A 50,485-nucleotide genomic window follows, 5' to 3' on the forward strand; every position below is an offset into this window, starting at 1 on the left:
CGAATACAGCAAGGAGCTTGTCGACATCGAGATGGCCGCCCATGGCGGCACGATCATCGAGATCCGCAAGGTCGACGGCAAATGGCAGCCGGTTCTCGACGGCAAGAACAACCGCCGTATCACCGTCAACACCGAGATGCAGATCACCGGCCCTGCCGCCGGCCACGACCGCCTGAAGACGCCATCCGACCCGACCGGTAAAAAGGTGTTCGGCACGCTCAACAACTGCGCCGGCGGCGTCACCGCCTGGGGCACCTACATGATGGCCGAAGAAAACTTCAACGGCTATTTCGGCGGCGAGATCGCCGAGGACCATCCGGAATACAAGCAGTTGAAGCGGCTCGGCGCACCGGGCGGCCAGTATGAATGGGCGTCCTTCTACGACCGTTTCGACATCTCCAAGGAGCCGAACGAAGCCAACCGCTTCGGCTGGATCGTCGAGGTCGATGCGCTGGACCCGACCTCGGTGCCGAAGAAGCGCACGGCTCTCGGCCGCTTCAAGCACGAAGGCTGCGAATCGATCGTCAACAAGGACGGTCGCGTCGTGCTCTATTCCGGCGACGACGAGCGCTACGACTATGTCTACAAGTTCGTGACCAAGGGCACCTTCCACCCTGACGACCGCGCCGCCAACATGAACCTCTTCGACGAGGGCACGCTCTACGTCGCCAAGTTCGACGAAGACGGCACTGTCACCTGGATGCCGCTGACGCACGGCGAAGGCCCGCTGACCGAAGCCAACGGCTTCGCCTCGCAAGCCGACGTACTGATCAACACCCGTCTTGCCTCGGACGCGCTCGGCGCCACCAAGATGGACCGTCCGGAAGACGTTCAGCCGAACCCGAAGACGGGCAAGGTCTACGTGATGCTGACCAACAACACCAAGCGCAAGGCCGACGAAGTCGACGCCGCCAACCCGCGCGCCAAGAACGCCTTCGGTCATATCGTCGAAATCACAGAAACCGATGGCGACTTCGCCTCGCTGAAGAGCCGCTGGGACGTGCTCCTGAAGTGCGGCGATCCGAGCGTGGCCGATGTCGGCGCTTCGTTCTCGACCGCGACCACCAAGAACGGCTGGTTCGGGATGCCCGACAATTGCGCCATCGACACCGACGGCCGCCTCTGGGTTTCGACCGACGGCAACAACGCGAAGGACACCGGCCGTACCGACGGTATCTGGGCGATCGACACGGACGGCGCCGCCCGCGGCACGTCGAAGCTCTTCTTCCGCGTGCCGGTCGGTGCGGAAATGTGCGGCCCCTGCTTCAACCCGACGTCGGACACCTTCTTCCTGGCCGTCCAGCACCCGGGCGACGCCGGCCTTGCCACTTACGAGACCCCGGCCACCCGCTGGCCGGACTTCAAGGACGACATGCCGGTACGCCCGGCCGTCGTCGCTGTGACCAAACAGGGCGGCGGCCGCATCGGCTGACCGGGACTGCGATTGCAAATAGGGACGCCGCGCAGTTCTGCGCGGCGTTTCTTGTATCCAAGATCGATTGCAGCGACGCAATTCCGGACGGAAAACCGCTGCGCACTTTTCCTGGAATTTGCCTTCCGGGTTCGCAATTCCGGACGGAAAACCGCTGCGCACTTTTCCTGGAATTGCTTAACGCCTGAGATTGTCGATCGGGAAGATGGCGCAGGTTTCGGTGCCGTGGGCGAGCAGCTTGCCGTTCCGGTCGCGAAGCCAGGCTTCGGAGGTCGCGATGGTGCGGCCGCGATGCACGATGCGTCCCTCGCAGAAAACCTCGCCCATATCGGGCAGCAGCGGGCGCACGAGGTTCACCTTGAACTCGACCGTCGTATAGGCCTCCCCCGGTTTGGCCGTGGTGAAGACCGCGCAGCCGAGGGCGGAATCCATGATCGTTGCCGTCCATCCGCCGTGAACCGTGCCGAGCGGATTGAGGTGTTCTTCGGTCGGCAATCCCCTGAAGACCACCCGCCCTTCTTCCACTTCGCTTAGTCCGAACTTCAGCGTCTTTGACATCGGCGGGGCCGGCAAGTCGCCGCTCAACAGGTCCTGCATCGCCTTCAGGCCGCCGTCGCGGGCGACACGGTCAAGCGACAACACGCCGATGCCGGACACGGCCATGCCGGGGTAAAGCTCTTGGTGCATCGAAAACTCCTATTGCATGTTTCCTTTAATCGTAGCCGGTTAAAGGACAAAAACATGCGACAATTCAAAGTGCTACAGCGACCTTTGCGCGTCTGACAAGACGCGGGCGCTGTAGAAGATCAGGCGGCCGAGGATTGCGCTTTCAGCGCCTTCAGCGCCGCATGAACGAAGCCGTCGCGGGCGGAAGAAACATCGAGGCCGCGCGGTTCATAGACATGGCGGTGGAGGAAGAAGGCCGTCAAACGGAAGGCGGCGGCAAGGCTGTCGTGGTCCGCAGCCCTTCGCGCTTCGGCGGACAAGAAATCCGGCAGCGCCAGCATGCGATCGGCATAGCGCTCTCCCGCCTCCCGGCAAACCGCCCTGCCCGATTTCGGCGAGACGTAGACGAGTTCCGTACGGGTACCGGTTGCGACGCATTCGGTAAGATCGAGGCCGAAGCCGAGGTCGTTGAGGACTGCGAGCTCGAAGCGCACGAACAATTCGCCGGCATCGGCGGGATCGGCCAGATGATCGACGATGACGGTCAGCGCCTCGTAGAGATGCGGATGCGGGTCACGCTCGGGAAGCAGGCGCAAAAGCGCGCCCAGCGCCTGGATGCCGTAGACCGAGGTCGCCGTCTCCATCAGCCGGGCGGCGCGCAACTCAACCGGCTCGATCCGGAATTCGCCCATGTGCTCGTCGAGCCGGGCACGCCAGGTGACCTCCACCGAGTTGCCCGGCTGCAGCACCGGCTGCATCGAGCGCGAGCGGCCGGAGCGCACCATGCCGAGATGCCGGCCGTGGGTGGCGCTCATGACCTCGACGATAGCAGAGCTTTCGCCGTGCCGCCGGATCCCGAGAATGATGGCCTGATCGCTCCATTGCATGGCTATGGCATACACCCGTGGTCGAAAGAGGATCAAGCTATGTTGCGAGCGCAAAGCACCATTGCCGACTGTCGCCATTCGGCCACACTCATCGGCTGCCTCATTTGCGACATGCTGTCGCCGCCCCGACGCCGTCTTTGACATTAGAACGGAAGAGCGGCAAAAGCCGTGCCTCCCGCCCGAAAATGACAATCAGCAGGATCAAAATTCAAATTATGTGTGTGTCCCGGAACAGCGCCGGCCGCCTGGCGCAGCTCTTCGCCCTTCTTCTCGCCACCTCGACGCTCGCAAGCTGCGTCACCACGTCGGGGCCCGCCAAGCCGAAGGGACCGGATCCATACTACGTGGCGATGTACGGCCCGCTGCCAAACGAAAAGTTCCCGCTGGATGCCATCGACATCAGCAAGGTCGACAAGCGCTACCTGCGCCAGCAGGTCGCCTACCAGACCCATGAGCCGCCGGGCACGATCGTCATCGATACCCAGAACCGCTTCCTGTACCTTGTGCAAGATGGCGGCATGGCGATGCGCTACGGCATCGGCGTCGGCAAGGCCGGTCTCGAATTCGAAGGCGAAGCGCGCATCGCGCGCAAGGCCGAATGGCCGCGCTGGACGCCGACGCAAAGCATGGTCGAACGCGAGCCGGAACGCTACGGGCCGCTTGCCGGCGGCATGGAGCCGGGCGTGCGCAATCCTCTCGGACCGCGCGCGCTCTATCTCTTCCAGGGCAACCGCGACACGCTGTTCCGCATCCACGGTACGACCGAGGCCTGGTCGATCGGCAAGGCCGTTTCGAGCGGCTGCATCCGCCTCTTCAACCCCGATATCATCGACCTCTACAGCCGCGTGCCGCTCGATTCACGCGTCGTCGTGCTGCAGGCCGAACCGCCGATGACCGAGCCGACCGGCGGGATCCCGATGGCCAGCGCCAACAATGGCGGCCTCCCTCCGATGTACTGAGGACAGGTGAAATCGGCGGCCGGGCGCCTTACCAGGCGTCCGGCGCCCTGACCATGTGTACGATATTGGCCGGGTTCATGATCCAGCCGCCACGAAAGCCCTCGCCCAGATCCTCGATCGCGTCGCAGCGTACGATCCCCTTGGCGGCGAGCTGCCCAAGGGCACCGGCATGGTCATCGGTGAAGAGTTCGAGCCAGACTTCCGCCTGGCTGAAATTCGCAGCCTCGTCGATCCACAGCTGGTTCGGCCCAAGCTTGAAGCCGACGGCAGGCAACTTTTCCGGGATGGGTTCGAGGCCAACTGTGTCGCGATAGAAGGCGATCACCGCTTCATATTGATGCGAGGGGACCTTCATTGCGATGTTGATACCACCGGTAATTTTCGTCATGACGCACGCTCCTGTTGGCCGCCGACCCGTCTGGGTGCGGCTGCGATGTTGATCTGTCAAAGCCCACGAAGAATTGCCGCAAGCGAGCAAAAGCGCCGCCCGCGTGCACGAACGTGCGATGGGCGCTCCTGCTGCGGCCTCGAGATGTCCTTCCGCTTGCGGCGTTACCGCTCCAGGCGGTTTCTAGGCCTGCGGCTCGAGCGCCGGCTTGCCTGAGAGTTCGCTGAGGTAATAGCCGTCGCGCAGATTGATGCCGTATTCGAGCCAGGCTTTCATGCAGGCGAGCATCTGCGACCAGCCTTCGCAGTTGGCGTAGGAGCTCTTCTGCCCCTGCCCGTTCTCGCGCCAGCCGTTTTCGGCAATCGTCACCATGGTGGTGCCATCCTCCAGCGACTGGAAGCGCATTTCCACACGGGTCTGGTAGGCATCCTCGCCCTCGGCGACCATGGCGGGCCAGCGAAAGACGATCCGCTCGTTGGGCTCGACCACCTCCACCTCAATCGGCACTTCGCCCCACCAGGTCACGGTTGCGCCGGCGACCAGCGGTCCGCTGATACCGCCAAGCGTCACGAAGTAGCGGCTGAGCTGGTTCGGATTGACCACCGCATCGAAAACCTGGGCGACAGGGCGGCTGATCCGTCCATTCACACGAAATTCAAAGGGCATGGTGTATTCCTCCTGTCGAGACTGACAAGAATATGTTACACGAAAATAACATGTCAACCGAATCGAAAGACGACCTGGTTTTCAAAGCGCTTGCCAATGGGCTGCGCCGGCAGATGCTCGACGCCATGCGGCAGGAGCCGCAGACCACCGGCATGCTCTGCGAACGCTTCAGCAATTTCGACCGCTGCACGGTCATGCAGCACCTGAAGGTCCTCGAGCAAGCCGAGCTCGTACTCGTTCGCCGCGAGGGGCGTGAGCGTTGGAACCATCTGAACGCATTGCCGATCCAGGCGATCCATGATCGCTGGATCAGCCAGTATGCCGGCCATGCGATGTCGGTGCTGTCTGCCCTGCAACAGGACCTCGACCGGTAACCAGACCGATGGTTTCGGCTTTCAATCGATCGCCTTTCTTCGTATGAACGGCCGATACATAAATTGGGGACATCGTCGTGCGCTACCTCATCACCGGCACCGCAGGCTTCATCGGCTTTCACCTCGCCAAGCGGCTGATCGACGAAGGGCATTTCGTGGTCGGCTTCGATGGCATGACCCCCTATTACGACGTGACGCTGAAAGAGAACCGGCATGCGATCCTCGCCCGTTCGAACGGCTTCAAGCCCGTCGTCGGCATGCTTGAGGACAGGGACGCGCTGCGCCGGGCCGCCGAGCTTGCCGAACCCGAAGTCATCATCCACCTCGCCGCCCAGGCGGGCGTGCGCTACAGCCTCGAAAATCCGAAGGCCTATGTGGATTCCAACCTGGTCGGCTCCTGGAACATTCTGGAACTGGCGCGGGAGCTTAACCCGAAGCACCTGATGCTGGCCTCGACGTCCTCGATCTACGGCGCCAACGAGAAAATCCCGTTTGCCGAAACCGACCGCGCCGACGAGCCGATGACGCTCTATGCCGCCACCAAGAAGTCTATGGAACTGATGGCGCACAGCTACGCCCATCTGTACAAAGTGCCGACCACGGCCTTCCGTTTCTTCACGGTCTACGGCCCCTGGGGGCGGCCCGACATGGCGCTGTTCAAGTTCGTCGACGCCATCCACAAGGGGCAACCGATCGACATCTACGGCGAAGGCCGCATGAGCCGCGACTTCACCTATATCGACGACCTCGTCGAGGGCATTCTCCGGCTTTCCCATGTGGCGCCGGCGGAAGAAAACCGCGTGCCTCAAGAAAAGGCCGAGGACACGCTGTCGCGCCAGGGACCCTTCCGCGTGGTCAATATCGGCGGCGGCCAGCCGGTCGAACTGATGACCTTCGTCGAAACGGTCGAAAAGGCGGTCGGCAAGCCAGCGGTGCGCAACATGCTGCCGATGCAGCAAGGCGACGTGCCCCGCACCTACGCCTCCCCCGACCTTCTCGAAGCGCTGACCGATTTCAAGCCCTCTCTCCCCGTCGAAGAGGGCGTGGCGCGCTTCGCCGCCTGGTACAAGGATTACTACAACGCGAACCGGTAAGCCGCTCGCCAGCTAATCCCCACGGATCATTCTGTTGGCGGGACGGCTTGCTTTACGCGCAATCGAGCATAAATGGGTGTGAACCTGAGCGCATAAGCAATTGCAAAAATACGCAATTGCACGTTCTATGAACTGAGCTCGCGGTGGAACACAACAAGGGAAAGAGCCTATGAAAATCACGATGATCGGCGCCGGCTATGTTGGCCTTGTTTCCGGCGTGTGTTTTGCGGACTTCGGTCACGACGTCGTTTGTCTCGACAAGGATGAGAGCAAGATCGACGCCTTGATGCAGGGGCGCATTCCGATCTTCGAACCCGGTCTCGACCAGCTGGTGGCAAGCAACGTCGCTTCGGGCCGTCTCACCTTCACGACCGATCTCGTTGCCGCCGTCGCCGACAGCGACGTCATCTTCATTGCGGTCGGCACCCCGTCGCGGCGCGGCGACGGCCATGCCGACCTTTCCTATGTGCATGCCGCTGCCCGCGAGATTGCCCAGAACCTCAAGGGGTTCACCGTGATCGTGACGAAATCGACCGTTCCGGTCGGCACCGGCGACGAGGTCGAACGCATCATCCGCGAAACCAATCCGGACGCCGATTTCGCCGTCGTTTCCAACCCGGAGTTCCTGCGCGAAGGTGCCGCGATCGAAGACTTCAAGCGGCCGGACCGCATCGTCATCGGCCTTTCGGGCGACGACGCGCGGGCACGGGACGTGATGACCGAGGTCTATCGCCCGCTCTATCTCAACCAGTCGCCGCTGGTCTTCACCTCGCGCCGCACCTCCGAGCTGATCAAATATGCCGGCAATGCGTTCCTCGCGATGAAGATCACCTTCATCAACGAGATGGCGGACCTGTGCGAACGGGTCGGCGCCAACGTCCAGGACGTTGCCCGCGGCATCGGCCTTGATGGCCGTATCGGTTCGAAGTTCCTGCATGCCGGCCCCGGTTACGGCGGATCGTGCTTCCCGAAGGACACCCTGGCGCTGGTCAAGACCGCGCAGGACTATGACAGCCCGGTACGGCTGGTCGAGACGACGGTGGCCGTCAACGACAACCGCAAGCGGGCCATGGGCCGCAAGGTCATCGCCGCCGCCGGTGGCGACGTGCGCGGCCGCAAGATCGCAATCCTCGGCCTCACCTTCAAGCCGAACACCGACGACATGCGCGACAGCCCGGCGATCGTGGTCGTGCAGACGCTGCAGGATGCCGGCGCCCATGTCATCGGCTATGATCCGGAAGGCATGGAAAACGCGAAGAAGCTGATCGACGGGATCGACTATGCCAGCGACCCCTACGAGGCCGCCAACGAAGCGGATGCACTGGTGATCGTTACCGAATGGAACGAGTTCCGGGCACTCGACTTCCGCCGGCTCAAGACCGTGATGAAGACGCCCATTCTCGTCGACCTCAGGAACATTTACCGCCAGGACGAGGTGGTGAAGCACGGCTTCAGCTATTCGAGCGTCGGCCGCTCGCTCTGACAGGAGCGGCTGAGCTCGCTCCCCCAGAGGCTAGGCCTTCGGTATCGGCAAGGGCGGCAGGGTTTCCCAGCTCTTGCCGGCGAGGATGACGCAGCTGCGCCCGTTGACGTCGGTGACGATCAGCGTCCAGCTGCCATTGTCGGCAGCGTATATCTCCATGATCGCCTGCTGGTTGATCAGCGCGGTTGCCGCCGGCTTCTCCTGATATTGTCGCGTCAGAAACCCGATCACTTCGGACCGGTCGGCACAATTGACCGGAGCCTGGGAGATCGCGGGAACCGGACGCGCCACCACGCCCGCCGCCAAGAGGGCGGCCAATGCCAGGCCGCGGATCGCACTGCCCACCATCACCGAACTCCTTTCACCGGACGCGCGGCGAAGGAGTTTGCGTTGACCTTTCCGTCGCCGGCCGGCTGCGGCATGGGCACGGTAGACCCGCGCCGCCCTGCAGCCAGTATGGTGGAAAGGCCGGATTATTACAATTAGCTAATTTATAGAGCAAGCGGCCGGGGCGCCGGATGCGCCCGCGGCGAAGCTCTGCCCTATTTGCGCTTCATCGCTTCCATCAGCGCCGCACCGAAGGCGCCCTGGGCCGGTTGCTGCGGCTTCTGCTGGCGCGGGGCCGGACCACGATTGTTGTTGCCGCCCGGTGCGCCTGACCGCGGCTCGCGGCCCGTCTCGGCGCCACCATCCTTGCGCATGGTGAGACCGATCCGCTTGCGGGGAACATCGACCTCGGTGACACGAACGGTCACCACATCCCCGGCCTTTACCACCTCATGCGGATCCTTGACGAAGCGATCCGCCAGCTGAGACACGTGCACGAGGCCGTCCTGGTGCACGCCGATATCGACGAAGGCGCCGAAAGCGGCGACATTGGTCACGGTGCCCTCGAGCTGCATGCCGACCTTCAAATCCTTGATGTCGTCGACACCGTCGGCGAAGGTCGCGGTCTTGAAGCTCGGGCGCGGGTCGCGGCCGGGCTTTTCCAGTTCCGCAAGGATATCCTTGACCGTCGGCAAGCCGAAGCGCTCGTCGACGAAGACCTTCGGATCGAGGCTCTTCAGAGCGACGCTGTCGCCCATCAACGCCCGGACGTCGCGACCACAGGCCGCAACGATCTTCTTGGCGACACCATAGGCCTCCGGATGGACCGAGGAGGCGTCGAGCGGCTCCTTGCCGTTCGGAATGCGCAGGAAGCCCGCGCACTGTTCGAAGGTGCGGGCGCCAAGACGCGGCACGTTCAACAGTTCCTTGCGGCTCGCAAAGGGGCCGGTCGCGTCGCGATGGGCGACAATCGCCTCGGCCGAGGATTTGCCGAGACCGGACACACGGGCAAGCAGCGGAGCAGAAGCCGTGTTGACGTCCACACCAACGGCATTCACCGCATCTTCCACCACCGCATCCAGTGAGCGGCTGAGCTTCGACTGGTCGACGTCGTGCTGGTACTGGCCAACACCGATCGACTTCGGCTCGATCTTCACGAGTTCGGCGAGCGGATCCTGCAGGCGACGGGCGATCGAGACCGCGCCGCGCAGCGAAACGTCGAGACCGGGGAATTCCAGGGCGGCGGTTTCGGACGCCGAATAAACCGAGGCGCCGGCCTCGGAGACGATGACCTTCGTCGGCTTCGGCGCCGGAAGCTGCGAGAGCATGTCGGCCACGAGCTTTTCGGTTTCGCGGCTGCCGGTGCCGTTGCCAATCGCGATCAGTTCCACCTTGTGCTTGCGGATCAGCGAAGCGAGTTCGGCCTGGGTGCCGCGGACGTCGTTCTTCGGCGGGAACGGGTAGACGGTCGTCGTTTCGAGCAACTTGCCGGTGCCGTCGACGATGGCGACCTTGACGCCGGTGCGGATGCCCGGGTCGAGCCCCATCGTCGCCCGCGATCCCGCAGGTGCCGCCAGCAGCAGATCCTTGAGGTTTCGGGCAAAAACGTGGATCGCCTCTTCCTCGGCGCGCTCGCGCAGTTCGCGCATGAGGTCGAGCGACAGCGACATGGAAAGCTTCACGCGCCAGGTCCAGCCGATCATCTCGGCAAGCCACTTGTCGCCCGGCAGGTGACCGCCAACATTGTAGGCGGCCGCGATCATGCGCTCGACCGGCTTGACCGGCGAGGTATCGTCCTGGTCGACGACGATGTCGACCGAGAGCACCTCTTCGTTCCAGCCGCGCAGCATGGCCAGCGCCCGGTGGCCCGGTGTCGTCGCCCAGCGCTCGGAATGATCGAAGTAGTCGGAGAACTTGGCGCCCGCCTCCTGCTTGCCGTCGACGACCTTGGCGCGCAGGAAGGCGGCGCCCTTCATGTGGTTGCGCAGGCGGCCGAGCAGATCGGCATTTTCCGTCATACCTTCGGCGATGATGTCGCGCGCACCGTCGAGCGCCGTCTTCACGTCGGCCACCTCGGCAGTCAGGAAGGCAGCGGCGCGGTCGGCAGGTGCCACCGAGCGATCGGCAAGGATCGCCTCTGCCAGAGGCCCGAGGCCACGCTCGCGGGCGATCTCGGCCTTGGTCCGGCGCTTCGGCTTATAGGGCAGATAGATGTCTTCGAGTTCGGCCTTGGTTTCGACGGCGGCGATCTTGGCTTCGAGTTCGGCGGTCAGCTTGTCCTGGCCGCGGATCGATTCGAGGATCGATGCCCGGCGCGCCTCGAGTTCGCGCAGATAGGTCAGCCGTTCCGCAAGCGTACGCAGCTGCGTATCGTCGAGCCCACCCGTCACTTCCTTGCGGTAACGTGCGATGAACGGCACCGTGGCGCCCTCGTCAAGCAGCTCGACCGCCGCAACGACCTGCGAAGGTGTTGCCTTGATTTCGCTGGCGATAATGGCGGCGATGGGTTTTGCAGGGCTGGCCATATGGGAATTCCGTCTTTGCTGTTTGGTCGGCGACCATAAAGGCGCAGACCTTGAAGGCCAAGTGAAGGCCTTCGGCGGAAAACCGGAACTCCACAGAAGATGGATCGGCCGCCCCGCTTTCAGGCGGGACGGCCGATGGTTCAGCACGCCATGGAGGCAGGCTCGACATGCTCCTGCTCAGGCACGGCATCCCAGGTATTGACGGGTTCGAGCGGTGGGCGGCGCTTTTCGAACTCGATCAGTTGCCGCTCCCTCTCCTCGATATAGCCGCGCGAAGCCGGAACCGCACTGAGTGACGGCGAGATCTGCAGCTGGAAGATGAAATGCTTGTCGTAGAGGAAGGCCGTCTCCGACGCAGCCAGATAGAACTCCCACATGCGGAAGAACCGCTCGTCGTAGAGCTTGATCGCCTCCTCGCGCCGGGCGACGAAGCGCTCGCGCCAGGCTTTCAATGTCCAGGCGTAATGCATCGGCAGGATTTCGACATCTTTCACCAGGAGCCGCGTGCGCTCGACGGAAGGCAAAACCTCCGAAATCGCCGGGATATAGCCGCCGGGAAAGATGTACTTCTCGATCCACGGATTGGTGGCCCAGGGCTTGTAGATCTGGCCGATCGAATGCAGCAGCATGACGCCTTCAGGCTTCAGCAGCGCGTTCATCTTCTCGAAGAAGTTGCCGTAGTTGCCGATGCCGACATGCTCGAACATGCCCACGGAGACAATGCGGTCGAACTGCCGGCCTTGCAGGGTGCGATAGTCCTGCAGTTCGAAGCGGACGCGATCGGAGAGCCCGCGCCTGGCGGCGCGATCACGCGAGACCTTCAGCTGCTCTTCGCTGAGCGTGATGCCGGTAACCTCAACGCCCGAGGATTCGGCCAGATACATGGCCATGCCGCCCCAGCCGGAGCCGACCTCCAGCACCTTCTGGCCGGGCTCCAGCAGGAGCTTTGCCGCGATGTGCCGTTTCTTGGCGAGTTGGGCCGCATCGAGCGATATTCCACGCGGTTGAAAATAGGCGCAGGAATATTGCCAGTCCTCATCGAGGAACAGGTTGAAGAGCTTACGATCGAGATCGTAGTGATGGGCGACGTTGTGCCGGTTGCGGTTGACCGGCATGCGGCTCCGCATCTGCTGGCGCAACACATGCCAGAGGGCCGCCAACGTATTGGTCGCTGTTGCGGCGTTCTCGAGCCCGTTCCTCTTCACGATCGAGAGCACGTCAAAGATATCGCCCTTCTCGATGACGACACGCCCGTCCATGTACATTTCACCGAAGCGAAGAGCGGGATCGCGAACGATCGCCGCCTCCGCCTCCGCATCGATGATGCGGATTGATGCCGGCTTTCCACTGCCGTCACCCAGGATCACTTCTTCGCCGGAAGAAAATACGACCGTCAGGTTACCGTTGCGCACCAGACGGCGAAGCAATGTCAACAATGCTGCATTCATATCCCACCCCTACCAGACCTACCGAACGTGTCCTGGTGCATGAGAGATGCGAAGGGTCGGCTCTTTCGGGGCTTCAGGAGTGGTTGCGAGGGGCGCATCGGGAACAGGCGCCAGCGCGTCCGGAAGCGGCGAGAACCGGCACGGGCGTAGCCTCACGGGTATCCGGCGGGACACATCAGGCTCCTCTTGGGTGCCGCGCCGAGAATTCGTCAGGCCGCCGCCATCGGGCTCTTATCCATCAGAACTCAAATTAAGGTAGGAAGCTTCGATCGATTGGCAATGGGTTCTTTATGGCCCCTCATAAATTTGTTTCCTTAGCAAATGCTGAGAAACAAACCTAGATTTCAGCGACGCCTAGACCGGGCAGACGCGCGCGGTCATGGGGTCGGTCGAAATCGAGCAGCGGGCCTGCAGGCACGATGCGCGTCGGGTTGATGTGGGCAATGCCGTAGTAGCCGCGCTTGATGTGGTCGATACGCACGCTCTCGCGGATGCCTGGCCACTGGTAGATTTCGCGCAGGTAGTTCGACAGCGCCGGATAGTCCTCGATCCGGCGGATGTTGCATTTGAACGCCCCGTGATAGGCCGCGTCGAAGCGAACCAGGGTGACGAAGAGGCGGATGTCGGCCTCTGTCAGGTGCTCGCCGGCAAGATAGCGGTTGTCCGCAAGGTGAGCCTCCAGTTCGTCGAGCATGCCGAACAGGCTTGCCACCGCCTCCTCATAAGCGCCCTGGGTCTTGGCGAAGCCGGAGCGATAGACGCCATTGTTGACACGCTCGTAGATCGGGCCGTTCCAGCGGTCGATCTCGGCACGCAGCGTCTCGGGGTAGAAGTCGAGCCGGTTGCCGGTGAGCCCGTCGAAGGCCGAGTTCAGGATGCGGATGATATCGGCGGACTCGTTGTTGACGATCCGCCCTTCCCGCATGTCCCAGAGTACGGGAACAGAGACCTTTCCGGTGTAGGTCGGGTCGCTCGCCACATAGAGTTCGTGATGGAAGCGGATCTTGCCGACGCGCGCGCCGGCATCGACGGGTTCGTCATAAACCCAGCCGTCTTCGCCCAGTTCCGGATTGGAAACGGTCAGGCCGACAATGTCCTGCAAGCCCTTGAGATTGCGGAAGGCGATCGTGCGCGAGGCCCAGGGGCAAAGATAGGAAACGAACAGGCGGTAGCGTCCGGCCTCGGCCGGCAAGGCTTCTTGCCCGTCCGGGCCCGGCCTGCCTTCGGGCGTGATCCAGCGGTGAAACCGCGTCGGCTCGCGGTGGAACGCGCCGCCCTTCATCTCGCTCGCCGCAACGTCGCCCTTGACCCATTTTCCTTCGACGAGTTGCGGCATCTCACTTCTCCTGGATCGCACGTCAGTGACGGCTACCTCTCACGGGGCCCGGCTCACGGTCAATCGCGCGCAGGGGTGACACATTGTTCGCAATCCGCGACATGCACGCACGCGATACGTGCAAAGCAACATCGTCGCGCCACAATGTCGGGCAATCCCGATTCCCAGAGGAGAATCAGGATGAAGAAAGCGCTTGCCATTTTCGTGCTGTTTGTCGCGGTCGTGTGGTTGATGAACACATCGTTGTTCATCGCGCCGCCGGCGGGTGCCGCAAAGCTGCTTGCCCACCGGGGCATGCATCAAACCTATCCGAAGGAGAATGTCGGCAGGGACACGTGTACGGCGACGATCATCAGGACGCCGGAGCATCCCTATCTCGAAAACACGATTGCCTCGATGCAGGCGGCCTTCGAGGTAGGCGCCGATGTCGTCGAACTCGACGTGCATCTGACGCCCGACAGACAGTTCGCCGTCTTCCACGACTGGACGCTCGATTGCCGGACAGAGGCCAAGGGCGTGACCGAGGAAACGCCGATGGCGACGCTGAAGTCTCTCGACATCGGCTACGGCTATACGGCCGACGGCGGCAAGACCTTCCCCTTCCGCGGCAAGGGCGTCGGCCAGATGCCGACGCTCGAGGAGGTGCTGGCCGCCCTGCCCGACCGCAAGTTCCTGATCAACTTCAAGAGCCGGCGCGCCGAAGAAGGCGCAGAACTCGCAGCGCGCGTCGAGGCGCAACCGCAATGGCGGGAGGCCGTTTTCGGCGTCTACGGCGGCGAAGAGCCGACCCGCGAGACGCTGAAACGCCTGGAGGGTATGCGCGGTTACGACCGGACGTCGACGAAGGCATGCCTGATGCAGTACTTCGGCTACGGCTGGACCGGCATCGTCCCGGACGCGTGCAAGAACACCCTCGTCGCCGTGCCGGGAAACTATGCGCCGTTTCTCTGGGGCTGGCCCGACCGCTTTGCTGCGCGGATGAAGGCGGCCGGAAGCGAGATCATCCTGCTCGGCCCCTTTGACGGTGGCGACTCCACCACCGGCATCGACACGATGCAGGATCTGGAAATGGTACCGCCAGGGTTCTCCGGTTACATCTGGACCAACCGGATCGAGATGATCGGCCCGGCGCTCGCAAAGCGGCAAGTCGCCGACGCCGGTACGAACTGACACGGGCGGCCGGCTTGCCTGCAGCGAGCTTCGACCCTATGGCTTTGAGCAACCGTCGACGCTGGCCGCAACGGCGGCCTCAATTCCGCGGAAGGCAAGCACATGAACGTCACGATCTACCACAACCCCGCCTGCGGCACCTCGCGCAACACGCTGGCGATGATCCGCAACGCCGGTATCGAGCCGACGGTCATCGAGTATCTGCAGGCGCCGCCGTCTCGACAGGCGCTGGAAAAGATCATAGCCGATGCCGGCCTGACCGTGCGTGACGCTCTCCGCGAGAAAGGCACGCCCTGTGCGGAGCTTGGGCTCGGCGACCCCACGGTCAGCGACGAACGGCTGCTCGAAGCGATGATGGCGCACCCGATCCTTATCAACCGCCCCTTCGTCGTCACCCCGATCGGCACCCGGCTCTGCCGCCCGTCCGAACGGGTGCTCGACATCCTGCCCGACACGCAGAAGGGCCCGTTCTCGAAGGAGGACGGCGAACCGGTTCTCGATGCAAATGGAAAGCGCATTTCAGGCGCTTGAGCCCACCTGGGCGGTGAGCGGCACGGCACCCGTTTCAACGGGTGCCGAAAAACATCACACCAGACGGTGTGCGCGCGGCCTTATCGCGGGAATTCCAGGCCCATTTCGCGGAAGCGCTCGGGGTCGTCGCCCCAGTTCTCGCGTACCTTGACGAACAGGAACAGGTGCACCGGCTGCTCGAGGATCTCGGAGATCTCCTTGCGCGATGCGGTCGAGATCGCCTTGATCGCGTCACCGCCCTTGCCAAGCGCAATCTTCTTCTGGCTCTCGCGCTCGACATAGATCACCTGCTCGATGCGCACCGAGCCGTCCTTGCGCTCTTCCCACTTCTCGGTCTCGACATGCGAGGCGTAGGGAAGCTCCTGATGCAGACGCAAAAAGAGCTTTTCGCGGGTGATTTCAGCGGCGAGCTGACGCATCGGCAGATCGGAGATCTGGTCTTCCGGATAGTACCAGGGGCCTTCCGGCAGCGTCTCGGCCAGGTAATCCATCAGATCCTTGCAGCCCGAGCCGTTCAGCGCCGAGATCATGAAGGTGCGCTCGAACTTGATCGTCTCGTTGGCGGCAGCCGCCAGCTTCAAGAGGTCTTCAGGACGCACCTGGTCGATCTTGTTCAGCACCAGGATCTTCGGCTGGTGCACTTCCTTGAGGCCCTCGAGGATCGCTTCCGCATCGCCCTTCAGGCCGCGTTCGCTATCGATCAGGAACATGATCACGTCCGCATCCTTGGCGCCGCCCCAGGCGGTCGTGACCATGGCGCGGTCGAGCCGGCGGCGCGGCTTGAAGATGCCGGGCGTGTCCATGAAAACGATCTGGGCGTTGTCATGAATGGCGATGCCACGCACGATCGCGCGCGTCGTCTGCACCTTGTGGCTGACGATCGAAACCTTGGCGCCGACGAGGCGGTTGACCAGGGTCGATTTGCCGGCGTTGGTCGCGCCGATCATCGCCACGAAGCCCGAGTGGGTCGGCGCGCCTTCGGCGGCCGTATCTTTTTCCATGTCCGTCATGTTTTCCGTCAATTTCCGGCGGAACTCTTCCGCCACACGCCTTCGCGTTCCAACAATTTCGTCGCGGCTACCTGTTCGGCTCCGCGCTTGGATCTGTCCGTTCCGGTCTCCGGCGCGACACCCGTGACTTCGACGGTTACCGTGAAGCGGGGGTCGTGGTCAGGGCCGGAACGCTCATCCGTCCGGTAGGCTGGCGCGGTGCCGAACTTGGCATGCGCCCATTCCTGCAATTCGGTCTTTGCATCGCGGCGAGCCCCATCGGCGCGCACTGCGCGGTCTTTCCAATGGCGCAGCACGAAGCCGCGGGCAGCTTCGAGACCGCCATCGAGATAGATGGCGGCGATCAGCGACTCTACCACATCCGCCCGCACATTCATCATCGCCTTGCCGGTTATCTTCTTGACGTCCGAGCCCGTGCGGATGAATTGGTGCAGCTCCAGGTCGTCGGCGACCTTGGCGCAGCTTTCGGCGCTGACGAGCTGGTTCAGCCGGACCGAAAGCTCGCCCTCATTGGCATCGCGAAAGGTCTGGAACAGAAGCTCTGCCACGCAAAGCCCGAGCACCCGGTCGCCCAGGAATTCGAGGCGCTGATAGTTCGAACCCTTGGCGCTTCGCGCGCTGGAATGGGTGAGCGCCCGGTCAAGGCGCTCCTTCTCCGCGAACTGATAACCGATCACGGCCTCAAGCTTTACCCGATCCTCCGCGCCCAGCGACCGCGACTTCATCATTCGACCGCCTTGAACAGACGGTCGTAGCGCAGGTTCGTCGGCCACTTCCACACTTGGCGGAACGACGTGTCGTGACCGAGCGAGAAGAAGATCATGCTGGCGCGGCCGACCAGGTTTTCGGCCGGCACGAAGCCGACGTCGAAGCGGCTGTCGGCCGAGTTGTCGCGGTTGTCGCCCATCATGAAGTAATGGCCGGCGGGCACGATGAACTCGCGGGTGTTGTCGCCGCGTGCATCCGGGAACTGGTCAAGCGTGTCATAGGAGACGCCATTGTCCATCGTTTCGCGGAAAACCGGAACGTCGGCGCCGGTGTCGTATTGGTCGTCGGCGCGGAAACCGCCATCCGGCGTGCGCTCAACCGGCTTGTCATTGATGTAGAGAATGCTGTTGCGCACCTGGATGCGGTCGCCCGGAAGGCCGACGAGACGCTTGATGTAGTCGATATCCGGGTTCGGCGGGAAGCGGAACACGACGATATCGCCGCGCTTCGGCTCACTTGCGAAGATGCGGCCGGAGAACAGGTCGGGCGAAAGCGGCAGCGAATACTTGGAGAAGCCGTAGGCGAACTTGTTGACGAAGATGTAGTCGCCAACCAGCAGCGTCGGCATCATCGAGCCGGACGGAATGGTGAAGGGCTGAAAGAGAACCGTACGGATGACCAAAGCCAGGAGCAATGCCTGGATGACGACCTTCACGTTCTCCCAGAGGCCGCTCTGCTTCGCTTCTGTCTTTTCTGCCACGCTACTGTGTTCCTTTATCATCGCAACGCCCGCGCGGGGCCTGCTCTCAACTTTTGTCCGGACTCTCGGTCCGGCTTTGGACTGCGCGCAATCCCGGTCTCATATGCTGCAAACCGCCGCCCCTTCAATTGGTCAGGGCCGGTTTTTCCAGCGGAATGCTCTAAACCGTTCCCTCAATCGGGGCAACGGGCAGCGCCTCGATAATCACGAAGGCCTGGGCCAGGGGGAAATCGTCGGTAATCGTCAGATGGATGGCGGCGCGATGATGCGGCGGCAGCATCTGCTCCAGACGCGCCGCGGCACCTCCGGTCAGGTTCATCGTTGGCTTGCCGCCCGGCAAATTGATGACGCCCATGTCTTTCCAGAAGACGCCTTGCGCGAGGCCCGTTCCGAGCGCCTTCGAACAGGCTTCCTTGGCGGCGAAGCGCTTGGCGTAAGATGCCGCGCGGTTCTTCCGCCCTTCGGACTTGGCGATCTCGATCTCGGTAAAACAGCGCTGAACGAAGCGTTCGCCGAAGCGGGAAAGCGAGTTTTCGATCCGTCTGATATCGATCAGATCGCTGCCTATGCCTATGATCATGAAGAGGATCCAAGCTCTTTGGTGCGTGCCCGGCGGCGCTTTTGAAAGAGCCGGGCCGCCTGGTAAGCCGCAATGTAGGAAAGAAGTGCGCCGCCTGCCGCGAGCGGCAACGAGCCCACCAGCATCGGCTTGAACACCGGACCCCAAAGAGCCGGAAGGTCGAGGTGCTCGACCATGCGCATGACGTCGGCCGAGCTTGCGGCGTGCGCGCTCTCGACGCCGAGGATCGCCGTCCCAAGTTCGTAGGACGCCGTCAGGATCATCGGGATCGTCACGGGATTGGCGAGCGCTGTCGTGATCGCGGCCGCGACGAGATTACCCGAGAACAGGAAAGCGAGCGCAACGGCAATAATGATGTGCAGGCCGAAAAATGGCGTGAAGGACGAAGCGGCACCCGCCGCCACGCCGACGGCAATCGAATGCGGTGTCGATGAAAGGCGCAACACGCGCAGCGTCACATAACGCAGGCCGCGCGCAAACCCTTTGCGCGGCCAAAGGATGGACCGCAGCCTTTCGGAAATCGTAACCGGTTTTCTGCGCCTGAATAACATTATGCCGTCATGACCGCGTCTTTAAGCCGTCAGCCGGCACAAGACCGCGCGTCCGCCTGTTTGCTGGCCGCAAGATAGGCGTCCTGCCTGTCGCTTGCAACCCGCCCAGGCGCCGCGCGCATGTCGCAGGCGAGCCATCCGGCGAACGCATGGCTCAGGATGCCGCCAGAAGACGGGACCCAGCGGGCTTAGTAGTTACGGAACAGGCCGCGATCGATCTGGCGCTGGCGGTACTCGAGGTCGATACGGTCGACCGAGCTATTGAGATAGGCGAGCTCGCGCTCTTCCTGAGTGGGGACGCGCAGAGCGCGGGTGATCTTCTTCAACTGATTAAACATGGCAAACCTCTTTGTTTACCTCCCGACCGAGAAGATAGTTTAGAGGTCCCTGTTCCACCAGATACAGGAAATGGCGGCAGCCATGCGCCATTGGCATGGCTTGCCGTTTCGCCATGCGCAGCCTGCCTGTTTTGCAGGCAATTGCGCAGGGCGCAGCCAGTCGCCTTATTCGAACAGGCGCTTCACCATGGACACGCTCGGCAATTCCTTGAGCTGCGTGATCAGGTGATTGAGCTGGCGAAGATCCCAGACCTCGAGGTCAAACTGCAGTTCGCTGAAGTCGGCAGCCACGCGCCCCATCGACAAAGTCCGGATATTGACGTCGCTGGTGGCGATCGCCTGGGCCACCTCGGCAAGCGTCCCCGGCTCGTTCAGGGCGCTGATCGCGATGCGGGCAATGAAGCGGCTGCTGTTGGCCTCGTCCAGATCCCAGCGCACATCGATCCAGCGCTCCGGCTCGTCATCGAACTTCTGCAGGATCGGCGACTGGATCGGGTAGATGGTGATGCCCTTGTCCTTCTCCATGATGCCGACGATGCGGTCTCCGGGAATGGCCCCCGCCGGGCTGAAATGCACTTCGGCATTGCCCGAGAGACCACGGATCGGCAGGGCCTCCGGCCCTTCGGCCTGGGCGACGCCGTTCGCATCCTTGCCGCGGCCCGGCAACTTGAACACCATGCCGGCGGCGCTGCGCATGTTGAACCAGCCGTCGTCGGCGCTGGGCTTCACCGTGACCCGCTCGTCCTGATGATCCGGGAACACTGCGCGCAGCACGTCGAGCGAGGAAAGCTCGCCGCGGCCGACGGAGGCGATGGCGTCCTCGACCTCCTTCTGGCCGAGCCGATGCAGCGCCGGCTTCAGCGCCTCGCGCGAAAAGGTCTTGCCGGCGCGCTCGAAGGTGCGCTCCAGAATGCGATAGCCGAGGCCGGCATATTGCTTGCGGATGGCCGCACGCGTTGCGCGGCGGATCGCCGAGCGGGCCTTGCCGGTAACGACGATTTCTTCCCAGGCGGGCGGCGGCACCTGGATGCCCGAGCGGATGATTTCCACTTCGTCGCCATTGTTGAGGCGGGTGACCAGCGGCATGATACGGCCGTTGATCTTGGCGCCGACGCAGGTATCGCCGATATTGGTGTGGACGGCATAGGCAAAGTCGATCGGCGTCGCGCCGCGCGGCAGCGCGATCAACTGGCCCTTGGGCGTGAAGCAGAAGACCTGATCCTGGAACAGTTCGAGCTTGGTGTGCTCCAGGAACTCTTCCGGATTGTCGCCCTCCGCGAGCGATTCGATCGTGCGCCGGAGCCAGGAATAGGCATTCGACGTCGGCGACAGAGCCGCATCTGCCGACGCACCCTCTTTCCCCTCCCCGTCCTTGTAGAGCGAATGGGCCGCGATACCGTATTCGGCGATGTCGTTCATGCGGCGCGTGCGGATCTGCAGCTCGATGCGCTGGCGGGACGGGCCGACGATGGTCGTGTGGATCGACTGGTAATCGTTCTGCTTCGGGGTGGAGATGTAGTCCTTGAAGCGGCCGGGAACGACGCGCCAGCGCGTATGGACGATGCCGAGCGCGCGGTAGCAGGCCGGGATATCGTCGACGATGATGCGGAAGCCCCAGACGTCGGACAGCTGTTCGAAGGACAGAGACTTCGACTGCATCTTGCGGAAGACCGAATAGGGCTTCTTCTGCCGACCCTTGACCTGTGCCGCTTTCAGGCCCTCGGCCTGAAGCAATTCGCGGAGCTCGTCTTCGATCTTCTTGATCAGACCCTCGTTGCGCTCGGACAGTTCCTCCAGCCGCCGGGTGACCGTTTCGAAGGCCTCGGGGTTGATATGGCGGAACGAGAGGTTTTCGAGCTCCTCGCGCATGTCCTGCATACCCATGCGGCCGGCGAGTGGCGCGTAGATATCCATGGTCTCTTCGGAGATGCGGGCGCGCTTCTCCGCCGACATGTGGTCGAGCGTGCGCATGTTGTGCAGCCGGTCGGCGAGCTTGACGAGCAAAACCCGCACATCGTCCGAAATGGCGAGCAGCAGCTTGCGCAGGTTTTCCGCCTGCTTGGCCTTCTTGGTAACGAGATCGAGCTTCTTGATCTTCGTCAGCCCCTCGACGAGCGCGCCGATATCCTCGCCGAAGAGATCGTCGATCTCCTGCCGCGTGGCCGTCGTGTCCTCGATCGTATCGTGCAGAAGAGCAACGGCAATGGTCGACTCGTCGAGACGCATCTCCGTCAGGATTGCCGCCACCTCCAGGGGGTGGGATATATAGGGATCGCCGCTTGCCCGCTTCTGCTGGCCATGCTTCTGCATCGCATAGACGTAGGCCTTGTTGAGCAAGGCCTCATTGACGTCGGGCTTGTATTTCTGCACGCGCTCAACGAGCTCGTATTGGCGCATCATTCGCTGGCGATCCTCTAGATCATGATGATTTCAGGTCCCACCGACCTAAAATCATAAACGTGATCGTTCTCCTAATTTAGAGCGGGATGCAGGCGGAAAACCGCAAACACTTTCCATTTCCCGCTCTAGAAGAAATCAATAAAAAAGTGCGCCAATCATACGAGTGGCGCACTGCTTTGAAAACACGTGGGAACGGGCGTTCCGCGACGGATCTCAGTAGTCGTCGCTCTTTTCCGGCGGCACGAGACCTTCGATGCCGGCAAGCAGTTCTTCTTCCGACATGCGGTCGAAGGTGATGGCTTCCGGCTGATCTTCGTCCTCGGCGACTTCGGTAAAGGTCGTCTCGGCATCGGTCTGGAGCAGCGAAGCCGGATCGGGCTCGGGCTCGTCCACTTCAACATGCTTCTGCAGCGAATGGATCAGGTCTTCCTTGAGGTCGCCAGGAGACAGGGTCTCATCTGCGATCTCGCGGAGCGCGACGACGGGGTTCTTGTCGTTGTCGCGGTCGATGGTGATGGCGGCGCCCTGAGAAATCAGGCGCGCGCGGTGGCTGGCAAGCAGAACGAGTTCGAAACGGTTATCGACCTTGTCGATGCAATCTTCGACGGTGACGCGGGCCATTGCCTGTCCTTTTGGGCTCGAAGCGCGGCGGCATCGCCGCTGCACGGATTGACAACACGAAACCGGAGCAGTCGCCTGACGGCGCCTCATCGGGTCCGATTTCTGGAATTAAGCGCCCGGATACAATCAAAACAAGGCAAGTTCAAGTTTTTCCTTCAAGGGACGCTCACGTAACGTCACACTTCGTGATAAAATGCGATGCGAATGAGCTGGAAACGTCGCTCACACATTTAGGTTGCATCTTCAGGTCGGGAATGAAGCCCCTGATGGAAAAGGCGACCCAGAGATGTGGACGATCTATAGCAACTGCTAAAACTAGCTATATTCGCGAGCGCGCGGCTGGAATAATGCAATACATAAGCTACATTATTTGCCATATCAGCAATTATTAATGTAATCGACTTACTTTTGCGCACCCGCCGGCAGGCGGCCTTTGATGCGCCGCTATTGAAAAAGGAAAGACGATGTTCGACCCCCGCGAAAAAATCGCACTCTTTATCGACGGCGCGAATCTTTACGCGGCATCGAAAAGCCTCGGCTTCGACATCGACTACCGTAAGCTCCTGAAAGCATTCCAGAAGCGCGGCTATCTATTGCGCGCCTACTACTACACGGCCCTCATCGAGGATCAGGAATACTCTTCAATCCGCCCGCTCATCGATTGGCTAGACTATAACGGTTACAAGGTCGTGACGAAGCCGGCCAAGGAGTTCACCGACTCGCTCGGCCGCCGCAAGATCAAGGGCAATATGGATATCGAGCTGGCGATCGATGCCATGGAGCAGTCCGAAACCGTCGATCACCTCGTAATCTTCTCCGGCGACGGCGATTTCACCACGCTGGTGGAAGCGCTTCAGCGCAAGGGGCGCAAGGTTTCCGTCGTCTCGACGATGTCGACGCAGCCGCCGATGATCGCCGACGACCTGCGCCGTCAGGCCGACCATTTCATCGATCTTGCAACGCTGCGTGCCGAAATCGGCCGCGAACCGTCCGAACGCACCCCGCGCCACAACACCGAGCCGGTGGCCGATCCGGTCGAGATCTGAAGCGTTCATCCGAACGCAAGGCGCGCGATTGCGCGAGCGCCATTCGAAACGCCCAGCATCAACGACGTCGATCGTTGAACTTCTCTCAAAAATCTCAAAAATTGCCGGCAGGTTTTTCAGCGCGAAGTGGGCGCCTGTCGCGTTGCACCGGCCGTCTTTGGCGGATGCAACGCAAAGGGATTTCTCTTAGCCGCGGTCCTTCAGAAGCCGGCTCTTCTGGCGGTTCCAGTCACGCTCCTTCGACGCCTCGCGCTTGTCATGCAACTTCTTGCCCTTGCCGAGCGCCAGCTCCAGCTTGGCGCGGCCGCGGTCGTTGAAGTAGATCTTCAGCGGGATCAGCGACATGCCTTCACGGTTGACGGCGCCCTGTAGCCGGTTGACCTCGCGCTTCGACAGAAGCAGTTTCCGCCGCCGCCGCGTTTCATGGTTGAAGCGGTTCGCCTGCAGATATTCCGGCAGGTAGGAGTTGATCAGCCAGATCTCGCCACCCTCGTCCGTCGCATAGGACTCGGCAATGTTGGCCTTGCCTTCGCGCAACGACTTGACCTCGGTGCCGGTCAAAACCAGACCGGCCTCGTAGGTGTCGACGATCTCGTAGTTGAAGCGGGCCTTGCGGTTTTCCGCCACAACCTTGTTGACCGTGCGCTGGCTTCCTTTGGGTGCCATCAGTTCATCAATCCTGCGTGTCTGAGTGCTGCATCGATCGCAGCCTCGGTTGCCGGTTCGAGCGTCGGCAACAGCGGCGAGCGCACGGCGCGGCTCATGCGGCCGAGGCGGTTCAGCGCATACTTGGCGCCGCAGAGGCCCGGCTCCATGAAGATCGCCTTGTGCAGCGGCATCAGCTTGTCCTGATAGACGAGCGCCTTGGCATAATCGCCGGCGAGCGTCGCCTGCTGGAACTCGGCGCAAAGACGCGGCGCGACGTTTGCCGTGACCGAAATGCAGCCGACGCCGCCATGGGCGTTGAAGCCGAGCGCGGTTGCATCTTCGCCCGAAAGCTGCACGAACTCCGGACCGCAGGCCATGCGCTGTTCGGAGACGCGCTCGATCTTGCCGGTGGCATCCTTAACGCCGATGATGTTGGCGTAAGCCTTGCTGAGCGCCGCCATGGTCTCGACGCTCATATCCACGACCGAGCGACCGGGGATGTTGTAGATGACGATCGGCACCTTCACGCTTTCGGCGATTGCCGCATAGTGCGCGAAGAGGCCCTTTTGCGTCGGCTTGTTGTAGTAGGGCGTGACGACGAGGATCGCATCGGCGCCGGCCTTTTCAGCATGCTGAGCAAGTTCGATCGCTTCCGTCGTATTGTTGGAGCCGGCGCCGGCAATAACCGGCACGCGCTTGGCGGCGGCCTCGATGCAGAGTTCGACGACCTTCTTGTGCTCGTCATGCGAGAGGGTCGGAGATTCGCCGGTGGTGCCGACCGGCACCAGGCCGTGGCTGCCTTCTTTTATCTGCCATTCCACATGCGCGACGAAACCATCCGCATCCACCGCGCCGGTGGCGGTGAACGGTGTTACGAGAGCGGGAATGGAACCCTTGAACATGCACAACTCCTGACGGCGTAAAAGCGAAGTCTGCACTCATGCTTTGGCCGTAATCGACGGTTAAAAAACTGCCGCACCATAATCATGTGACGTGGCTGCGGCAAGCGTTGTAACACGGCATTTCACGCCGGTTTTCATGCAAAAGCTTGATGTTTGGCACGCATAATCACGACCGCCCAACCAGGGCGAGAGCGGGTTTGGGGCAATTGTTGTGATCGATACTGGCCGCCCGCCTTGTCATCGGGCAATCTGGCGGCGGACGAAGTTGGATACGGGGAACACGGGGTTCTTGATGCGCGGGTCAATATATCTGCCTGCCGCCGCCATCATCGGCGCGGCGCTTCTGGCAGCGTCGGCAGGCAGCGCAGAAACCCTCGATCGCGTACCGGTTCCGACACGCAAGCCCGTGCTTTCGGACAAGGTGGTCCCCATTGCCACGAACGAAACTACGAATGCCATCGCGACAGCGGCCGGACCGCTCAGCAGCGATCTCAAGGCAGGGCTCGATGCTCTTTCCAACAAGCAGCCGACCGCGGCGATTGCCGTGCGCGACGCCATGGCCGAAGGCACGCTCGACCGGCACATCTTGACTTGGGCGATCGCCGTTTCCGGCCAGCGAGGCGTGCCTTCCTTCGAAATTGCCGACGCCCAACGGGAACTGCAGGGATGGCCAGGGCTGAAATCCCTGCGCGCCAACTCCGAACGAGCGCTTTATCGAGAGAACCCGCCAGCGGCCGACGTGCTCGCGGCTTTCGGCAACACGCAGCCGGAAACGACCGAAGGCTCCCTCATTCTCGCCCGCGCGCTCGTCGCCACCGGAAAATCCGATACGGCCGCCAAGAACCTGCGTGCGATCTGGCAGCGCGACACGCTCGACAAGGACATCGAAACCAAGATCCTCGACGAGTTTTCCAGCCTCCTGACCGCTGACAATCATCAGCGCCGCATGGTGATGCTTCTCTATCGCAACCGCGTCGAGCAGGCCGAACGGTTCGGCGACCTTGGAAAGGCTCAATCGCTGTATCGCGCCTGGGCGGCAGTCAGCCGCGGCAGCGACAAGGCGACGGCCCTCATTGCAGCGGTCGACCCCGCCTGGCGCAAGGATCCGGCCTATCTCTTTATTCAGGTCGAGTACCTGCGCAAACAGAAGAAATACGAGGAAGCGGCGAAGCTCCTTGCGCGCATGCCCAAGGACAAGGGCGCTTTGGTCAACCCCGGCGAATGGTGGGTCGAGCAACGCGTCGTCAGCCGCGGGCTGCTCGACAGTGGCGACTTTCGGGGCGCCTACCGGATCGCCGCCAGCCATCTCGCGACCGAGGCGACCGATATCATCGACGCCGAGTTTCATGCCGGATGGTATGCCCTGCGCGGCATGGAGGACCCGGCGACCGCAGCGCGTCACTTCCGCCGCATTCTCGATGTGTCGAGCCGCCCCCTCTCCGCTTCGCGCGCATGGTACTGGCTTGGGCGTTCGGCCGAGGCGGGCGGACCGGGTGATGCCAACGAATATTTTACAAATGCGGCCCGCTATCCCGGGACGTTCTACGGGCAACTTGCAGCCGCCCGGCTGGGTCGCAAGACGCTGAACGTCGCCTATCCGGCCCCGACGGCAGACGACCGATCACGTTTCGAAAACCGCGAGGCGGTGCGCGCCATCACGCGGCTCGAAGGCACGGGCCACACCTGGCGCGCCGACAGCATCTACCGGGCGCTTGCCGACGAACTGACGAGCCCGGGCGAGCTGGCACTGCTTTCGGCCCGCGCCGAAAAAACCGGCAATCACCAGCTATCGCTCCAGGTTGGCAAGATCGCCTTTGGGCGCGGGATCGATGTCGCAGCGCTCGCGTTTCCCGTCGGCGTGATCCCATCGAGCGCCAATATCGACGGCTCCGGCAAGGCGCTCGCCTATGCGATCGCGCGCCAGGAAAGCGCCTTCAACCCGGGCGCCATCTCCACCGCAAACGCACGCGGCCTGCTGCAGCTCATGCCGGGAACGGCCAAGGGCGTTGCCAGCCGCTATGGCCTTGCCTACTCGCAGGATCGCCTGACCAGCGACGCGGGCTACAACGCCACACTTGGCGCGCATTATCTCGGCGAACAGATCAGCAGTTTTGGCGGTTCCTACATCCTCACCTTCATCGCCTACAATGCCGGCCCGCGCCGCGTTCCCGAATGGCTCGACCGCTACGGCGACCCGCGCGGAAAACCGATCGATGAAGTCGTCGATTGGATCGAACGCATTCCGTTCCAGGAAACCCGCAACTACGTCCAGCGGGTGATGGAGAACTATCAGGTCTACAAGTCGAGGCTTGGGCAAAAGGCCGATATCGTCGAAGACCTGCGAATGGGCCGGCAATAGCCGGTCTGGCGGCAATCAAGTAATTGTGATGAGCGCCGGGGGCACAAACCGTGCGCTCAACCATTTCCTTCCTAAGGCCAGTCTATTCCGAAGGAAATGGTGAACGTTATGAAGACCTTGACAATCGTCGCCCTTTCTCTGGCGACCACCTTGAGCAGCGTGCCACCCGCCGGCGCGTTTCCAAGCACTCCGCCGATCCTCTCCAGCACGACCAACGTTCAACAGGTTCAGTTCTCTTACGAGCGCGGCGAAGAACGCAAGAGCCGATCCAGTTGCGCCGTTCCCTATTGTGAACTTCGCGCCCGACATGGCTATCGCGATCGGGATCGCGACTACCGCAACTATAATCGCAGCGGGTATTACCGCGACAGATACTACCGGGATCGATATCGCAGGCACTATGACCACGACGACAACGACGTCGGGGCGGTGATCGGCGGCCTGGCCGCAGGCGCGATCATCGGCGGACTATTGAGCCAACCGCGATATTATAACAGCCCGAGATACTACAACGGGCCAAGAGCCGTCAGCGGCAACGCGCATCAGCGCTGGTGCTATGCGCGCTACCGCTCCTATAGAGCCTGGGACAACAGCTATCAGCCCTATGGTGGCCCTCGGCGCCAATGCAGCTCGCCCTATTGAGCTAGGGAGTAACCGCGTAGACGACCGAATCGGACTGGAGAGCCGCAACAGTTGGCAGTCGCCAGCCATGCTCGGGCCGCCGAACAATGTCGGCCCGAGCAACTTGCTCTTCCCCTTCAAACGGATAGGATTTCGCCTGACCGAGAGGGAGCAGCATGGGTCAAGGTGTATTCCAGGAGCATTTCTTCCGCAGTTCCGACGGGCTTCTCCTTTACGCGCGAAGCTACGGCCCTCCCCCCTCGCCATCCGCGGCAGTACCGATCATCTGCCTGCCGGGCCTTACCCGCAACAGCCGGGACTTTCACCAACTCGCAAGCTTTCTTTCGACGTCAGGAGACTTTCCCGTCATCGCACTGGACTACCGAGGGCGCGGCAACTCGGAACGCGACAGCGACAAGAGCCACTACACGGTGGCCGTCGAAACGGCCGATGTGATAACGGCTTGTGCGCACTTCGCTGTCGAAAAGGTAATTTTTATCGGCACATCCCGTGGTGGCCTGATCCTCCACAACCTCATCGATCGTGCCCCATCGTTGATTGCAGCCGCAGTGCTCAACGACATCGGGCCTGTGATCGAAATTGGGGGGCTGCTTGCGATCCGGGATTATCTCAACTCGGGCGACGCACTGACGAGCTGGGCGACAGCAGCCACCTATCTAAGGACGTTGCACGGCGTCGACTTTCCTTCCTTAACCGACGGCGACTGGTCGGACATGGCCAAAGCGATATATCGCGACGAAGATGGCGTCCCGGTCGCCGATTTCGATCCGGCGATCGCGCTGCCACTGCGCGGCCTGACACCCGAAACACCATTGCCCGATCTCTGGAGACCCTTTGACGCCATGAGCCAGATCCCCCTCATGGTCGTCAGGGGTGAGCATTCGCGGGTTCTTTCAGAGACAACTGTGCGCGAAATGCACCGGCGACACGCCGGGTTGGCGGATTTCACCGCACCTGGCCAGGGACATGCACCGCTGCTTCATCTGGACGGCCCACGCGAGGCAATCGCCGCATTTCTGAACGACATCGTGCGCTCGCGCTGACCCACGGAAGCCGCCCCCGAGGCGGTCCCTATTCCCCGATTCCTCAAGCATGATGTGTAGGTTGCAGGGCCAGATTCACAGCATCATACCAAACGAAAAAACCCGGCTCGAAAGCCGGGTTTCTCTCTTCTGACCGAGGTCAGACGATATTAGAAGTCGCGCTGCAGGCGGACGAAACCGAATACCTGGTCGTCCTTGTTGTCAGCATCTTCGTACTGGACCGACACGCGGGTCGCGAGACCTTCGGTGATCTTGTAGTCGAGCGTGACGCCAGCGCGCCATGCATCGTCGTTGCCGAAGCTGGTGAACGAATCCTGGAGGCTACCGAAGTACTGAACGCCGGGGGTGATGGCGAGCTTGTCGGTGGCGTTGAAGCGATACGAAGCCGCAACGGTCCATTCAGACTTCTTCCAGTAGGCGTTCGGGTCCGAAGCCCAGATACCAGCGAGCTGGAATACGCCCGGGCCGAGGTCAGCCGAAAGCAGAGCGCGGATCGCGCCTTCTTCGAACTCGGAGTCGTAACCGCCGAGCAGGTCGAAGGAAACGCCGCCGAGCGAAGCCGATACGATACCGGAAACGCCGATGCCGTTCTTCTTGGTGGTTTCGGTGCCTTCGAGTTCGTCGATCGAGATACCGGCCTGGAACGAACCGCCGTCATAGAGGTAAGCGATCGAGTTGAACTCGGTGTTGTTGCCCAGCGAGTCGGTTTCGCCGTTCAGGCCCTTATCCCACCAGTTGTAGAAGAAGCCGGCCTTGAGGCCACCCAGCTGGATGTAGGCTTCATCGACGTCGATCAGGCTGTCGCCTTCGTCGGAGTCGTTATCGGCGTTGAATTCAGCAGCGAAGAAACCGGTGAGCGTGCCGTACTCGGTGTCGCTCTTGGCATCGAACGAGATGTAAGCGCGCGAGAAGGCATCCCAGTCAGACGTGCCGCGGTTGCCCCAGCCCTGCTTGTTGTTTACGGCGTCACGGCCGTAGTCAACCTGGAAGCGGATGAAGCCGCCGATCTTGAGGCAGGTTTCGGTGCCCGGGATGTAGAAGTAGCCAGTGCCGAAAGCGTCGCAAACGCGAACGTATTCCATGGGCTCCGGCTCGGCTGCGACGATTGCGTCGGCTGCCTGTGCGCCGGAAACTGCTGCGAGAGCTGCAGCGGAGCCGAGAAGAAGGCTCTTGATGTTCATTTCTGACCTCCAGTCAAAAGTTTCAAACGGGTCTGGGTATTTTGCTGAAGGACAGCTTTCCCTGCCCCATCCCCAACGTTCAAGAAGTCGGACGATCAACCGCCCTTGCTTCCGGAGTTGAAAATACAAGACCGGATCATCGGCGCAACGTCCAACTGGCGAGTTCACCTCCTTTGCATCGCCCTTCGCCGAGCCCTGTTGCTGAAACGACACAAAATCGCCGCAGACCCCCGAAGAAAATTAACAAAGCATTAAGAAAACCCTTTGCTGACGGGGGGTTAGCATAGGGAAGACGGAGGTCGCCTGTTTCAGAAAGAGGCAGAAACCCGCCTAAAACAGGGGAAAAGCTGGACGCGAACTTCGATTCAGATGACCCGCAGAATGCCTAAAACAGCATTCGCTCCAAAAAAGCGCTTCGTGAAGAAAGGATGGAGGGCTGAGGAATCGGCAGAATCAACGCAGAGATTCGCGAAACGCCCTGCACAAGTGATTCTGGACGCTGTGAACGCCAGCACCGCGCAGCATCAAAAATGCGCGAGCGACTACAGCGAATTGCCGCCACGACCAATGAACCACGACGAGTGAAATTCTGCGAGAGATAGCCGAAACCATATGCTTGCTCGAAGCGGCAGAGCGCAAAGGGTATGGGCTGCTTGGGATAGTGGCGGAGAAGAAGGGATTCGAACCCTCGATACCGTTTCCGGTATACTCCCTTAGCAGGGGAGCGCCTTCGACCACTCGGCCACCTCTCCGTTAGCGCCTGACTAGTGTCAGTCCGCGGCCAATGCAAGATTTTTTTGTCGGTTTCCGGGAAAACCTCGCATTTTCGTGTGGGCCGATCGGCAAGTCCGGCCGCACCGCGTTGTGTTCGCCCTCAGCTCCCTAGGCAAAAGCCCGTATACGCAGCAATGTGATTCCATGTCGGCGCAGTCGTCTGCTCCTTACGATTTGCGCGCGAGCCGTTCGATTGCCTGTTGAGTAGCGGCACCAAACTCGCCATCGACCGGGCCACCATAATACCCACGGTCCTTCAAGAGGCTCTGCATTTCCTTGCGGAAGGCCGGTGTGAAGTTGTTGGGCTGGTTCTTCAGTTCATCGAGCTTGGCCGGATCGCCCCCCTCGACGCTGGCCGCCGCCCACCGAACCGCCTCCTTCGCGTCCGCCTTGGTGCCGAGGCCATAATCATAAAGGCGACTGAGGTTGCCCATGGCATAGGCGCTGCCGGCGTTAGCCGCCATCTCGTACCAGGTGCGCGCCTGCACATAGTCCTGCGCGACACCGTTGCCGATATCGTAGAACCAGCCGAGCAGCGCCATGGAATAGGAATCGCCCACATTGGCCGCCTTCTCATACCAGACCTTGGCATCCGGGTAGCTCTGTTCGGTCCCCAGCCCGTTCTGATAGGCCCAGCCGAGCGACGACATCGCGTTGGCGTCGCCACTTTCGGCCGCTTTCTTGTACCAGGCGAGCGATTGTCCGAGGTCTTTCGGTAACCCAAGGCCTTCGCGATAGAACCAGCCCATCGTCGCCATGGCATTGGCGTAGCCCTGATTGGCGGCCAGTTCATACCACCGGGCGGCTTCCGCATAGTCCTGTGCGATGCCGCCATAGCCCTCGCGATAGAGCCAGCCGAGCGAAGCCTGGCCATAGGCATTGCCGGCGCGGGCCGCCTGGTCGAACATGCGCTTGCCCTCGTCGACATCCACCGGCCCATCGGTCCCGTAGACCGAAAACCAGGCGAGATTGGTCAGCGCATACATGTTGCCGCCATCGGCCGCCTTCCGGTAGTTGCGCCGCGCCTCGACATAGTTGCGCCCGGCGTCCTGCGCGCGACCCAACATATTGACGAGCATCATATCGTCAGGGTTCTCGTTGACGGCCTGGGCGCAAGCGGTGAGCGCCCGCTCGGCGTCGAGTTTCAGGAAGTTGACCCCGAGGAAACCGGGCATCGACTGGGGCTCGCCGGCAAGCAGATAGCAATCGCGCGAAGCCTGGGTGTCCTTGCCGGTCGGCGAGACGTTGAGGCCCTTCTGCGGCTCGAGGGCAGCAATCTGCTGCTCGGCCTCTGCCTTGTGTTGGCTGTCAGGGTAGCGCTCGATGAAGCGCGTCAGCGCCGCCGCATCGGTCGACTGCTTCAAGGCTTCCCATGCAATCTCGTCCGGCGTCACGCTCGATGTCTGCTCGGCTTCGCTCAAGAGCTTCAGTTTCTTTTCGGCGAGCATCTTATAGACCGGGTCCGAGCCATGCTTGGCCAGGAAGGCGGTCAGCAGGTCCTTGTCGGCGAGATCACGGATGTTCTGCCAGTCGGCAGCCGCTTCCGATTGGCTGTTCGGCGACAGCTGTCCGCCATTGTTGGTGACGGTGATGTTCACTTCTTTGATGTTCAGAAAGATCTGGGCGCCGCCGAGCGAGCCGTAGACGAATGGCTCCTGGCCGCGATTTGTCACCGAAACCACCTCGTCGCGCACCTTGCCGAGCGCAATGCGGACATCGACGCCCGGTTCCGTCAGATATTTGGCGAGCGCCGTGGCGAAGGGGCTGTTCTTGCCCTCCCCGTCGAGCGCGACCGTGCCGGCCTTGGAAGCGAACGCAACGAGAAGATCGGCCGATTCGGGCTCGACTCGCGCCAGTCCACGCGAAACGGCCCTGGTAGAGATCGAGCGCGTCATGCTCTGCTCGAAGGGATTGTTGCGACAGGCGTCGAGAATCACAAGCTTGAGCTTAGTTGCGCCTTCGAGCGAACGCTGAACCCGGTCAAGGTCGATCGCCTCGTCCTCGACATCCTTGTCGGTCTTCAGTTGCACGTCGACGGGAAGCAGGAAGTTCTCGCCGTTCATCTCCATGCCATGGCCGGAATAATAGACGATCGCAACTTCGGCACCGGTCGCGAGATCCTCGAAGTCGCGCAGCGCCTTGACCATGTCCTGGCGACCAACGTCGTGAACCGTCGTCACCGAATCAAATCCGGCGTCCTCGAAGGAAGCCTTCATCAGCTCGACGTCGTTGGCAGGATTGTTCAGCGGCGACGTCGCTGCATATTTCTCATTGCCGATCAGCAGCGCGACGCGCTTTGCCGCCCACGCTCCGGCGGGCATCGACACGAACAGCGCTACACAGATGATCGAAAGCGGCAGCCACCGCCGCGAAAGCCCCAAGGCCATGCTATTCCCTCCGGCACCGGTCATCGTTTTCCGCCTTGCCCAGCTTCAACGACAGACGACGCCTCGCCCGATTGCCCTCGGAAGCTGCCCTCGGCGCTCCCGGTCTTGCCTGACGAAAGTATTACGTATGAGGTTGGGGCTTTCAATGTCGGCGCACCCCATATTTTAGCGATGACGCCTGCCGATGGCACAAGGTCTAAGCAAGTCGGCATGCTTAGCTCAATCACGGTGGCGAAACGGTGAGTCCGTTAAGAACACCACAGATCCGCCGAGGGCTGCGCTGATACGGAGCTTGCCATGTCGATGAAAATGCATGTCGCCGAGGGGAAGCCCGGCCAACTCGCCACGACCCATCAGCATTATTTCATCGAGCGGCCGTGCCGGATCCTCGTCATCGGCCAGCACCTGAAGGCCAAGACCAAGTACCAATGCCTGCTGCGCCATATCTCGGTTGCCGGCGCGATGTTGGATTTCAACGCGGCGATCCTGATACCGAAACACTTTTTCCTCGAGATAGAAGGGTTCAAAGAGGAAATCGGGTGTTCGCAGGTCCATCGCGAAGGCACGGAACTCGGGGTGCGGTTCAACATGCTGCTTTCGGCCGACTTCCTGAGACGCCTGATCCGCATCCAGTTTTCCAGCGGCGGTCTTTGAACCTCCAATCCAGGCAACGCCGACATTAGATTTTTAGTGATCGATTTCAGGGGATTGCAAGTTTCTTCTGCAAAACTGATTCTAGCATCGGTGGAAATCGCCCACCGATATGATGTGGGACAAATGAATTGTCCGGGGTCTTGGCATGCGGTCAGAGGTTGATCGCGCCGTCCGACCCGGCACTGGCGGAGACAGACGCATGCAGAACCAGACGATGTATTCCTGCGTCCCCTCGCCTTTTTACGAGCGGCGCTACGAGCGTTTCTCCATCGGCCATGCGGGCACGCTGACTGCCGTGCAGCCGGGGCTCGGAAGCGTCTCGGTCCGCTCCTGCCGGATGATCGACATATCGCGCGGCGGCGCCAGCTTTGCCGTCGACACCAATATCGGCCTGCCGCAACACTATTATCTGCACATCGTCGGCACGTCGCTTCGTATCGGCTGCGCCGAGGTCTATCGGAACGGCGAGCGCATCGGCGTGCAGTTCATCAAGCCGATCGAGCAGACCTTGCTGCGCGAAATCATCCGACAGGAATTCTTCACCGGGCAAGTGAAGAACGCCAAGCCGCGGCGATAGGCCGACGCCGACTGCAAGGCGAAAGGCCGCGGATTCCGGCAGCTTTTCTTTCGGCAACGATTCCGCTTTGACGAAGCATGCGATAAGTTCTCCGTTACGTCATTCGAACGGGGCCTTATCTTCAGCATGTCCGCATTCTCTCGCTTCACGCCGCTCATCCAATCCCTTCCATCCACCATCCCCTTCGTCGGGCCGGAGGCGATCGAACGCCAGCGCGGGCGCGCGATCGCGGCGCGCATAGGCGCCAATGAAAGCGGCTTCGGTCCGGCCGAGAGCGTGCTTTCGGCGATGCGGGAAGCGGCGAGCGGGACCTGGAAATATGCCGACCCTGAGAATCACGATCTGAAACAGGCGCTCGCAGCCCATCTCGGAACCAGTCCGGCCAATCTCGCGATCGGCGAAGGCATCGACGGGCTGCTCGGCCAGATCGTCCGCATGGTCATCGAGCCGAGCATGCCGGTCGTCACCTCGCTTGGCGCCTACCCCACCTTCAACTACCACGTCGTCGGCCATGGCGGCCGGCTCGTCACCGTGCCCTATGCGAGCGACCGGGAAGACCTCGACGGATTGCTGGCAGCTGTGAAGCAGGAAAATGCGCCGCTCGTCTATTTCGCCAATCCCGACAATCCGATGGGAAGCTGGTGGTCGGCCGAACGCATTGTTGAATTTGCTAGGGCCCTGCCCGAGACGACGCTCTTCATTCTCGATGAAGCCTATTGCGAAACCGCGCCGGCGGATGCGCTGCCGCCGATCGACGCCCTGATCGAGATGCCGAACGTGGTGCGCACGCGCACGTTCTCGAAGGCCTACGGGCTTGCGGGTTCGCGCGTCGGCTATGTGATCAGCACGCCGGGCACGGCCCAGGCTTTCGACAAGATCCGCAACCATTTCGGCATGAACCGGATCGGTGTCGCTGCGGCGATCGCAGCGCTTGCGGACCAGGTGTATCTGAAGGAAGTGACGGCCAAGATTGCAGAGTCGCGGCAGCGTATCGCCGCCATCGCCACGCAAAATGGCCTTGCGCCGCTCGTCTCGGCCACCAACTTCGTGGCTGTCGATTGCGGCAGGGACGCGGTCTATGCCCGCGCGATCGTCGATACCTTGATGAGCGACCACGGCATCTTCATAAGGATGCCCGGGGTCGCGCCGCTCAATCGCTGCATCCGGATCAGCACCGGACCAGAGACGGAGATGGCCCTGCTCGAAGCGGCCATGCCCGCGGTTCTGAAGAAACTCGCCTGACGCCTTTTCTCAAGGCCCAGCTTGCGGCGCCGTCGGGCGCCGCCTGTCCGATCAGTGGACCGTCATCCATTCGCGAGCGGCGCGCAGTGCTGCTGCGAGATCCGGCTTGCTCATCGTCATCGCCAGGTCGGCGCGCAGATCGACGGCGCGGTCGCACCCCTTGATCGCCGCGATGTTCAGCCACTTGTGGGCGGCGACGAGATCGACCGGGCGTCCGTGGCCGGTCGCATAGGCCAGACCCATGTCGCAAAAGGTTTCCGCCTGGTTGTCACCACCCATCGCGGCATCCGAAGCAATCTGCATATCAAAGCGTGCCATTGTCGTGTCCCTGTCTTGCCTGGTTGGTTTTCCGAAGCGGCCCGCCTGTTTGGGGCGGACCATGCTCCAGATCAGCACTTGTTTTGGTCCCTGTTCGACCTTGCCTCTTTGCGGGCCTTTCCGAAGCGCTCCGTCTTTTTGCGGTGTCGTCCTCGGTGGATTTTCGGAGCGTTTCGTTCCGCTCGTCTTATGGCTTCACTATGCCTGACGGGCTTCAATGGGCGCTTAAAATGCATGCTTAATTTGCGACAAACAAAGTTCAAACGCTTGGTAAAATTGAGTTTTTGTTAAACATCGGAAGGCCGGAAATCCGGCGCATTCGCCTCAAAATTTACGAAAAATTCAATCGACGATTTCAACCAAACGCTAACCACGAAAAGATCGGCGCCCGCGAAGTCCGCGCAATTCCTTGCGCAAGAAGCGCTTAAAACCGTCCAGGAAAAAGCGACGAAAGCCGCGATTCGGCTTGTTTACCTTTACGTGCGCGTAAGCTATCTTGCCCGCGGCGGTGAGGAGACTGCCTTTTCATACGAGGACATCTAGGGCTGTCGGCGAAGCGGACCACGCCGGCAGGCTCGATCTGGAGGACACGAATGCTACGCACATTGCTCATCGCCGCGACGCTGGCTCTCGGCATTGCCGGAACGGCCACGGCGGCGGAACCGATCTTAGGCAACTGGAAGACGGCGAGCGGCGCCACGGCGGAAATCGCCCCTTGCGGCGGCGCCTTCTGCATCACGCTGAAGACAGGCAAGCACGCCGGCAAGCGCATCGGCAATCTTTCGGGCGCCGACGGCAGCTATTCGGGCGAAATCACCGATCCGGATACCGACAAGACCTATAGCGGTTCCGGCGCGGTTAACGGCAATTCGCTGAAGATGAAGGGCTGCGTGCTGAAGGTGCTGTGCAAATCGCAGACCTGGACCCGTCTCTAATAGAACAGAGCGCGCGGCAGAAATCGCAGTCATGACGAATACGATGAAAGGGTAGCCGATGGCTGCCCTTTTTTCATGTGCGCAAAGGACCGAGGCTAGCCGCCCGTTTCTCCCGGGCACCGGCGCCGGGGTCGGCCACCTCTTGGTTCCATGGAAGTGCAACCGAAGATGAACGCCAGATGAACGGACATCTCAGCATCAATTCAGTTTGGGTATGCGAAAACACACTCAATCGATTTGAACCTGCCTCCAAACAACGGACAGAACCATGGATATCCTCGCTCGGCGCCTCACCATCATCAGCCTTCTGATGGTCGTTTTCGCTGTCTCTCTTGCCGCCGCGGTCAGCGCTGACACCGAACGTCGCCGCAGCAATACCTATCTCGGTTCGCTGACCGATTGCACCGTTCACACGGCACAGTACTGCCAGGCCAAGCTCTAACGCAGCCAGGCGGGCTAAGTTCCAGAGCCCCAACCGAAACCGATCACTTCGTGGTCTGATGGAGAGACGAACATGCTGGCAGCACTTTCGACTTCGGCCTTTCTGTCGCTGCGCGTCCTGGCGCTCGCAAGCCTGCTGATGGCGCCGGTCGGGGCGCTCGCCTATTCCAAGGCCAGCGGCACCGGCATCGGCAAGCAGGGCGCGGGCCTTGTCCTCTTCGTCACCCTGCAGCGCCAGGCCATGACCTGACGGAACGCTATGGATCGGAACCACGAGCTGTAAAGGGCGCGCATCGCGCCCTTTTGTTTTGGCCGGCTTGCGCATCCGCGCGCCGCTTACCTATCCTTGGGTCTCCAGAGGATTCGTTACAGCCAAGGCCACCAGACCCGAACCGATGCCCGCCTATCTCATCTACGCCCTCGCCGCCCTTGCCGAAATCGCCGGCTGCTTTGCCTTCTGGGCCTGGCTGAAGCTCGACAAGTCTGCCCTCTGGCTCGCTCCCGGCATAGTGTCGCTGGCGCTCTTTGCCTGGCTGCTCACATTGATCGACAGCGAGGCTGCCGGCCGCGCCTATGCGGCCTATGGCGGCGTCTATATCGCCGCGTCGCTGCTCTGGCTCTGGCTGGCGGAAGGCGTCAGGCCGGACCGCTGGGATCTCACCGGCATGGCGGTCGCGCTGATCGGCAGTGCGATCATCCTCGCCGGACCGCGTTGAGCGACGACCCCCAAGTCGCCTCGCGGTTGTGGGTGCTGCCATCTTGTCGTTTGCTTGTCAGAAGCCGCAGCCTATAATGCGACATGAACAAGCGAATCTCTGCACACTCCGTCCTTTCCACAGCAACGCCCGAGCCTTTCGAGCCGCAGTACTTCGATGATCCTGCGGCCGCCGTCGATTGCCTCGAGGCGCTTTACGAACGCAATACCCGGTTCCTCTGCGACGCGTTCGAGGAGCTGGGCAAGGGCGGCAAGCCGCTGACCCGTTATCGCGCCTGCTACCCGCAGGTCAGCATCGAGACGAGCAGCTTTGGCCATGTCGATTCCCGTCTTTCCTATGGTTATGTCAGTGCGCCCGGCGTCTATACGACGACGATCACCCGGCCAAAACTCTTCCGGCACTATCTGAAAGAGCAACTTGGGCTGCTGACCCGCAATCATGGTCTCGGCGTCACCGTTTCGGAATCGGCCACTCCGATCCCGCTGCATTTCGCCTTCGGCGAAAGCGCCTATGTCGAGGCATCAGCCGCCAACGCTATCGACATCCCCTTGCGCGACCTGTTCGATGCACCCGACCTGACGACAACGGACGACGAAATCGCCAACGGCTCCTACGAGCCGGGTCCGGGCGAGCCGTCACCGCTCGCGCCGTTCACCGCGCAGCGTATCGACTATTCGCTGGCGCGGCTCAGCCACTACACGGCAACGAGCGCCAATCACTTCCAGAACTTCGTGCTTTTCACCAACTACCAGTTCTACGTCGACGAGTTCTGCGCCTGGGCCCGGCAGCAGATGGCAGAAGGCGGCAACGGCTACACCGCCTTCGTCGAGCCCGGCAATATCGTGACACCCGCCGGTGCCAGCAAACCGGAAACGGACTTCACCCTCCCCCGGCTGCCGCAGATGCCGGCCTATCACCTGAAGAAGAAGGGCCACGGCGGCATCACGATGGTCAATATCGGCGTCGGTCCGTCCAACGCCAAGACGATCACCGACCATATCGCCGTGCTGCGCCCGCACGTTTGGCTGATGCTCGGCCACTGCGCCGGCTTGCGCAACAGCCAGCGGCTCGGCGACTACGTGCTTGCCCATGCCTATATGCGTGAGGATCACGTGCTCGACGACGACCTGCCGGTCTGGATCCCGCTGCCGGCGCTTGCAGAAGTGCAAGTGGCGCTGCAGGACGCCGTGGCGGAAGTAACCGGTTATCGCGACTACGATCTCAAGCAGATCATGCGCACGGGAACCGTCGCCACCATCGACAACCGCAACTGGGAGCTTCGCGACCAGCGCGGCCCGGTCAAGCGGCTGTCGCAGGCGCGCGCCATTGCGCTCGACATGGAATCGGCGACGATCGCCGCCAACGGCTTCCGCTTCCGCGTGCCCTATGGAACGCTGCTGTGCGTCTCCGACAAGCCGCTGCACGGCGAACTGAAGCTGCCGGGCATGGCGACGGCCTTCTACAAGACGCAGGTCAGCCAGCATTTGAAGATCGGCATCCTGGCGCTGCAGAAGCTCGCGGCGATGCCACCGGAAAAGCTGCATTCCCGCAAGCTCAGAAGCTTCTACGAAACCTCGTTCCAGTAGAGGCCGGAACGTCGCCAGGACATTGCCCCCACGGCATGACGCTCTAGCGACGTTTTCCCAAAACCATCGACAACAGCGTGCCCGCGACCGCGGACACGATAATCAGAAGATGCGCGTTGACGCCGGCAGTCGCCAGCAGTTCAAGGCCCGCCCGACCGGCGGGGGCGCCGAAGGAAACGGCGCCGGCCGCAATCGCCGCCGGATAGGTGCCGACGCCGGCCGGCGCATGCATCGGCAGCACCGACGAGAGCTCGCCTCCGAGCGCGCCGCCAAAACTGGCCGCAATCGGCGCAACCCCCATGAACGCCAGCACCCAGGCGAGCACGATCACCTTGACCGCCCAGTTGAGGATGGTCATGCCCCAGGCGCGAAGGAAGGCAGCCACGGTGCCCGGCAGGCCCGCCTCCAATTCCTCGACGACCGGCTCAAGCTTTGCCGGCAGAAGCCGGCGCGCCAGCGCGATCGCATGGTCCTTCAAGAGAAAAAAGAGAAACGGCGAGACGAGCGCTGCAAACCAGACGAGCCAGAGCGCGGCCGACCCTCTGCCGAAGACCAAGCCGACGACGGCAACGACCAGGAGCGCATGCAGGTCGAGCAGGCGCATGACCAGAAGGGCGGCCGTGCCCCTGGCGAGCGGGACGGAAAACTCCGAACGCATCAGCAACGGAAAGCTGGTCTCGCCGGCCCGAAACGGCAGCATGATGTTCAGGAGATTGTGGACCTGGGTGACGCGAAAGAGCGGCAGGAAGCGCCCCGACGTTTCGTTCGGGAAGTAATCGTAGATGCGATAGCAGCGGATGAAGTAGGTCGCGATGAGCAGCAAGAGGGCCGCAGACGCGGCACCAAGGCCGATTTCGGACCATTGGCGCAAGAGTGCCGGCCAGCCCCAGAACCATTCGACGAAGGCCGCGTAGGCCGCAATGGCGCCCGCCGACAGCAATGTCATCCGGTTGCGGACGAACCAGGATCGCCGGTCAGGCTCGCAATCCGATGTCATCAGGCCTCGATTTCCCGTGTTGAAGGGCAAGATTGAACGTTGGTTATCACCGATATCTGTGCAAGAAAATGTTTATGTAAGCACAGTCCAATTCTTGCGGCAGCGCGAGCGCCGTATGTATGAGCGGTTCCCATGCATTCCATAGAGCTATCCGTCGTCATTCCCGTATTCAACGAAGAAGACAGCATTCAGCCGCTGATTACGCGGGTCCGCGATGCACTGACGAATTTTCCGTCTCCTTGGGAACTGATCCTTGTCGACGACGGCAGCACCGATCGAACGCTCGTGAATGCAAGAAAGGCGCTTTCCGATCCCGGCATCGACCTCAAGATCGTTGAGCTGCAGAAGAACTTCGGACAGACGGCAGCGATGCAGGCCGGCATCGACGCTGCCGCCGGCCGCCTGATCGCCACGCTCGACGGCGACCTGCAGAACGACCCTGCCGATATTCCCGAGATGGTCACCGCGATCGAGGAGCGTCAACTCGACCTGCTCGTCGGCTGGCGAAAGAACCGACAGGATGGCCTGTTCCTTCGGAAAATCCCGTCCTGGTGCGCCAACCGCCTGATCGGCAAGATCACCGGCGTCCGGCTTCACGACTATGGCTGCAGCCTGAAGGTCTATCGCGCGTCGATCATCAAGCAGGTGAAGCTGATGGGCGAAATGCACCGCTTTATCCCCGCCTGGGTCGCAGGCGTCGTGCCGAGCAGCCGCATCGGCGAAATGCCCGTTACCCACCACGCGCGGCAGCATGGCCAGTCCAAATACGGGATCTCCAGAACCTTCCGGGTGATTCTCGATCTCCTGTCGGTGCTGTTCTTCATGCGCTACAAGGCGCGTCCGGGCCACTTCTTCGGTTCGATCGGGCTTGCGGCGGGCGCACTCAGCGGCCTGATTCTGCTCTATCTCGGCTTCGACAAGTTCGTGCTCGGCAACGATATCGGAACCCGGCCGATGCTGATCGTCGGGGTGATGTTGTTCCTCTCGTCCGTACAGCTCATCACCACAGGCATTCTCGCGGAGATGATGGCGCGCACCTATTTCAGCGACGACGGCACGACGAGCTATATCGTCCGGCAGGTCTTCGTGCGGGACCAGACAGATGCTTGAGGCCGTCAACCGCCGTCCAAACCTGGTCCTTGCGCTGATTGCGGGCTACTTCCTGCTGTGCATCGCACTCAGGCTTTCCGCCTCGACGTCGCTCGAGATCGACGAATCCGAGCAGGCCTATGTCTCGCAGTTCCTGATGCTCGGCTACGGTTCGCAACCGCCTTTCTACAACTGGCTGCAATACGGGCTGACCTCGCTGTTTGGCCCGTCGGTGGCCACGATGACCGTGCTTAAGAACGGTCTGCTTTTCCTCAGTTGTCTCTTCTTCGGCCTCGCGTCCCGTGAGGTCCTCGGCGACCGGCGCCTGGCAGCCATCGCGACAATGGGCGTCCTCGCGCTCCCGCCGATCTTCCTGCTTGCCCAGCGTGACCTCTCGCACACGGTCGCCGCGCTATTTGCCGTTTCGTTGTTCCTCTATGCCTTCCTGCGGACGATGAACCGACCGACCCTGTTTGCCTATGCACTGACAGGCGTAGCCGTCGGGATCGGCGTCATTTCAAAGTACAATTTCGTGATCGTTCCGGTGGCCGCGATCGTCGCGATCCTGCCTGAGCCGAAACTTCGCACCCGGCTGTTCGACTGGCGCATCCTTGTCGCAATCGCGGTCTGCACGCTGATTGCCCTGCCGCACGGCTACTGGGTCCTGCAAAATATCGGCGCCGCGTCGAGCAACACCTTCAAGGAAATGGGAACGGGGCAGGAAGCCGGTTTCGTGTCGAAGGCGTTCAAGGCGATTGTCGCGCTCGTTGCCTCGACGCTTCGCGGCTCAGGCATCATCCTCGTCGTCTTCGCCCTCGTGTTTCGCAAGGACCTGCCGGCGATCTGGCGCGCCGACAGCCTCTGGGCCCGGGTCGTCGGGCGCATGCTGGTGCTCTGTCTCGGCGCCGTTCTCATCATCATGCTGGTCGCCGGCGCCACCCATATGCGGGAAAAGTGGCTGGTGCTCTTCCTCGCCCTGCTGCCGCTCTATCTGGCTCTCAAGGTCCAGGCGTCCGGCGTCGATACCATGCGCAGCGTCCGGCCCGTCGCCCTCCTTATCGGCTTCGTCATCGTGACGACGCTGGTCGTGGTGTCGACCCGCGCCGTCGTGCGGCCCTGGTTCGGCAAGGTTTCGAGATTGAGCATTCCCTACAGCACCCTCGTCGACACCGTCGTTCAGCAGCATGGACGCGAACCGACGATGGTTCTGGCCACCAACAAGCAGGTGGCCGGCAACCTGCGAACACGCCTGCACGGCGCCAAGGTTTACGTGCCCGGCAACAACAGCAGCCCGGCGATCGATCAGCTGGCCGGGCCGCTTCTTGTCGTCTGGACCAATGGCGGCAAGGCCGATGCAGCGCCACCGGCGCCACTCGTCGATGTCCTCAAATCCTTCGGCGTGCCGGAAGCGCAAATACAGCCGCAGCAACTCGCTTTGCCCTATCTGCACGGCAAGCTCGAGGATCGCTACAGTTTCGGCTACTTCTGGATCGACGATCCGTCGCGATCCGCGCCGACGAGCAGCTTGAGCTCGCCGGGGTGAATGCGAAGCGCGACGTCTCGGCCCATGGGCAGAAGCTCACCGTCGATGACGCAGTTGATCTTGCGCTCGACCTTCGGGAAATGCAGGTCGAGTGCGTGGCCGTTCATGGCCGTGATCAGCGGGCTGTCGCGAAATTTGCCGCGCATCACATCGAGGGCGAGCTTGGCGACACCCGGCGGGCTTAAGGGCGGCGCCGTGTAAAAGCCGAGATGACCGGCAGTCACGTCGTCGGCATACATCAGGGTATCGCGGCCGAACGGATTGTTGGAGACCGAGACCGCAGACACATGGCGGCTTTCCTTGTGACCGTCGACGTCGAACTCGATCTCGAAATCCGGAGGGTTGAGAATCACCCCGACCGCAGCGCGGGTGCTGGCCGCGATCTTTCCCGCCCTTGAGCGAAAGCTGTAGGATTCGCGGTAGCGCACCATGCGCGCATGCAGCCCCATGGAGAACTGGTGCACGAAGGCGCGGCCATCGGCGCTGCCGATGTCACCGTCGATGATCACGCCATTTGCCAGCACTTCCGGCACTTTCCAGATATCGAGCGGCAGTTTCAGCGTGCGGGCAAAGAGGTTCATCGTTCCGGCGGGAACGACGCCGAGCGGCATGCGGTTCTTCCAAGCGACGCCGGCGGCGGCCGAGATCGTGCCGTCGCCTCCACCGGCAAGAATGGCATCGAGGTCGTCTCGGCGGCAGGTCCGCTCCAAAGCCTCTTGCATTTCGCTTCCGGAAACCGCCGCAATCTCGATCTGGTGGCCCGCGGCCTGGAAGACTTCCTCGACCTTCTGGCCATAGGCGGTCATGTCCGTCGTGCGGAACGTTCCGCCGTCGCGATTGAAGATTGCCTTGATTTTCATGAACGGCTCGTCGGCTCCATTGCCGCGGCAATGCGGCTCACCGCGATCAGATAAGCGCGATTGCGGCCAATTCCAGAACCTTACCGAAACTTAACGGGAGCGCCGGACCCTTCACGCGCTCCATCACGGCCGGAAAAACAGAAGCGAAGTGTCACGGCAGCGCAGCGATCAACGCGGCTCCGGCAGCTTCAGCGGCCCGCCTGTCTTGATCGAGCGGATCGCGAAATTGGACCGGATGTCGGTGACGCCGGGCAAGGCCAGCAACGTCTCGGTCAAGAGCTTCTCGTAGGCGGGCAGATCCTCGACGACGACCTCGGCGAGGAAATCGGCATTGCCGGAGATCAGAAAGCAGGACACCACCTCGGGGATGGCGAGCAGCGCCTCCTGTTGCTGCTGTGCGCTCTCGCGGCTATGGCGCCCGACCTTGATTTCGACGAAGACCGTCAATCCGAGACCGGCTTCCTTGCGATCGATGTCGGCCCTGTAGCCGCGCAGAATGCCGGATTTTTCCAGGTTGCGGATGCGCCGCAGGCAGGGCGACGGCGAAAGATTGACCTTCTCGGCAATCTCGACGTTCGTTGCGCGCGCGTCCTCCTGAAGGATCCTAAGGATGGCGAGATCGAATTTATCGAGACTTGGCATTTTTACAAACTTCAGATGTTGTTATTGGCACATTGTTGCTGACAGTAGTCTATTTCAGGCACAAATCGCAAGGACATGCCCCGCCGTCCGGGCGTAATCTTCCTTCCAGACCCCAAAGCCTCTCAGGTATCCAATTCGGGAAGGAAATTCAAATGGTTGCGCTCGCTCTCGATCGCGGCAATACGACGCCTGTCGCCACCGGCTATGCCGGTGCGTTCATAACCGTCCTCATCTGGGCGGGCTGGATACTGGCGACCCGCCATTCCGCCGGCACCGCGCTTGGCACGATCGATCTCGGCCTGATCCGCTACGGCGTGCCGGCGCTGCTGCTTGCCCCGGTCTGGCTGAAGACCGGGCTGCTGCCGCGCAAGCTGCCGGTCCTGTTGCTGGTTCTCATGATCGCCGGCTCGGGCGCCCTGTTCTTCCAGGTCTCCGCCTTTGCAATCCACTCCGTTCCAGCCTCCTCGGTCGGCGTTCTGCTCGGCGGTTCGATGCCGCTTGCGACCGCCCTCATCGGCATCACGGTCTTTGGCGAGCGACCGGACCGGATGCGCGTGCTCGGCTTTGCCGCGATCCTTGCCGGCGTCGCCATCCTCCTGACGCGCAGCCTCGGCAGCGCGGCATCGACCGGCTGGAGCGGATACGCGCTGCTGCCGGCGGCTGCCACCCTCTGGGCGATCTATACCCATGCCTTTCGCCGCTCCGACCTCAGCCCGCTGCAGGGAAGCGCCCTGATCGCCATCTGGTCGTTCCTGATCCATCTGGGACTCGCCGCCTGCTTCGGAACCACCCTCGCCGGCGTTCCGCTCCAGGAGATCGCCCTGCAGGTCACCAGCCAGGGCATCCTGTCCGGCCTCGTCGCCATGGTAGCCTACGGCTTTGCCGTGAAGAGCCTCGGCGGCACGCAGGCTGCCGCCTTCACGGCGCTGACACCGGTTCTGGCGATGATCGGCGGCGCCATCCTGCTCGGCGAACAGATCGGCCCCTTCGAGATCCTCGCCGCCGTCGTCACCGCAACCGGCGTCGCACTTTCGACCGGCATCCTCTCCGCCCGCAACTGAGAGCCTGGAAGTCTCCCGAAATGACAAAGGCCCCGGCGCTCTTCGCGTCCGGGGCCTTCCTTTTTCTTCCGATCGCCAAGGCTCAGCCGTGGATGATTTCGCGATGCTTCTGCAGCCGATGGCCATAGGCCTGGCTGACGCGGTCAAAGATGATGGCAATGCCGACGATCGCCATCCCGTTGAAGATGCCGAGCGTGAAGTACTGGTTGGCAATCGCCTTCAGCACAGGCTGACCGAGGCCTTGAACGCCGATCATCGAGGCGATGACCACCATGGCGAGCGCCATCATGATCGTCTGGTTGATGCCGGCCATGATCGTCGGCAAGGCGAGCGGCATCTGCACGTTCTTGAGCTTCTGCCACCCCGACGAACCGAAGGCATCTGCCGCCTCCAGCACGTCCTTGTCGACGAGGCGAATGCCAAGGTTCGTCAGGCGGATCATCGGCGGGATCGCGTAAATGACAACGGCAATCAGCCCCGGCACCTTGCCGATGCCGAGCAGCATCACGACGGGGATCAGATAGACGAAACTCGGCATCGTCTGCATGACGTCGAGGATCGGGTTGACGATGTTCTGGAACCGGTCCGAACGGGACATGACGATGCCGATCGGGATGCCGATGGCGATCGACAGCACGGTACAGACGAAGATCATCGAGACCGTCTTCATCGTGTCGTCCCACATGTCGAAGTAGCCGATCAAAAGCAGCGTGCCGATGCAGCCGGCGACGATCTTCCAGTTGCGGCTCGCAACCCAGGCGATGAAAGCGATCAAGATCAGAATGATCGGCCAGGGCGTCTTCGTCATGAAGCGCTCCGACTGGATGAGAAAGAACTGCAAGGGCTCGAAGAAGCCTTCGATCGCGTCGCCATAGGCGCGCGTGAAGCCGCGAAATCCCTCGTCGATCGCCTTTTTCAGGGCTCTCAGGCTCTCGTCATCCATGTGTGGAAACTGGGTCAACCAGTCCATTCCATTTCCCCTTCAGATTTCGCCGGCCGCGATTGTTGTTTTGCCTTTGCCGGACCTCGAACGAAGAGGCGGCGCATATTACTGCGCCGCCCGCTGGCTATGACCGTCGCGATCAGAGCGCGGCCTTCACCTTTTCGACAACCTCGGGCGAAACCCACGGGGTCCAGATATCGGGGTTTTCCTGCAGGAAGTGCTTGGCGCCCTCCTCGCCGCTCGCCTGGTTGTCGGTCATCCAGGCCATCAGCTTGTTGACCGTATCGTTGGTCCAGGCGCGCTTGTTGAGATAGTCCATCGCCGGGCCAGCACGATCGGCGAAGCCCTTGGTTACGAGCGTCTGGACCTTGTCCTTCGGCCAGTCGTTCTTCTTCGGATCCGGGCAGTCGGCGACCGTGTTGCAGCGCTTCCATTCGGCCGCATCGGCGGCCACGCCATGTTCGAGCTTCACCATCTCGTACTTGCCGAGAAGAGCCGTCGGCGCCCAGTAGTAGCCGACCCAGCCCTGCTTGCGCTCATAAGCCTTGGCGATCGAGCCATCGAGGCCTGCGGCCGAACCGGTATCGACCAGCGTGAAGCCAGCCGCTTCGCCGCCATAGGCCTTGTAGAGCTGCGTCGTCACGACCGTGCCGCCCCAGCCCTGCGGGCCGTTGAAGACGGCGCCCTTGCTGGCATCTTCCGGATCCGGGAACAGTTCCTTGTGCTTCAGGGCGTCATCGATCGTCTTGATGTCGGGATTGGCGTCGACGATGTATTTCGGCACCCACCAGCCCTGCACGGCGCCATCGGAGAGCGCGATCGCCGCGCCGACGAGCTTGCCTTCCTCAAGACCGCGATTGACGACGTCGGGAAGCAGGTCGACCCAGCCTTCCGGTGCGACATCCGGCTGTCCCTTTTCGATCATCGAGGTGATCGTCGGCACTGTGTCGCCAACCACCAGTTCGGCATTGCAGCCGTAGCCTTCCGTCAGGATGATCTTGTCGACACTCGCCAGCACCTCGGCGCTTTGCCAGTTCATGTTGGCGATCGTCACGTCGCCGCATTCGGCGGCCGAAGCTGCGCCGGCGAGGCCGAGGAGGCCTGCGGCCAGGCAAGTCGTTGCAAGAAGCTTCTTCATTTCCGTTCCCTTGTTTTGGCGGTGCATCCCGTCGCACTGCCGATCTCACCGCGGGGATCGACAGCGTCACAGGGCTCGGTCCAACTCGAAACAACAGGGACCGAACGGCCTGCAGATCCGTCGGCGTCAAGCCGATGACACCATGAAAGCTAACGGGCTTTTCCGGCAAGGACTTTCCCATTTGCGTCAACGAGTGCCTTTCCTAATATTTGCGCATCGTCGAAGTGCGCGTCAGGACGTTTTGCTGCGCCGGTAATAGCGCGACACGCGCACCCGGTTTCCGCAACGCGCCGCCGAGCACCAACGCCGCCGGGCATTGTTGCCGACAAACAGCATGACGCAATCCTCGGCCTCGCATTTGCGGATCTGCTGGCCTCCCGGCCCAGCCAACAGCTCCGCTGCGTCCTGCGCAAGGAAGGCCGCTAGGCGCACCGCCGCAGACCCTTCTCTCTGACTTTTGAGCAAGGGCGGATCGCCCCATTCAAGTCGTTGAACCGCAGGCGCGGCGCGCATCGCCGCGTTCAGCCCTTCGACCGCTGCAGCGGGCAGACCAAGCCCGCGCATCCGGTGATCGAGCGCCATCGCCAGACTGTCGCGAACGGCGTGGATATGCCCCAGATCCTTGACAGAGATCGAAACGAGGTCGCTCGGGTTCACCTCGGACAGACGGTCCTTTTCCAGTTCCAGCCAAGCCCGGAGCCCTTTGCCATCGGCGATCAGATCGACGGCCCCTGCCGAGACCCGGGGCCGTGTGTTCACGAGATCGAGGGCCAAGGGCTCTCCCACGAACGGCGTCACCTCCATGTCGACCTCCTTTCTAACACCTATTTTTACAATTGACACATTAGGCAAGCGAGTGCAATTCTAATGCATAAGTATCGCTAAAAGGAATGTTACATGCCTGCTCTCCGCATTCCGGTCATCCGCCACCGTTTCATCGAAATCGATGGGATCCGCCTGTTTTATCGGGAGAGCGTGCCGCATGACGCGGGCACCGACACGCCGACCATCCTGTTGCTGCACGGCTTTCCATCCTCGTCCCACCAATATCGCCGCCTGATGGACGCGCTCGGCAGCGACTACCGATTGGTCGCGCCCGATTATCCCGGCTTCGGCCATAGCGACGCGCCGGCGTCCACCTCGTCGGGTGGCAACTTCACCTACAGCTTCGACCGGCTGGCGGATCTCATGGAGGGGTTTGTCGACGCCCTGAAGATCGACCGCCTCCTGCTTTACGTCTTCGACTTCGGGGCGCCTGTGGGCTTCCGGCTGGCCGCGCGCCGGCCGGAACTGATTGCCGGCCTGATCGTGCAGAACGGCAACGCCTATCACGAAGGTCTGTCGGAGGCCGCCCGGAGCTTCATCGCACTGACGCCGGACGATCCGGATGCCGGCGAAAAGATCGAGCAACTGCTGACGCTGCAGATGACGCGCGCCCAGTACGAAGGCGGCACGAGCGATCCCGAGCGGGTCGCTCCCGACGGCTGGACGATGGACCAGCATTTCCTCGATCTTCCGGAACGACGCCAGCCGCAGCACGACCTGTTCTTCGACTACAAGAGCAACCTTGCGCGCTATGTCGAGTGGCAGACCTGGCTCCGGCGCGATCGCCCGCCAGTGCTCATCACCTGGGGACGCAACGATCCCTTTTTCACCGAGCCCGGCGCGCGGGCATTTCTGGGTGATGTGCCCGAGGCTGAACTGCATCTCTTCGATACGGGCCACTTCGCCCTGGAAGAATTTTTGCCCGAAATCGCGCCGTTGATCGCCGATTTCGTCGACAGGGTATGGATGGAATAGAAAAGACCTGTCGACATCACATTCGGCACATTTTCTAATCGCTCGCTGCGTCGCAATTTGCGGCCCATGCCAGAATAGCCACTTTTCGTCAGGCGCTTGATCGTGCCTAGCGGCGGACGACCATTACGCGCAGGCGTTCCAGCAGATCTGGATTTACTTTTCACCAGATATTCTCTGCAATCATTCCGGGCGATAGAGAAAATAGACCTATTTCTTGGGCCCCTAATATGATCTCTCGCGAATTTGTTATTGCGATTCACTATATCCCAATGTTGGTCGCAATTTTTGTGTGGTCCAACCTGGTCAATCGACGATCGGTCTTGTCAATTTGCGGCGACATCGTCGGGATATTCGGCATTATATTTTCGATTATACTAATTAATTCCTATTACTCGAGAGTCGACCCCAGCGTCGGGGGCTCACTCGAATGGTTTCTGATTTTCTCCATGCTCACCTTCGGGCTGCTGCCGCTGACAACCGTGACCCTGTGCGTCTTTGCCGGACGACTTATGGGCAGAGCGATCAGTCACTGCATCAAACGGCTGCGCAACCGTGCATCGCCCCGATAGTCAGCGCCAGATCTCTATCAACACCAAGGCGCTTTGCGGCCCATCACATGTTCGGGTAGACCGGGCCTTCGCCGCCTTGGGGCGGTACCCAGTTGATGTTCTGGTTCGGGTCCTTGATGTCGCAGGTCTTGCAGTGCA

Annotated in this window: 51 protein-coding genes and 1 tRNA gene (1 of these 52 cut by a window edge); 23 read left to right on the plus strand and 29 right to left on the minus strand. The window is 61.7% G+C overall.

Annotated features, from left to right (window positions below):
- A protein-coding gene (locus tag M2267_RS16055; protein ID WP_429115411.1) for a PhoX family protein crosses the window boundary here: on the plus strand, positions 1-1,432 show its 3' portion. The gene continues 581 nt to the left of window position 1, outside the view; the window shows 1,432 of its 2,013 coding nt (coding positions 582-2,013); its start codon lies off the left edge, out of view; its stop codon occupies positions 1,430-1,432.
- A 177-nt stretch (positions 1,433-1,609) separates the two neighbouring features.
- Here M2267_RS16055 and M2267_RS16060 read toward each other — a convergent pair whose 3' ends face one another.
- Together M2267_RS16060 and recO are read right to left on the minus strand one after the other, a co-directional pair.
- Entirely contained in the window at positions 1,610-2,119 is a 510-nt protein-coding gene (locus M2267_RS16060) for a PaaI family thioesterase (RefSeq protein ID WP_429115413.1), read from the minus strand.
- Between the two features lie 119 nt (positions 2,120-2,238).
- Positions 2,239-2,985, minus strand: a complete 747-nt coding sequence (gene recO / locus M2267_RS16065; protein ID WP_429115415.1) for a DNA repair protein RecO — start codon at positions 2,983-2,985, stop codon at positions 2,239-2,241.
- 215 nt (positions 2,986-3,200) lie between these two features.
- Between recO and M2267_RS16070 the strand changes: the two genes are divergently transcribed.
- Positions 3,201-3,944, plus strand: coding sequence for a L,D-transpeptidase (locus M2267_RS16070; RefSeq protein ID WP_402316154.1), 744 nt, complete (start codon positions 3,201-3,203; stop codon positions 3,942-3,944).
- A 28-nt stretch (positions 3,945-3,972) separates the two neighbouring features.
- Here M2267_RS16070 and M2267_RS16075 read toward each other — a convergent pair whose 3' ends face one another.
- The gene (locus M2267_RS16075; RefSeq protein WP_429115417.1) at positions 3,973-4,332 is read right to left on the minus strand and encodes a hypothetical protein; all 360 of its coding nucleotides are present in this window, start codon (positions 4,330-4,332) and stop codon (positions 3,973-3,975) included.
- Positions 4,333-4,515: 183 nt separating this feature from the next.
- Positions 4,516-4,998 (minus strand): SRPBCC domain-containing protein, encoded by a 483-nt coding sequence (locus tag M2267_RS16080; protein ID WP_429115418.1) that lies wholly within the window; start codon positions 4,996-4,998, stop codon positions 4,516-4,518.
- Positions 4,999-5,048: 50 nt separating this feature from the next.
- Between M2267_RS16080 and M2267_RS16085 the strand changes: the two genes are divergently transcribed.
- From M2267_RS16085 to rkpK, 3 genes are all read left to right on the plus strand, one after another.
- Positions 5,049-5,372, plus strand: a complete 324-nt coding sequence (locus M2267_RS16085) for an ArsR/SmtB family transcription factor (protein WP_429115420.1) — start codon at positions 5,049-5,051, stop codon at positions 5,370-5,372.
- 77 nt (positions 5,373-5,449) lie between these two features.
- Positions 5,450-6,466, plus strand: coding sequence for an NAD-dependent epimerase (locus tag M2267_RS16090; protein WP_429115422.1), 1,017 nt, complete (start codon positions 5,450-5,452; stop codon positions 6,464-6,466).
- Positions 6,467-6,635: 169 nt separating this feature from the next.
- On the plus strand, positions 6,636-7,949 hold the full coding sequence (gene rkpK, locus M2267_RS16095) for a UDP-glucose 6-dehydrogenase (protein WP_043616643.1): 1,314 nt from the start codon (positions 6,636-6,638) through the stop codon (positions 7,947-7,949).
- 30 nt (positions 7,950-7,979) lie between these two features.
- On the opposite strand, the gene M2267_RS16100 is transcribed toward rkpK, so the two are convergent.
- From M2267_RS16100 to M2267_RS16115, 4 genes are all read right to left on the minus strand, one after another.
- Positions 7,980-8,297 (minus strand): hypothetical protein, encoded by a 318-nt coding sequence (locus M2267_RS16100; protein WP_043616646.1) that lies wholly within the window; start codon positions 8,295-8,297, stop codon positions 7,980-7,982.
- A 194-nt stretch (positions 8,298-8,491) separates the two neighbouring features.
- On the minus strand, positions 8,492-10,801 hold the full coding sequence (locus M2267_RS16105) for a Tex family protein (protein WP_429115425.1): 2,310 nt from the start codon (positions 10,799-10,801) through the stop codon (positions 8,492-8,494).
- A gap of 140 nt (positions 10,802-10,941) precedes the next feature.
- Positions 10,942-12,249, minus strand: a complete 1,308-nt coding sequence (locus tag M2267_RS16110) for a class I SAM-dependent methyltransferase (protein ID WP_429115427.1) — start codon at positions 12,247-12,249, stop codon at positions 10,942-10,944.
- 337 nt (positions 12,250-12,586) lie between these two features.
- A complete protein-coding gene (locus tag M2267_RS16115; protein ID WP_429115429.1) occupies positions 12,587-13,585 on the minus strand; it encodes a glutathione S-transferase family protein in 999 nt (332 codons plus the stop codon).
- Between the two features lie 180 nt (positions 13,586-13,765).
- Here M2267_RS16115 and M2267_RS16120 point away from each other — a divergent pair, with 180 nt between their 5' ends.
- Both M2267_RS16120 and arsC read left to right on the plus strand, forming a co-directional pair.
- Positions 13,766-14,755 (plus strand): glycerophosphodiester phosphodiesterase family protein, encoded by a 990-nt coding sequence (locus tag M2267_RS16120; protein WP_429115431.1) that lies wholly within the window; start codon positions 13,766-13,768, stop codon positions 14,753-14,755.
- Positions 14,756-14,857: 102 nt separating this feature from the next.
- Positions 14,858-15,286, plus strand: a complete 429-nt coding sequence (gene arsC / locus M2267_RS16125) for an arsenate reductase (glutaredoxin) (protein ID WP_429115432.1) — start codon at positions 14,858-14,860, stop codon at positions 15,284-15,286.
- A gap of 80 nt (positions 15,287-15,366) precedes the next feature.
- Here arsC and era read toward each other — a convergent pair whose 3' ends face one another.
- From era to rpoZ, 8 genes are all read right to left on the minus strand, one after another.
- Entirely contained in the window at positions 15,367-16,296 is a 930-nt protein-coding gene (gene era, locus M2267_RS16130; protein WP_043616701.1) for a GTPase Era, read from the minus strand.
- An 8-nt stretch (positions 16,297-16,304) separates the two neighbouring features.
- The gene (gene rnc, locus M2267_RS16135) at positions 16,305-17,021 is read right to left on the minus strand and encodes a ribonuclease III (RefSeq protein ID WP_429115475.1); all 717 of its coding nucleotides are present in this window, start codon (positions 17,019-17,021) and stop codon (positions 16,305-16,307) included.
- Positions 17,021-17,764 (minus strand): signal peptidase I, encoded by a 744-nt coding sequence (lepB, locus tag M2267_RS16140; RefSeq protein ID WP_043616659.1) that lies wholly within the window; start codon positions 17,762-17,764, stop codon positions 17,021-17,023. The genes rnc and lepB overlap by 1 nt, the downstream gene beginning before the upstream one ends.
- Positions 17,765-17,924: 160 nt before the next feature.
- On the minus strand, positions 17,925-18,344 hold the full coding sequence (acpS, locus tag M2267_RS16145; protein WP_034804122.1) for a holo-ACP synthase: 420 nt from the start codon (positions 18,342-18,344) through the stop codon (positions 17,925-17,927).
- Entirely contained in the window at positions 18,341-18,895 is a 555-nt protein-coding gene (locus M2267_RS16150; protein WP_192447420.1) for a DUF2062 domain-containing protein, read from the minus strand. Before M2267_RS16150 ends, acpS begins: the two co-directional genes overlap by 4 nt.
- Positions 18,896-19,083: 188 nt before the next feature.
- A complete protein-coding gene (locus tag M2267_RS16155) occupies positions 19,084-19,233 on the minus strand; it encodes a DUF3563 family protein (RefSeq protein WP_065377015.1) in 150 nt (49 codons plus the stop codon).
- A 165-nt stretch (positions 19,234-19,398) separates the two neighbouring features.
- Positions 19,399-21,633 (minus strand): RelA/SpoT family protein, encoded by a 2,235-nt coding sequence (locus M2267_RS16160; RefSeq protein WP_402316122.1) that lies wholly within the window; start codon positions 21,631-21,633, stop codon positions 19,399-19,401.
- Positions 21,634-21,846: 213 nt separating this feature from the next.
- Positions 21,847-22,254, minus strand: a complete 408-nt coding sequence (gene rpoZ, locus M2267_RS16165) for a DNA-directed RNA polymerase subunit omega (RefSeq protein ID WP_034804144.1) — start codon at positions 22,252-22,254, stop codon at positions 21,847-21,849.
- A gap of 464 nt (positions 22,255-22,718) precedes the next feature.
- Here rpoZ and M2267_RS16170 point away from each other — a divergent pair, with 464 nt between their 5' ends.
- The gene (locus tag M2267_RS16170; RefSeq protein ID WP_043616666.1) at positions 22,719-23,300 is read left to right on the plus strand and encodes an NYN domain-containing protein; all 582 of its coding nucleotides are present in this window, start codon (positions 22,719-22,721) and stop codon (positions 23,298-23,300) included.
- Between the two features lie 186 nt (positions 23,301-23,486).
- Here M2267_RS16170 and smpB read toward each other — a convergent pair whose 3' ends face one another.
- Together smpB and dapA are read right to left on the minus strand one after the other, a co-directional pair.
- Positions 23,487-23,966 (minus strand): SsrA-binding protein SmpB, encoded by a 480-nt coding sequence (gene smpB, locus M2267_RS16175; protein WP_327512989.1) that lies wholly within the window; start codon positions 23,964-23,966, stop codon positions 23,487-23,489.
- The gene (gene dapA / locus M2267_RS16180) at positions 23,966-24,850 is read right to left on the minus strand and encodes a 4-hydroxy-tetrahydrodipicolinate synthase (RefSeq protein WP_429115437.1); all 885 of its coding nucleotides are present in this window, start codon (positions 24,848-24,850) and stop codon (positions 23,966-23,968) included. Before dapA ends, smpB begins: the two co-directional genes overlap by 1 nt.
- 292 nt (positions 24,851-25,142) lie before the next feature.
- On the opposite strand from dapA, the gene M2267_RS16185 reads away from it, so the two are divergent.
- The 3 genes from M2267_RS16185 to M2267_RS16195 all read left to right on the plus strand — a co-directional run bounded on the left by M2267_RS16185 (position 25,143) and on the right by M2267_RS16195 (position 28,894).
- Positions 25,143-27,209 carry a transglycosylase SLT domain-containing protein gene (locus M2267_RS16185; protein WP_429115439.1) on the plus strand — a complete coding sequence of 689 codons (2,067 nt, stop codon included), beginning with the start codon at positions 25,143-25,145 and terminating at the stop codon, positions 27,207-27,209.
- Between the two features lie 108 nt (positions 27,210-27,317).
- Entirely contained in the window at positions 27,318-27,851 is a 534-nt protein-coding gene (locus M2267_RS16190; protein ID WP_043616676.1) for a BA14K family protein, read from the plus strand.
- 155 nt (positions 27,852-28,006) lie between these two features.
- Positions 28,007-28,894, plus strand: a complete 888-nt coding sequence (locus M2267_RS16195; protein WP_043616680.1) for an alpha/beta fold hydrolase — start codon at positions 28,007-28,009, stop codon at positions 28,892-28,894.
- A gap of 149 nt (positions 28,895-29,043) precedes the next feature.
- Here the strand turns inward: M2267_RS16195 and M2267_RS16200 are convergent, their stop codons facing one another.
- From M2267_RS16200 to M2267_RS16210, 3 genes are all read right to left on the minus strand, one after another.
- The gene (locus M2267_RS16200; protein ID WP_429115441.1) at positions 29,044-30,075 is read right to left on the minus strand and encodes a porin; all 1,032 of its coding nucleotides are present in this window, start codon (positions 30,073-30,075) and stop codon (positions 29,044-29,046) included.
- 662 nt (positions 30,076-30,737) lie between these two features.
- Positions 30,738-30,827: transfer RNA gene (locus M2267_RS16205), tRNA-Ser, on the minus strand.
- Positions 30,828-31,016: 189 nt separating this feature from the next.
- A complete protein-coding gene (locus M2267_RS16210; RefSeq protein WP_052201534.1) occupies positions 31,017-33,236 on the minus strand; it encodes a caspase family protein in 2,220 nt (739 codons plus the stop codon).
- A 297-nt stretch (positions 33,237-33,533) separates the two neighbouring features.
- On the opposite strand from M2267_RS16210, the gene M2267_RS16215 reads away from it, so the two are divergent.
- The 3 genes from M2267_RS16215 (at position 33,534) to M2267_RS16225 (ending at position 35,709) form a co-directional block, all read left to right on the plus strand.
- Positions 33,534-33,890 carry a hypothetical protein gene (locus tag M2267_RS16215; protein ID WP_402323047.1) on the plus strand — a complete coding sequence of 119 codons (357 nt, stop codon included), beginning with the start codon at positions 33,534-33,536 and terminating at the stop codon, positions 33,888-33,890.
- Positions 33,891-34,089: 199 nt separating this feature from the next.
- The gene (locus tag M2267_RS16220) at positions 34,090-34,467 is read left to right on the plus strand and encodes a PilZ domain-containing protein (RefSeq protein ID WP_043611195.1); all 378 of its coding nucleotides are present in this window, start codon (positions 34,090-34,092) and stop codon (positions 34,465-34,467) included.
- 126 nt (positions 34,468-34,593) lie between these two features.
- The gene (locus M2267_RS16225; protein WP_429115444.1) at positions 34,594-35,709 is read left to right on the plus strand and encodes a pyridoxal phosphate-dependent aminotransferase; all 1,116 of its coding nucleotides are present in this window, start codon (positions 34,594-34,596) and stop codon (positions 35,707-35,709) included.
- Between the two features lie 51 nt (positions 35,710-35,760).
- Here the strand turns inward: M2267_RS16225 and M2267_RS16230 are convergent, their stop codons facing one another.
- A complete protein-coding gene (locus M2267_RS16230) occupies positions 35,761-36,027 on the minus strand; it encodes a sel1 repeat family protein (protein ID WP_043611192.1) in 267 nt (88 codons plus the stop codon).
- Between the two features lie 593 nt (positions 36,028-36,620).
- On the opposite strand from M2267_RS16230, the gene M2267_RS16235 reads away from it, so the two are divergent.
- From M2267_RS16235 to M2267_RS16255, 5 genes are all read left to right on the plus strand, one after another.
- Positions 36,621-36,962, plus strand: coding sequence for a DUF2147 domain-containing protein (locus tag M2267_RS16235; RefSeq protein ID WP_402323049.1), 342 nt, complete (start codon positions 36,621-36,623; stop codon positions 36,960-36,962).
- A 268-nt stretch (positions 36,963-37,230) separates the two neighbouring features.
- The gene (locus M2267_RS16240; protein WP_043611187.1) at positions 37,231-37,404 is read left to right on the plus strand and encodes a hypothetical protein; all 174 of its coding nucleotides are present in this window, start codon (positions 37,231-37,233) and stop codon (positions 37,402-37,404) included.
- A gap of 72 nt (positions 37,405-37,476) precedes the next feature.
- Entirely contained in the window at positions 37,477-37,653 is a 177-nt protein-coding gene (locus M2267_RS16245) for a hypothetical protein (RefSeq protein ID WP_162251053.1), read from the plus strand.
- 145 nt (positions 37,654-37,798) lie between these two features.
- Positions 37,799-38,119, plus strand: a complete 321-nt coding sequence (locus M2267_RS16250; protein WP_429115447.1) for a YnfA family protein — start codon at positions 37,799-37,801, stop codon at positions 38,117-38,119.
- Positions 38,120-38,202: 83 nt separating this feature from the next.
- Entirely contained in the window at positions 38,203-39,705 is a 1,503-nt protein-coding gene (locus M2267_RS16255) for an AMP nucleosidase (RefSeq protein WP_043611184.1), read from the plus strand.
- 43 nt (positions 39,706-39,748) lie between these two features.
- Here M2267_RS16255 and M2267_RS16260 read toward each other — a convergent pair whose 3' ends face one another.
- Positions 39,749-40,702, minus strand: a complete 954-nt coding sequence (locus tag M2267_RS16260; protein WP_429115449.1) for a lysylphosphatidylglycerol synthase domain-containing protein — start codon at positions 40,700-40,702, stop codon at positions 39,749-39,751.
- Between the two features lie 132 nt (positions 40,703-40,834).
- Between M2267_RS16260 and M2267_RS16265 the strand changes: the two genes are divergently transcribed.
- Together M2267_RS16265 and M2267_RS16270 are read left to right on the plus strand one after the other, a co-directional pair.
- A complete protein-coding gene (locus M2267_RS16265) occupies positions 40,835-41,812 on the plus strand; it encodes a glycosyltransferase family 2 protein (protein WP_192447434.1) in 978 nt (325 codons plus the stop codon).
- Positions 41,805-43,334: an ArnT family glycosyltransferase gene (locus tag M2267_RS16270; protein ID WP_429115452.1), complete on the plus strand. Its 1,530-nt coding sequence runs from the start codon at positions 41,805-41,807 to the stop codon at positions 43,332-43,334. Before M2267_RS16265 ends, M2267_RS16270 begins: the two co-directional genes overlap by 8 nt.
- Here the strand turns inward: M2267_RS16270 and M2267_RS16275 are convergent.
- Positions 43,271-44,194 carry a diacylglycerol/lipid kinase family protein gene (locus tag M2267_RS16275; protein ID WP_429115453.1) on the minus strand — a complete coding sequence of 308 codons (924 nt, stop codon included), beginning with the start codon at positions 44,192-44,194 and terminating at the stop codon, positions 43,271-43,273. The two genes, M2267_RS16270 and M2267_RS16275, sit on opposite strands and share 64 nt — an antisense overlap.
- A 168-nt stretch (positions 44,195-44,362) precedes the next feature.
- The gene (locus tag M2267_RS16280; protein ID WP_113189672.1) at positions 44,363-44,836 is read right to left on the minus strand and encodes an Lrp/AsnC family transcriptional regulator; all 474 of its coding nucleotides are present in this window, start codon (positions 44,834-44,836) and stop codon (positions 44,363-44,365) included.
- Between the two features lie 152 nt (positions 44,837-44,988).
- On the opposite strand from M2267_RS16280, the gene M2267_RS16285 reads away from it, so the two are divergent.
- Complete coding sequence (locus M2267_RS16285) at positions 44,989-45,897, plus strand: DMT family transporter (RefSeq protein WP_429115456.1); 909 nt, start codon at positions 44,989-44,991, stop codon at positions 45,895-45,897.
- An 82-nt stretch (positions 45,898-45,979) separates the two neighbouring features.
- On the opposite strand, the gene M2267_RS16290 is transcribed toward M2267_RS16285, so the two are convergent.
- From M2267_RS16290 to M2267_RS16300, 3 genes are all read right to left on the minus strand, one after another.
- The gene (locus M2267_RS16290; protein ID WP_043611179.1) at positions 45,980-46,867 is read right to left on the minus strand and encodes an ABC transporter permease; all 888 of its coding nucleotides are present in this window, start codon (positions 46,865-46,867) and stop codon (positions 45,980-45,982) included.
- A gap of 112 nt (positions 46,868-46,979) precedes the next feature.
- Entirely contained in the window at positions 46,980-47,978 is a 999-nt protein-coding gene (locus M2267_RS16295) for an ABC transporter substrate-binding protein (protein WP_043611198.1), read from the minus strand.
- A 231-nt stretch (positions 47,979-48,209) separates the two neighbouring features.
- A complete protein-coding gene (locus M2267_RS16300; protein ID WP_043611178.1) occupies positions 48,210-48,782 on the minus strand; it encodes a CGNR zinc finger domain-containing protein in 573 nt (190 codons plus the stop codon).
- 93 nt (positions 48,783-48,875) lie between these two features.
- Between M2267_RS16300 and M2267_RS16305 the strand changes: the two genes are divergently transcribed.
- Complete coding sequence (locus tag M2267_RS16305) at positions 48,876-49,778, plus strand: alpha/beta fold hydrolase (protein WP_429115459.1); 903 nt, start codon at positions 48,876-48,878, stop codon at positions 49,776-49,778.
- Between the two features lie 612 nt (positions 49,779-50,390).
- On the opposite strand, the gene M2267_RS16310 is transcribed toward M2267_RS16305, so the two are convergent.
- Positions 50,391-50,485: 4Fe-4S dicluster domain-containing protein (locus M2267_RS16310; protein ID WP_183857558.1), on the minus strand; the 95-nt coding region annotated here is incomplete at its 5' end.

Source organism: Ensifer sp. KUDG1 (assembly GCF_050434285.1).
Taxonomy (GTDB): Bacteria; Pseudomonadota; Alphaproteobacteria; order Rhizobiales; family Rhizobiaceae; genus Ensifer.

Bases quoted from the DNA above. Each gene is read 5' to 3' on its own strand.
- M2267_RS16100 (WP_043616646.1), bottom strand. From the start codon at position 8,297: ATGGTGGGCAGTGCGATCCGCGGCCTGGCATTGGCCGCCCTCTTGGCG.
- smpB (WP_327512989.1), bottom strand. From the start codon at position 23,966: ATGGCACCCAAAGGAAGCCAGCGCACGGTCAACAAGGTTGTGGCGGAA.
- M2267_RS16070 (WP_402316154.1), top strand. From the start codon at position 3,201: ATGTGTGTGTCCCGGAACAGCGCCGGCCGCCTGGCGCAGCTCTTCGCC.
- M2267_RS16240 (WP_043611187.1), top strand. From the start codon at position 37,231: ATGGATATCCTCGCTCGGCGCCTCACCATCATCAGCCTTCTGATGGTC.
- M2267_RS16225 (WP_429115444.1), top strand. From the start codon at position 34,594: ATGTCCGCATTCTCTCGCTTCACGCCGCTCATCCAATCCCTTCCATCC.
- rnc (WP_429115475.1), bottom strand. From the start codon at position 17,021: ATGAAGTCGCGGTCGCTGGGCGCGGAGGATCGGGTAAAGCTTGAGGCC.
- M2267_RS16115 (WP_429115429.1), bottom strand. From the start codon at position 13,585: ATGCCGCAACTCGTCGAAGGAAAATGGGTCAAGGGCGACGTTGCGGCG.
- M2267_RS16190 (WP_043616676.1), top strand. From the start codon at position 27,318: ATGAAGACCTTGACAATCGTCGCCCTTTCTCTGGCGACCACCTTGAGC.
- M2267_RS16060 (WP_429115413.1), bottom strand. From the start codon at position 2,119: ATGCACCAAGAGCTTTACCCCGGCATGGCCGTGTCCGGCATCGGCGTG.
- M2267_RS16300 (WP_043611178.1), bottom strand. From the start codon at position 48,782: ATGGAGGTGACGCCGTTCGTGGGAGAGCCCTTGGCCCTCGATCTCGTG.
- M2267_RS16110 (WP_429115427.1), bottom strand. From the start codon at position 12,249: ATGAATGCAGCATTGTTGACATTGCTTCGCCGTCTGGTGCGCAACGGT.
- M2267_RS16075 (WP_429115417.1), bottom strand. From the start codon at position 4,332: ATGACGAAAATTACCGGTGGTATCAACATCGCAATGAAGGTCCCCTCG.
- dapA (WP_429115437.1), bottom strand. From the start codon at position 24,850: ATGTTCAAGGGTTCCATTCCCGCTCTCGTAACACCGTTCACCGCCACC.
- M2267_RS16235 (WP_402323049.1), top strand. From the start codon at position 36,621: ATGCTACGCACATTGCTCATCGCCGCGACGCTGGCTCTCGGCATTGCC.
- M2267_RS16150 (WP_192447420.1), bottom strand. From the start codon at position 18,895: ATGTTATTCAGGCGCAGAAAACCGGTTACGATTTCCGAAAGGCTGCGG.
- M2267_RS16295 (WP_043611198.1), bottom strand. From the start codon at position 47,978: ATGAAGAAGCTTCTTGCAACGACTTGCCTGGCCGCAGGCCTCCTCGGC.
- M2267_RS16195 (WP_043616680.1), top strand. From the start codon at position 28,007: ATGGGTCAAGGTGTATTCCAGGAGCATTTCTTCCGCAGTTCCGACGGG.
- M2267_RS16200 (WP_429115441.1), bottom strand. From the start codon at position 30,075: ATGAACATCAAGAGCCTTCTTCTCGGCTCCGCTGCAGCTCTCGCAGCA.
- M2267_RS16250 (WP_429115447.1), top strand. From the start codon at position 37,799: ATGCCCGCCTATCTCATCTACGCCCTCGCCGCCCTTGCCGAAATCGCC.
- recO (WP_429115415.1), bottom strand. From the start codon at position 2,985: ATGCAATGGAGCGATCAGGCCATCATTCTCGGGATCCGGCGGCACGGC.
- M2267_RS16080 (WP_429115418.1), bottom strand. From the start codon at position 4,998: ATGCCCTTTGAATTTCGTGTGAATGGACGGATCAGCCGCCCTGTCGCC.
- M2267_RS16280 (WP_113189672.1), bottom strand. From the start codon at position 44,836: ATGCCAAGTCTCGATAAATTCGATCTCGCCATCCTTAGGATCCTTCAG.
- M2267_RS16265 (WP_192447434.1), top strand. From the start codon at position 40,835: ATGCATTCCATAGAGCTATCCGTCGTCATTCCCGTATTCAACGAAGAA.
- M2267_RS16210 (WP_052201534.1), bottom strand. From the start codon at position 33,236: ATGGCCTTGGGGCTTTCGCGGCGGTGGCTGCCGCTTTCGATCATCTGT.
- acpS (WP_034804122.1), bottom strand. From the start codon at position 18,344: ATGATCATAGGCATAGGCAGCGATCTGATCGATATCAGACGGATCGAA.
- M2267_RS16215 (WP_402323047.1), top strand. From the start codon at position 33,534: ATGTCGATGAAAATGCATGTCGCCGAGGGGAAGCCCGGCCAACTCGCC.
- M2267_RS16185 (WP_429115439.1), top strand. From the start codon at position 25,143: ATGCGCGGGTCAATATATCTGCCTGCCGCCGCCATCATCGGCGCGGCG.
- arsC (WP_429115432.1), top strand. From the start codon at position 14,858: ATGAACGTCACGATCTACCACAACCCCGCCTGCGGCACCTCGCGCAAC.
- era (WP_043616701.1), bottom strand. From the start codon at position 16,296: ATGACGGACATGGAAAAAGATACGGCCGCCGAAGGCGCGCCGACCCAC.
- M2267_RS16220 (WP_043611195.1), top strand. From the start codon at position 34,090: ATGCAGAACCAGACGATGTATTCCTGCGTCCCCTCGCCTTTTTACGAG.
- M2267_RS16105 (WP_429115425.1), bottom strand. From the start codon at position 10,801: ATGGCCAGCCCTGCAAAACCCATCGCCGCCATTATCGCCAGCGAAATC.
- M2267_RS16245 (WP_162251053.1), top strand. From the start codon at position 37,477: ATGCTGGCAGCACTTTCGACTTCGGCCTTTCTGTCGCTGCGCGTCCTG.
- M2267_RS16290 (WP_043611179.1), bottom strand. From the start codon at position 46,867: ATGGACTGGTTGACCCAGTTTCCACACATGGATGACGAGAGCCTGAGA.
- rkpK (WP_043616643.1), top strand. From the start codon at position 6,636: ATGAAAATCACGATGATCGGCGCCGGCTATGTTGGCCTTGTTTCCGGC.
- M2267_RS16285 (WP_429115456.1), top strand. From the start codon at position 44,989: ATGGTTGCGCTCGCTCTCGATCGCGGCAATACGACGCCTGTCGCCACC.
- M2267_RS16160 (WP_402316122.1), bottom strand. From the start codon at position 21,633: ATGATGCGCCAATACGAGCTCGTTGAGCGCGTGCAGAAATACAAGCCC.
- rpoZ (WP_034804144.1), bottom strand. From the start codon at position 22,254: ATGGCCCGCGTCACCGTCGAAGATTGCATCGACAAGGTCGATAACCGT.
- M2267_RS16120 (WP_429115431.1), top strand. From the start codon at position 13,766: ATGAAGAAAGCGCTTGCCATTTTCGTGCTGTTTGTCGCGGTCGTGTGG.
- M2267_RS16230 (WP_043611192.1), bottom strand. From the start codon at position 36,027: ATGGCACGCTTTGATATGCAGATTGCTTCGGATGCCGCGATGGGTGGT.
- M2267_RS16170 (WP_043616666.1), top strand. From the start codon at position 22,719: ATGTTCGACCCCCGCGAAAAAATCGCACTCTTTATCGACGGCGCGAAT.
- M2267_RS16155 (WP_065377015.1), bottom strand. From the start codon at position 19,233: ATGTTTAATCAGTTGAAGAAGATCACCCGCGCTCTGCGCGTCCCCACT.
- M2267_RS16270 (WP_429115452.1), top strand. From the start codon at position 41,805: ATGCTTGAGGCCGTCAACCGCCGTCCAAACCTGGTCCTTGCGCTGATT.
- M2267_RS16255 (WP_043611184.1), top strand. From the start codon at position 38,203: ATGAACAAGCGAATCTCTGCACACTCCGTCCTTTCCACAGCAACGCCC.
- M2267_RS16260 (WP_429115449.1), bottom strand. From the start codon at position 40,702: ATGACATCGGATTGCGAGCCTGACCGGCGATCCTGGTTCGTCCGCAAC.
- M2267_RS16305 (WP_429115459.1), top strand. From the start codon at position 48,876: ATGCCTGCTCTCCGCATTCCGGTCATCCGCCACCGTTTCATCGAAATC.
- M2267_RS16085 (WP_429115420.1), top strand. From the start codon at position 5,049: ATGTCAACCGAATCGAAAGACGACCTGGTTTTCAAAGCGCTTGCCAAT.
- M2267_RS16275 (WP_429115453.1), bottom strand. From the start codon at position 44,194: ATGAAAATCAAGGCAATCTTCAATCGCGACGGCGGAACGTTCCGCACG.